The following is a 56,437-nucleotide window of genomic DNA, read 5'->3' on the forward strand; positions in this document are numbered from 1 at the left end:
CTGCTCGTCGCCCGTTTCCTGGTGTTCACGCCTCTTTCGTCATCGGCTGTATCCTGGCCGTGCGCCGCTGGCCGGATGCGCTTCTCTACGACGTCCTGGCGGTGGCGATCGCGGTGCTGGGCGTCACCTTGCCGATGGCCGCTGCCACGCAAAGCACCAGTTCCTACCTCTTCGTCTATCAGAACGGCAATTCCGCCGCCTTTTTGTTCTTCGTCATCGCGCTGCGGCCGCGTTTCTTTGCCGTCGTGATCGGGCTCGCGCTGATGTGCGCTTCCCATTTCACCACCACGCACCTGACCGGCGCCTTCGACGATGTCACCTATTCCGGCATCATCACCTTCTATCTGACACTGTCGATCTTCCTGGCGGTCAGCGCCTATTTTCTGGAGCAAAAGGACAGGCAGAATTTCCTCAACCAGCTAAGAGGCAGCCTTCTCTACCGCCAGCTTGAGCGTAATGCCGAACGGGATGAACTGACGGGACTGTTGAACCGTCGCTCGCTGGCGCGGGTTGGCGAGATGCTGTGGAACGACGCGCCTCGCCTGGCGCCGGTTTCGGCGATCCTGCTGGATATCGACCACTTCAAGCGGTTCAACGACGTTCACGGCCATATCGAGGGCGACGCCTGCATCCGCGCCGTCTCGCAATGCATGCGCGACACGGTGGATGAGGCCTCCTTCGTCTTCCGCTTCGGCGGTGAGGAGATGCTGGTGCTCGTGGCGGATCGGGAGCCGCTGCAGGCGTTGGCGATGGCCGAGCGTATCCGCACGGCGATCGAACGGCTCGGCATTGCACATCGCGGACTTGGCAATGGGTGCGTGACGGCAAGCCTGGGCGTCGCTTCGGCGCTTGCGACTGAGACGACGCTTGAAAAGCTGCTGCAAAACGCAGACGCGGCTCTCTACGAGGCGAAGCACATGGGCCGCAATACCGTCGCGTTGGCTAGCGCGCCCAAGGTCGGCGCGCAGGTCGCCTGAAACACGGGGATTATCGCTCAGCCAATGATCGCCTTCGGCTCGAGAAAGGCTTCGAGGCCGAAGGGCCCGAATTCACGACCGATGCCGGAATGCTTGAAGCCGCCGAAGGGAGCCTGTGCATCTGCCGGCGCCTCGTTGAGGACCACGCGTCCGGCCTCGAGTTGGCCGGCCACGCGGCGCATGCGTTCCACATCGGTGCCGAGAACGTACGATTGCAGGCCATAGTCCGTGTCGTTGGCGATGGCGACAGCCTCGTCTTCGTTGCGATAGGAAAGAACGCTGAGGACGGGGCCGAAGATTTCTTCCCGCGCGATCCGCATGTCGTTGGTGACATCGGTGAAAACGGTGGGGCGGACGAACCAGCCACGATCGAGCCCATCCGGGCGACCTTCGCCGCCTGCCAGCAGTTTTGCTCCTTCCTCCTGACCGAGACGAATATAGGACTGGACGCGCTGCCATTGTCTGGCGCTGACCATCGGGCCGATATCAGAGGTCGGATCGCTCGAAGGGCCGATCTTCAATGCTGAGACGGCGGTGGCCAGACGCGAGGTCACTTCCGCTAGCCTCCGCTCCGACACCAGAAGCCGGGTGCCGGCAATGCAGGCCTGGCCGCTGTTGCGGAAGGCGGAAGCAAGCACGTGCGGAATGGCGTGATCGAGATCGGCATCGTCGAGCAGGATCTGCGGCCCCTTGCCGCCGAGCTCCAAGGTCACGCGCTTGAAGCTTTCCGCAGCGGTTCGAAGGATCGTCTTTCCGGTGGTGGTCGAGCCGGTAAAAGTGATCTTGGCGATACCAGGGTTCTGGCTGAGCTCCGCGCCGACGACATGACCATAGCCGTTGACGAGGTTGAGCACGCCACGGGGCAGACCGGCTTCGTGCAGCGCTTCCAGCAGAGTCTGGGTCTGGATGGCGCTCATTTCCGACGGCTTGATCACGATCGTCGTGCCGGCCGCGATTGCGGTGGCGAGCTTGGTGCAGATGAAGCCGATGTTGCTGTTCCAGGGGGTGATGGCGGCGGCAACCCCAACCGGTTCCATGACGACCGCGGCGTTGCCGATCTGCCGGGTAAAGGTATAGCCAGCCACGGTCTTCGCGGCGACCTCGAAAACGTGCGAAGCATGCGGCACCGAGAAAGCGAGGAAGGACTGCGGTGCGCCGTACTCGGTCGCCATGGCCTCATGCAAGGCATCGGCGTGCGCTGCGACCGCGTCGCGCAGCGCTTGCAGCATGGCGATGCGCTCGGCCGGTGTCGTGCGCCGCATGGCCGGGAAGGCGCGCTTGGCGGCTGCAATCGCCGCGCGGGCGTCTTCCGCATCACCGAGGCGGACCTCGCCGATCTTCTCTTCGGTGGCGGGATTGAAAAGCTCGAAGCGCTCGCTGCCCTCAGGGGTCACGAAAGCGCCGTCGACATAGATCTGCTCGATCATCTTCATCGTTCGGTTTCCTGTTGTGATGAAGGGGATATGCGCCGGAAGGGTCGCCAGGATAAGATCATCAATCATAGACAGGTTGATGAGGAAAATAGCGCAATGAGACCCAGTCTGTCCGAACTCGAGGCGGTGACGACGATCGCGCGGCTCGGCGGTTTCCGCGCCGCTGCCCGCGAACTCGGCGTTTCGTCCTCCGCGCTCAGCCATGCCGTGTCGGCGCTGGAGGAGCGGCTGGATGTCCGCCTGTTCAACCGGACGACCCGGTCGGTGGCGCTCACCGCGGCGGGCGAGGCCTTCGTGGCCGAGGTTCTGCCGGCTCTCGCCGCGATCGATGGTGCCGTCGAAAGGGTGACGGAATCCCGGGCGCGGCCGACCGGGACGCTTCGGCTGAACACCTCGCCCGGGGCGGCACGCATGGTGCTGCAGCCGCTGCTGATGGAATATCTCCGGCGCTTTCCGGACATGGCGGTGGAGGTCGCGACCGACAACGCGCTGGTGGACATCGTCGCCCTCGGCTTCGATGCCGGCTTCCGGCTGACAGACGCAGTGCCGCCGGACATGATCGCAGTGCCAGTCACGCGCCAGTCGCGCATGATCGTCGTCGGATCGCCGGATTATTTCCGGGAGAGAGCGGCGCCGCAGCGACCGGCTGATCTCATGAATCACACTTGCATTCGGGCGCGCATGGCGAGCGGCCGGATTTATCACTGGGAGTTCTCGCGTCATGGCGAGAGCGTGGAGATCGATGTGCCCGGACGGCTCATTCTGGACGAGAGCGGGCTGATGCTCGAGGCGGTACTGTGTGGCGCAGGGCTGGCCTATCTCTCCGACTATGCCGTCCAGGAGCATGTCGCTGCCGGACGGCTGGTGCGGGTTCTCGATGAGTGGACGCCACCCTATGACGGCCTGTGCCTCTATTTCTCCGGCCGGCGACACGTGCCGGCAAAACTCCGGGCGTTGATCGAGCTCGTCAGAGAGTTGCGTGTCGAGGGCGGGGGCGCGGGCGTTGCGCCTTGAATCTCGATGAGAAAGTGAGACGAACCGGACAGGTTGGGCGCTCGACTGCCGTTTCGTTGGCCATGGCGAGAAACCGGAAAAACCGCCATGTTCGCCATCCCTGCCGCGTCCGGTTGACACGGTTCGCGCTCAGATGGGTAATCGTCCTCGGAGCGAAAAGTTCCGCTTCTGCAACGGGATACGGTCTCCGGCCAAGGACGCTCAGGCTCGGCGGCCAGGCGTCGAGGCAATTGGCTGGAAAAATAACATGACTATTACAGACAAGTTTATTTACGCGTGCTAAGAGACGTCGCGTTCGTTTGGCCACCCGGTCCACCGATCGCGTCGCGGCAGGCAGTGCGAACGACGCTGGACGCCACATCAAAGTTGTTTTGATCGGATCAGACGCCTTGGTCGACATGGAAACGCGCCATCAGGTCTATTTCGCCAAGCGTACCGCTTTGGTCGCCTATGCCACGCGCATCGTCGGGTCGCGTGAGACTGCCGAAGACATCGTGCAGGAGGCGTTCATCCGCTTCGCGCCGACCAATACCGACAATGGTTCCCAGGGCCTCTCGCCTGCCTATCTCTACAGGATCGTCCGCAATCTGTGCCTCGATCTTCTCAAGCGCCGGAAGATAGAGGCGCGGGAGGAACAGGACGAGCCGCCGTTCTGGTCGATGCCGATCGAGATGCCGACGCCCGAAGACATCGCCGTGGTGACCGACGAGATCCGGCGCATTTCCGGCGTCCTCGACGATCTTCCCACGGACGTTCGTGTTGCCCTTGAGATGCACCGCTTCGGTGGATACACCTTGGAAGAAATCGCCGCCCACCTGAACATCTCGGTCGCAACCGTACATCGCCATGTTCGCACCGCCATGATGCGGGTGGCGACAATTCTGGCGGGCGATGCCTCCTAGAATTTTGAGCCGGCGTGAAAAAAAATCCGCAGTAATTCGTCTTTGTGACAGACCGAATGATTCCGCTTGTGCATGTTTCCTTGAATCGTACCCGATTAAAGGATGAAAACATGCAGCAATTCAAAGTGCTACAGCGACCTTTGCGCGTCTGATAAGACGCGCGGCGCTGTAGTGTCTCGTCGAACACGTAACCAGCAGGCAGAGCTTTGACCAAGGACAACCACATACCGGAGGTGTTGCTCGAAGAGGCCATGGACTGGTTCCTCGAACTGAAGGCGCGTCCGAACTGTCGGGAGACGCAAGCCGCGTTCCGCACTTGGTTGGGCAGGTCGGAACTGCATGTCCGATCCTGGGAGACGGCATTGAAGACCTGGCAATTGCTGGGAGAAGTGCCGCCGGTTCATGAGCAGCTTTGGCGCGGGGCGACGCCGTTAGTCTCATCGGCGGCAACCACCCGCCAGCCGAAGCGTTGGGCGGCCAGAACCTTAGTTGCCGGCACCGCAGTGATGGCGCTTGCCGCCTGCCTGGTGCTGTTCGTCGCGCTCCCGTCGCTACTTGTGTGGTGGCAGGCCGATCATGCGACCGAGACCGCTGAGAGCAGGACGATCACGCTGGAGGACGGCACGACCATCCAGATGGGTGGCGGCAGTGCCATCGCCACCGAGATCAACACCGCGGCCCGGCACGTCCGGCTTCTAAAGGGCGAAGCCTATTTCGATGTCGCGCGCGACCCGTCGCGTCCGTTCGTCGTCGATGCCGGCGGCGTGGAGGTTTCGGTTCTCGGCACCTCTTTTGACGTGCAGCTTGCGAGTACGGAGACAACGGTCGAGCTCGCCCACGGCACGGTGGCCGTTTCGTATAGCGGCGAAAACCATAAGCAGAATTTCGAACTCGCGCCGGGAGAAATGGCGACGGTGGCGCATGCGACGGGTGCTGTCACCCGAAGCGCGATCGCGACCGAAGAGATCGGCGCCTGGCGCAGTGGCAAGATGTTCGTCAACAACGTCACCGTTGCGGCTGCCGCCGAGCGGCTGCAACGTTACCATTCCGCCTGGATCTCCATCCCGCAATCCGAACTCGCGGCGCGACGGGTGACGGGCGTCTATGATCTCACGGATCCCGATCACGCTCTTCAGGCATTGGTTCAGCCGTTTGGTGGCAAGGTGCGCGAGGTGACATCCTATGGCCGCGTTCTGACGCAATTTTAATTTGGACTCAAAAATTCAAGAAAAAATCGCGGACCGGTGAAAAAAAATCCGGAGCCCGTCGTCTTTGGTCCGAAGCGCCTGCCGAGAGGCAGCGCGCGGATCATCGAGACGGGGGTAAAATGAGTTCGCCGAAATGCCGCAAGGGACATCTTTCTTTCAACGCAGGATATAGCCATGCAGGACTGCGCCTGCTGACAACGACGGCGATCGTCGGGCTTTCCTCCCTTGCCTTCATGCCCCTTTCCGTCGCCTCCGCCCAAGAGACGACATCGCGTGTAGGCACGGCCCGCACGTTCAACATTCCGTCGCAACCGCTTGCAAGTGCCCTGAATGCCTTTGGGCGGCAATCCGGCCTGCAGGTGACTCTGGCTGCAGCGACGTCCGAGGGCATTCGTTCGACCGCTGTCAGCGGCACGCTGGAGCCGCAGCAGGCCCTGGCACAGCTGCTCTCAGGCACCGGCATCTCCTATAGGGTATCGGGCGGAACGGCGCTGATCGGTTCGGCCACGGCGGCCGGCAGCGGTGACGGCGTGGATGCTTCCGGCGCCACCGTCCTTGATCCGATTTCCGCCTTTGGCAGTGGACCGCTCGGCGCCGGCGAGATCGTCATCTCGTCGGAGGACCTGAAGCTGAAGAACCCCGCCAACATTGCCGACGTCTTTTCAGGGGAGCCGGGCATCGCCGTCGGCAGCTCCTTGCCAATGTCGCAGAAGGTCTATGTCCACGGCATCGAGGAAACCAGCCTTGCCGTGACCATGGACGGCGGCCGCCAGAACAACAAGGTCTTCCACCACAATGGCACGAACCTCATCGATCCGGGCCTCCTGAAGGCCGTCAGCGTCGATGCCGGCGTTGCCCCGGCCGATGCCGGCCCGGGGGCGCTCGCCGGTGTGATCGCCTATGAAACGATTGATCCGCGCGATCTGTTGGATGCCGACGCTTTCGGTGGCTTCGTTACATCCAGCTATAATTTCAACAGCGACACGGTGACCACGGGGCTCTCCGCCTATGGTATGCATGAAGGGCTTGAGTTCCTCGGCTACTTCAACTTCGGCAATGGCAACGATTTCACCGCGGGTAACGGTAAGGAGGTTGAAGGCACCAGCACCAATCTGCTGAGCGGCCTTGGCAAGCTCGCCTACGAGTTCGAGAGTGGCGACCGTTTCGAGATCAGCCACGACCGTATCAACGACGATGCGCCACGGCCGTTCCGCGCCAATGTGGGTTCGATTTCGAACCCCAAGCCGTGGGAGCCGCGCATCCGCGAGTATACGCTCGACCGGCAGAACACCGTCTTTACCTATACCGACAGCACGCCGGAGGGGTGGTGGGACCCGAAGCTCCTGCTTGCCTACAGCAAGACAGAGGTCGATCTGCCGATCTTCCCGAAGCCGGGACCGGGCGTTCCGAAGACCTATGACGCCATCGGCACGTCGGATAGTTTCAATGGCAAGTTCGAGAACAAGTTCTCTTTCGATATCGGCAATGTGATCGCCGGCATCGACTTCTACAGCGACAAGGCGGAGCTTGAGGATCTCTACGATCCCGGTACCGAGAAGGCGCGCAATGTCGGCATTTACGCGCAGGCGAGGCTTGAGCCTTGGGAGAGGACGCGCCTTTCCTTTGGCGCAAGAGGGGACAACCAGCACTTTACCGGAACAACGGGTGAGAAATGGACCAACTCGGGCTTCAGCGGCAATGTCTCGGGCGAATATGATCTCATCGAGGATCTTCTGACGGCCAAGGCCGGGTATTCGCATGTCTGGGCGGGCATTCCGCTTGCCGAGAACTTCATCATCAATCCCAACTGGGACTATGGCAACGGTCCGAAGCCGGTAACGGCAGACAATTACGTCTTGGGGTTGGAGGCCAACTACAACGGCTTCATAGTCGAGGGCAGTGTCTTCCAGACCGATCTCGATGATGCGCGCGCACCGCGCTTCCGGGCAGACCTCGGCATCGCCGCCCATGGTGTTCGCTCGCGCGGCTTCGAAATCGGTGGCGGCTACAATTGGGGTGATGGCTACTTCAAGGTGAAGTACGCCAATATCGACGTCGAAATCGACGGTAAGCCCGCCGATTCCGACCTCGGCACCTATCTCGCAGCACCCGCCGGCCAGATCATCACGCTGCAGGCGGTCCACGCGCTGGCCGACTGGGGCGTCACCTTCGGTGCCGACGCCGAGATTGCGCTCGACTACGACGACGTCGCCGCCGGCAGCAAGCCTTTCGAGGGCTACGAGGTCTTCAACGCCTTTGTCGAATATGTACCGCCGCAACGGCCGAACCTGACGCTGCGCGCCGAACTCAAGAACATCTTCGACGAAACCTATTCGGACCGGGCGACCTACGGCCAGGAGTTCGGGAACGTGACGCCGCTCTACGAGCCCGGCCGTTCCTTCATTCTGACCGCACGAGCGACTTTCTAGGCCGACGGTCCGCGATCGCGGCTGCCGTGTCCTCCCCACGGCGGTCGCCCAAGACGCTCAGGCGGCCATCCCGGGCCGACTGGGCAACAAAAAGCCTGATGACAGGAGTTCCAGATGCAAGAAGCGACCACCCACTTTGCAACGGACGACGGCCAGAAATACCTGACGCAGCTCTGCAAGCACTTCGCCCACAAGATCGACGTCGAGCAGACGGGCGATCGCGCCGAACTCCGGTTTTCCTGCGGGACCGGCTATCTCCAGGCCACACCGGATGGCCTGAGCATCCGCGCCCGCTCGCCTGGCGAGGCCGATCTCGACGATACGAAATCGGTCATCGAAAGCCATCTTCTGCGCTTCGCGTTCCGCGAGCAGCCGGGATCGCTCCACTGGCAGGCCGCCGGCTGAGCACCACTTGCTGACAACGCTCTCAATAAGAAAATTCAATGTGTTGGTCGAAAACGTCCAACGCCATTGCGCGGCTATGCGTCGCGTGCCGAGGATCGACAGGATGCAATCGTCTAGGCAAATCGCAGAAATCGCCACCTTTCAAAGCTTCGCCAACTGCTATCTGCGCGAAGTGAACCCGGGTATCCGGGTCATGCATCGAACCGCCGGCGGCACTTTCGACTGCGTGGAATGGTCCCTTCCGAGGCAACACATGATCCTGCGCGTCGAGGTGACGTCGCCGTCCCTCTGCGGCCCGCATCACTTCGGCCGGGTCTGGGGCAGGGGCGTTTCCGACGGGACATGGCGCCAGATCGAACTGATCTCGGCGCTGCACATCCTCATCCACGAGTGCTACCGCCAGGGCGATGAAAACCAGGCGGATGCCTTGCGCGGCTTTGAGCTCGAACTGCTGATGCGGGTGCTCGAAAGCTATCAGCAGACCGCACTCTATATCGACAAGGCGGAGCCCGAGCCGGCGAGCGGCGGCCATTTCATCGAGGCGGAACAGTCACTCGCCTTTGGTCATTGGCAGCATCCGACGCCGAAGAGCCGGCAGGGCATGACCTACTGGCAGCAGGAATCTTACGCGCCGGAACTGCGCGGTACGTTCAAGTTGCACTATTTTGCCGCCAAGGCGGAGGGTGTGCGGCACGCGTCCGCCCGTTCGACGGCGGCCCATGAGATTGTCCGTTCGCTGTTGGGACCGAATGCGGATGGCGTCACGCTCGGCAGCGATGAATGCCTGCTGCCGATGCATCCGCTCCAGGCGGAAGCGCTGCTGCTTGATCTCGACATTCGGTCAATGCTCGAGAAGGGGCAGTTGCGCCACCTGGGGCCCGCCGGCCGTGCCTTTACGGCGACCTCATCAGTGCGCACGGTCTATGACGCCGATGCCGACTGGATGCTCAAGTTCTCCCTGCCCGTCCGCATCACCAATTCCGTGCGTCTGAACCGACGTCAGGAGCTCGAGGCGGGCGTCGCCATGGCGAAGCTGATCGATCGCATCGGCTTTGCTGCGCGGTCCCGAAATTTCCGGATCATCCAGGACCCCGCCTATATCACGCTCGACCTGCCTGGCCGGAGCGAAAGCGGCTTCGAAGTGATCCTGCGGGAGAACCCGTTTTCGGGCGCGAAGGGCAGGGGCGTTGTGACGGTTGCCGCCCTGACGGCCGATCCACTTCCGGGCCAGGGTTCCCGCCTGGAGCGCCTCGTCCGAGCCCTCGCCGCGCGCACGGGTGAAAGCCTGCCGGGCGCGGCCCTGCTGTGGTTCCGACGTTATCTCGATTGCGCCGTCGAGCCTTTGATCCGCCTCTATGACGATTATGGCATCGCCCTTGAGGCGCACCAGCAGAACAGTCTGCTGGACATCGCTAGCGGCTATCCATCCGTCAGCTACTACCGGGACAACCAGGGCTTCTACCTCTCCGAACGTTATCGCGGCCTGATCGTCAGCCATGTTCCCGAGACGCAAACGATCCCCTCACTCTATTTTGCCGACAGCGAAATCCGCGACCGCTTCGCCTACTACCTGATCGTCAATCAGGTCTTCTCAGTCGTCAGTCGCATGGGCCATGACGGCGTCTGTGACGAGAGCCTGCTCTTGCGCGAACTGCGCCTGCATCTCGAAGGTTATGCCGCCCGCATGACCGGAGCCGGACGCGAATTCGCGCGTCATGTCCTCGACCTGCCGACGATCGCCTCCAAGGCCAATCTGACGACGCGCCTCTATGACGTGGACGAGCTGCAATCCAATCATGCGCCGACGCTGTACCGCCCCGTGTCAAACCCGTTGCGGGCGCCGGCCGTCCTGACAGCGCCGAGGACCGATCATGCCATTGCCTCTTGATCTCAAGGGACGGCCGGAGGAGCGGGTGCTTCGCCAGCTCGCCGCCGCCCTCCTATACGAAGACATCGTCGATGCCAGTGAGCACGCCCACGGGGATGCGGTCGATTTTTCTTGGTCGCTCGGCGGCCGGGATTTCCGGTGCCGCGGCGCCATTGGCCCCTTTGGACGGCTTCGCTTGATGCCGGGTTCGGTGGAGATGCGCGAGGACACGGACAGCTGGGTCGCGCCGCCGCTGGCGCAACTGGTTGCCGCCTTGCCGGGCAGCGGCCCGACGCGCGGAAAGCTGCTCGACGAGCTCACCCAGACGATCGCCTTCTGCCAGTGGAACGAACGGCACCTCCCTGCGCGGTTGCGGCGCACGATGTCCTTCGCCGAACTGGAAGGCGCACTTGATGAAGGGCATCCGTACCATCCCTGCTACAAGGCGCGCACCGGCTTTTCCTTCGCCGACCATGCGGCCTACGGACCGGAAACGGGCCGGGCATTCCAGCTCGTCTGGCTGCTGGTGGCGCGCAAACATCTTCACCAGGCAATGCCCGGCGACGAGGATGCATTCTGGCGCGCGGAACTCGGACATGAGGTGTGGGTCGAGCTGCTCGCGAAGCAGCAGCAACGCGGCGTCTCGCCGGAAGATTTCGGACTTGTCCCGCTGCACCCCTGGCAGTGGCGCGAACTGCGCGAAACTGAGCTTGCCGGTTGGATCGCATCGGGGGACGTTCATTGCCTGGGGCCGGCAGGCGACCGCTACACGGCAACGCAGTCGGTGCGCTCGCTGCTGAACCAGGACAGGCCTCTTGCGGCGAGCGTCAAGCTGCCGCTCAACATCGTCAACACCTCGTCGCGGCGGACGCTTGAGCCGCATTCGGTCTGCACGGCGCCGGTGATCTCGCGCTGGATTGCCGGGATCGTCGGGAACGATCCGGCCTTCGGCGAACGCTATCCGCTCACGATCCTGCAGGAATATGCCGGGATTATCACCGATCGCGACGGACCTTTGGCGGGCCAAGTGGCGGCGATCTGGCGCGAGAGCGCTGAAGCCACCCTTGCAACGGGCGAGGCTGCCATTCCCTTCAATGCCCTGATGATGATCGAGGCGGACGGACGCCCGTTCGCCGACGACTGGATCCGCCGCTTCGGCCTCATGCCGTGGATCAACCGGTTGATCGAGATCGCCGTCCTCCCGGTCTGGCATCTGCTCGTCCACCATGGCCTGGCGGTCGAGGCGCACGGGCAGAATATGCTGCTCGTTCATCGCGACGGCTGGCCGGTCAGGCTCATCCTGCGCGATTTCCACGAGAGCATCGAGTTCTCGCCGGGCTTTTTGCGCGAGCCGGAAAAGGCGCCGGACTTCCTGGCACTGAACCCAGTCTACCGTGATGCCGAGCCGGACCAGTTCTACTGGACGGACAATCTGGATTCGCTGCGCGAATTGGTGATGGACACGCTGTTCGTCTACAATCTCAGCGAGATCTCCCATCTTCTCGACCACTGCTACGATCTGCCGGAAACGCTTTTCTGGCAGCGGGTCCAAACCGTGCTTGCGTCCTATGAGAGCGAGCAAGGGGCGACCGAGCGGCTGAGCCAGCTCGGCTGTGGCCAATCCCGCATTCTCACCGAATCCCTGATGACGAGGAAGCTCCTCGCGCTCAAGCCGGAATACCACCACACGGTGCCGAACAGCTTGGCCGCGAAAGCGCTTCAACGAAGGAGAAAGTCATGATCCGCATCGATGACAGGCTCTACGACGAGTCCTATTTCAGCGAAACATCGGCACGATTGGCCGCCGAGATCGGCCTTTCTGACCGTGACAACGGCCGCTACGCCGTCTGCTTTCCGGAAACTGTCGACTGGCTGGCGCTGTTTTTCGCCATCCGCAAGGCGGGTGCGAGCGTGCTGCCGATCCATCCCGGTACGCCCTATGCGGCCGCACGCAAGCTCGCAATCGGCGCCGGTTGCGACCGGCTGTTCTATAACAGCCTGACGGCCGAAGTTCTCGATAAGCCCGAGCTGGGGTCGCCGCAGGGCACGCTGTTGCAGATGAGTTCCGGGACGACAGGCGCGCCGAAATGCGTGGCGCGAAGCTGGGCGGAAATCGACGCCGAAATCGAAAGCTATGTTCGCACGTTCGGCGAGCCGGAGGATATGACGCCGGTCATCGCCTGCCCGACCACCCATTCCTACGGGCTGATCTGCGGCATTCTGGTGGCACTGAAGCGCGGCCAGACGCCCGTGATCGTCAACACCGGGAACCCGAAATATCTGCTGAAGGTGCTGCGCGAAACGGAGCGGCCGTTGCTCTATTCGTCGCCGGCGATCCTGCACACGCTTGCGCGGCTTCTGCCCCAGGGCGAACAGATCCACGCGACGATGACGTCCGGCACCCTGCTCCCCGATCCATGGTTTGCCGATATTCGCGCCAAGAGCCGGTTCATGTTCCAGCAATATGGCTGCTCCGAATCCGGTTGCATCGCCATCAATCCGGATGTCGCTGCCGCTGGCGACATGGGCTTCGTGCTACCGCATCTTTTCGCGGAAACGGGCAGAAGTGTCGAAGACTCCGGAGAGATTGTCGTCAGGAATGGCGATGGCGCGCCAATCCACACGCGCGATCTCGGCTATCGCCGCGCCGACGGCATGTTGGTCTTCGTCTCGCGTTTGGACGACATGATCAATGTCTCCGGCCTCAACGTCTACCCGAAGGACGTGGAGGATGCCGTCATGGCCATGCCCGCGATCACCGATGCGGTCGCCTTCCGCAAGAGCGACCGTTTTGCCGGGGAGCGCGTCGCGCTGCTCTTCAGCGCCGAGGTGCCGGTAGCGCCGCAGGCGGTACGCGAATGGTGCAGCCGCCATCTCGCCGGGCATCAGTTGCCGATGGAGATCCTGCAGGTCGATGCGGTTCCGCGTCAGGCGAACGGCAAGATCAGCCGTCGCGATGTCGCGGCGCGCCATCTGGCAGGGGAGTTCAACAGGCCAATGGCGGGAGCTGCATCATGAGCGAGAACGAAATCCTGGCGGCGATCGAGACTGTCCTCACCGAAAAGATGGCACATGGGCATATGGAGGGGTTCGGCCCGGATGCCCGCCTCAACGAAGACCTCTATCTCGATTCCGTGCTGATCCTCGAGATCTTCCTCAATCTCGAACTTGAATACGGGCTATCGGTGCCAGAGGAGGCGATCGCGAAACAGGAGATCGAGACGGTCGCCGATTTCGTCGCTCTCTATTTGCCGAAGACAACGGGTACCGTCGTTCCGGCCTTTCCGCTCACGGGCGGGACGACCGACGAGGGTGTTCATGGCGAGGCCTACTACGACATCAAGGTCCATTGCTTCGTCAGCTGCGTTTCCGATGGATTGAAGCGAAACGGGCTGGACCAGCGGCCGTTCTATTTCGGCGTCTGGGACGCGAAGTTCGCGGTCAGTGACAGTTTCGCGCTTCTCTACCATGCACCCGATATCACCCAGGAATTCTTCCGCGGCTGGTTCGAACGGCTCTACGGCGTCTCCGTCGTCGAATGGTACGATCCGGAGCGCACCAAGCTCGACAACCTCGCAGTCCTGCTCGGTCTTCTCAAGCAGCGTAGCGAAACCGGCTCGGTCATGGTCATGCTCGACATGTTCCACCTGCCGGAGCGCGAGAACAAGTTCAATCAGAACCCCTTCCCGCACTACCTCATGCTGCAGGAAACCGCCGATCCCGAGACCTGGTTCGTGCACGACCCCGACTATCGTTGGGAAGGCGAGATCGCCAAGGAAAAGGTCATTCACGCCATCATGCAGCCGACAGTCGGCGGCGGCTATGTCTTCGATAACGCCGAAGCGCGCGCGCCGTACGCGGAAGACCTGAAAGCCTATTTCGAAGCGTGCTTCGTTCGTGACCGGAACCCGATTGTCGATGCCGTCCGCGAAATCGTCACCGCGCACCTCGACGAACGAGACGGGCTCACGCTCTCGAATCTTGGCGCCGCGGTGCGCGAACTGCCCGTCATCACCATCCGCAAATATGCCTATGAGCATGGCTTTGCCTTCTACTGGCGGGCACTGAAGCTACCGGCGGCGGAATTCGAGAAATGGTGCGAGGAAATCGAGGCGCTGGTTCAGGCGCTGAAGACCCTGCACTACGCCTGCATGAAGCTGGCCCAGGCGGGGGATCGCTCCCTGGCCGGAGCAGTCTTCGAGCGCCTCGACGAAGCCGACCGGTTGGAGACGAAGCTTAAGGCAAAGCTCGCCGAGGTCTTCGATCTCTGGTCCGACCTCGTCCTTCCCGCAGAAGTTCCCCCATTGAAGAGGGTCGCACGATGAGAGTTTCGCTCTGCACCATCACCTTCCGGCATCATCTCATCTCGCTCGACGAGATCGCCACCTGGGCCGGGGCCAACGATTTCCAGGGCATCGAACTCTGGGGCGCGCATGCGCGCAACCTGGCGCCGCGCTCGGACCGCAACGCCGAATGGCTCGACGGCTACGGCCTGTCCGTGCCGATGATCAGCGACTACTTGCCGCTTGATGGCGATACCGAAGCGTTGCGGCACAAGACGGTGGAGCTTTGCAGGCTTGCCCGCCGTTGGCGCACCCGCAAGATCCGCACCTTCGCCGGAAGCCGCGGCAGTCTGGCCGTCGGGGCGGAAGAGCGGCGGCAGACCATCGCTCGCCTGAAGGAGATCTGCGAGATTACCGCCAGCTACGGCATTCACCTGCTTGCCGAGACGCACCCGAAGACACTGGCCGACACGGCGGCCTCGACCATGCAATTGATCGAAGAGGTCGACCATTCCCATTTCGCTGTTAATTTCGACACGCTGCATGTTTGGGAGGGTGGTGACGATCCGGTCACGGTTCACCGGGCCATGAAGCCGCATATCCGCCACTACCACCTGAAGAACATTGTCGATCGGGTCGACCTGTCCGTCTTCGAACCGGCCAATGTCTATGCCGCCGCCGGTAGCAGGCGCGGCATGACACCGTTGTTCGAGGGCACCGTCGACTACGATCGATTCCTCCGGGAGATTTCAGGCGATCCCCTGGCCGATGCATCGCTGGAGTGGTTCGGCAATGATTGCCTGGACACCCTAAGGCGCGACCGCAGGCAGCTGCGCCAGGCGATCGAAGGCGGCGAGCGCCCGCTGCGAACGGCAAACGTCTAACGACACCAAGGTAATGCGTCAGTCGGAAAGCGTGACCGCGGCCTTCTCAATCAGCGCGGCGACAGCCGCCGGCTGGGACATGAAGACTGCGTGGCTGGCTTTGACTTCGACCGGTTCGCTCCCGGCGCGCTTCGCCATCTCCCGCATCAGATCGGGATGAATGGCCCGATCGTCGGTGGCGATCAGCGCCCAGCTCTTCTTGCTTTTCCACGCCGGTGCCGTGATCTTAGTCTCGAAGGCGGCCTTCGCGGGGAAGACCTGGGATTGCGCCATGAAGCGAGCCTCGTCCGCGGGGATATCGGCGGCAAAATCCTGAGCGAAAGCCCTCGGGTCGAGGTAGAGATAACCGTCCTTCGTCGCCGCGATGCTCTTGGTTGCCGCGGGTGTCCGGGCGGCGAGGTCGAGCAGGGTCTCGCCTGCATCCGGCTGGAACGCCGCCACATAGACGAGGCCCGCGACGTTGTCGGCGCTTCCCGCTTCGGTCACCACCATGCCGCCATAGCTGTGGCCGACAAGAATGGACGGACCGGCCTGCAGGTCGAGGATGCGCTTGGTTGCAGTGACATCGTCGCCAAGCGAGGTCATCGGCGGCTGGACGACGGAGACGTTGAAACCCTTGGCACTCAAGAGGTCGAAGACCTTGCGCCAGCCAGAGCCATCGGCAAGTGCTCCGTGCACGATGACGACGTTCCTTATGGGATCGGCAAAAGCCTGCCCGAAGGGGGCAACCACCATTGCCAAGAGAGTGGCTGCCAGAATTCTTATTGTTCGCATTTCGAAAATCCTTTCCTGTTGGGTGCGGTTTCCCCTGGTACGGCGTCTTTTCCGGGACGGTGACGCTTCTCGGTTTTTGGAAGACGCAGGCGACCGCTCGCTGCCGGACAGGCAACGCGAGGCCATTCGTCTTCAAAGGTGTTAGTGTTCAGCCGGCGCTACGGAAAGAGGAGTGCCTCTTGCCCGGCGGCGGTCCGCCGCCCCGCGGTCAGCGCCATGACCGATGCGGCGATGGCGCTGCGGTCGAGACGGAAATGCCGGTAGAGATCGCCGATCGTCCCGGTCTGGCCGAAATGTTCGACGCCATGCGGGATCGTCCGGTGGCCGCCGACGGCACCGAGCCAGGAAAGCGTCGCCGGATGGCCGTCGATGACGGTGACGATGGCGCAATGGCCCGGCAGGGGATCGAGCAGTCGTTCGATATGGCTTCGCGCCTGCGGATTGCCGCGGGCACGTTCGCGCTGCGCCGCCGTCCAGCCGGCATTGAGCCGGTCGGCGGAAGTGACGGCGAGCACGCCGATGTCGCGGCGGACCTCTCCGATCATGCCGGCCGCCGCAATCGCCTCGTCGGCGACCGCCCCCTGATAGGCGATGACGACAGCACAGTTGGGCCCGGGTTTCCTCAGCCAATAGGCGCCGTCGATCGCTCCCTGGCGGAAATCGTCATCGACCCGCTTCAGCGGCTGTTCGAGCGGCTTGGTGGTGAGCCTCAGATAGACCGAGCCGCCAGTCTCGTCGCGCAGCCACGTGCGTTCGTCCGGGTCGTTGTCGCCGTCGCGCTGCATGTAGTTAAAGGCCCATTCCATGATGACCGCGAGCTCGTCGGCAAAGGCGGGCTCAAAGGCCGCCAGACCATCCTGGCTGATCCCGATCAGCGGCGTGCCGATCGACTGATGCGCGCCACCTTCCGGAGCCAGCGTCACGCCGGAGGGCGTGCCGACGATCATGAAGCGGGCATCCTGGTAGCAGGCGTAGTTCAGCGCATCGAGGCCGCGGCAGACGAACGGGTCATAGACCGTGCCGATCGGGATCAGCCGTTTGCCGAACAGCGAGTGGCTGAGGCCGGCGGCACCGAGCAGCAGGAAGAGGTTCATCTCGGCAATGCCGAGCTCGACATGCTGCCCTTCCGGTGTGAACTCCCATTTTGCCGTCGAGGCGATGCGGTGTTCGATGAAGGCATCGGCCAGCGGCTGGCGCGCGAAGAGCTTGCGTCGGTTCACCCAGGCGCCGAGGCTCGTGGTGCCGGTCACATCCGGCGATGTCGTCAAAATGCGCTCGGCGAGGTCTGATTTGCCTTTGGCAAGATCGTCGAGGATCTTGCCGAAGGCCATCTGCGTCGAGATCTCGCGCTGCGTCTCGAAGGCGATATGCGGCACCTCCAGCCGGTGATCGGCATGGCGACGCGTCTCTGAAGCGAAGAAGGGCACCGAGGCGAGGAACGTTTCGAGCGCTTTGCGATCCGGCACCCCGGCAAAGGGTTCCCACTCCTCGCCGGGCGCCACGCCCATATGTGCCTGCCACTCGGCGAACTGGGCCGTTGTCATCAGGCCGCCGTGGTTGTCCTTGTGGCCGGCGATCGGCGTGTTCCAGCCCTTGATCGTATAGGCGAGGAAGCAGGTCGGCCGGTCGTGGTCGATGGCGGCGAAGGTCTCCGCCATCGTCTCGACGCAGTTGCCGCCGAGGTTTTCCATCAGCGCTGAAAGCTCGGCATCGCTGCGCCGGTCGATCAGCGCGGAGACGTCGCCCTGGTCGCCGAGATCGTCGGCGAGGCGCTTGCGCCAGACGGCACCGCCCATGAAGGTAAGCGCCGCATATTCCTGGTTGGAGCAGCGGTCGATCCAGTCGCGCAGCTTCTCGCCGCCGGGCTCGGCAAAGGCCGCGCGTTGCAGCACGCCATACTTGACCCGCACCACGTCCCAGCCGAAAGCGCTGAAGATCTTTTCCACCCGCTCGAACAGGCCCTCGCGCACGATGCCGTCAAGGGACTGCCTGTTGTAGTCGATGATCCACCAGCAATTGCGCAGGTCGTTCTTCCAGCCCTCCTGCAGCGTTTCGTAAACATTGCCCTCGTCAAGCTCGGCGTCGCCGACGAGCGCCACCATGCGGCCGAGCTTGCCCTCTCCCCATTCCTTGGCGCGGACGAAATCCTGGACGATCGAGGCGAGCGCGGTGATGCCGACGCCGAGCCCGACGGAGCCGGTGGAGAAGTCGACGTCGTCGACATCCTTCGTCCGGCTCGGATAGCTCTGCGCCCCGCCATAGCCGCGGAAGTTCACGAGTTTCTCGCGCATTTGCCTGCCCATCAGATACTGCATCGCATGGAACACCGGGGCCGCATGCGGCTTGACAGCGACGCGATCTTCCGGCCGGAGCGCCGAGAAATAGAGCGCGGTCATGATCGAGACGACCGACGCGGAGCTTGCCTGGTGTCCTCCGGTCTTGATGCCGTCGACCTTCGGACGGATATGGTTAGCGTGATGGATCATCCAGTGGGAGAGCCAGAGCAGGCGCTTTTCGATCGTCTTGAGATGGCTGGTGTCGGTCATCGCCGTGTTCCGATGGAGAGAGACGAAAAGGTGACGGAGTGCAAGCGGCGCGTCAGCCGTCCTTATAGTAGTAGCTGTAGCCGTTGAGAGCCGGCGCGCCGCCGAGATGAGCGTAGAGCACGCGCGAACCCTCGGGGAAGAAGCCCTTGCGGGTGAGATCAATCATGCCCTGCATGGATTTGCCCTCATACACCGGATCGGTGATCATCGCTTCGGTTCGCGCCGCAAGCCGGATCGCCTCGTTGGTTTCTTCCGATGGTACGCCATAGGCGGGGTAGGCGTAATCGGGATTGATGACGATCTCGTCGTCGCGGATCGGCCTCTCGAGGCGAACCAGTTCGGCGGTAGCATCGACGATGTTGCGCACCTGCGTGCGGGTCTGTTCAAGCGTACCCGACGCATCGATGCCGATCACCCGCTCGGCGCGGTTCTGCGCGGCGAAACCGACGATCATGCCCCCTTGAGTCGAGCCGGTAACGACGCAGACGACGATGTAGTCGAAGGTGAAGCCGAGCGCCTTCTCCTGTTCAGCCACCTCTTCGGCAAAGCCGACGTAACCGAGCGCGCCGTATTTGTGCACCGAAGCGCCGGCCGGGATCGGATAGGGCTTGCCGCCGGCATCCTTCACTGACTGGATCGCATCTTCCCAGCTCTTGCGGATGCCGATATCGAAGCCGTCATCGACCAGCCGGCTGTCCGCCCCCATCAGCCGCGTCATCAGGATGTTGCCGACGCGGTCATAAACCGCATCATAGTGCGGCACCCATTTTTCCTGGATGACGACGCATTTCATGCCGATCTTGGCGGCGGTCGCAGCGACCATCCGCGTATGGTTCGACTGCACGCCGCCGATCGAAACCAGGGTGTCAGCGCCGGAGGCGATCGCATCCGGAACGATGTATTCGAGTTTCCGGAGTTTGTTGCCGCCCATGGCGAGACCGGAATTGCAGTCTTCGCGCTTGGCATAGATCTCGACTTTTCCGCCAAGTGCTGCCGTCAGCCGCGGCAGATGCTCGATCGGCGTCGGGCCGAAGGTGAGCGGGTAGCGTTCGAACTTTTCGAGCAGTGACATTGATCCAGGCCTCCGTGTGAAAATTGTGAGCGAAGGATAGGTGAAGTCGCGTGAAAGGTGCTCTCTAATTTCCTGTTCTGATTTTTGCAGATGAGATAGAGTTCTCAAACGATTTCGTGGTTCTTCAAGATTTTGGCTCAGAAATGAAAGATTCTTCCAGCGAAGATTTCGACAGGATCGACATCAAGATCCTGCGCGCCCTGCAATCAGAGGGCCGGCTGACAAATGCTGACCTGGCCGAGCGGGCGAATGTCAGTCCGGCCACCTGCCACCGGCGGACGCAAAGGCTGTTCGACGAGGGTTACATTACCGGCGTTCGGGCGGAAATCGCACCCGCTGCCGTCGGTCTCGGCGCTTTGGTGATGGTCGGCGTGGTGCTCGACCGTTCGACGCCCGAAAGTTTTGCGGCCTTCGAAGGCGCGGTGATGGAGATGAAGGAAGTGCTCGACTGCAACCTGGTCGCCGGCGATTTCGACTATCTCCTGAAGATCCGCGTCCGCGACATGGCCGATTTCAACAAACTGCACGGCCTGAAGCTGATCGCCTTGCCCGGAGTGCGCCAGACGCGGACGTTCTTCGTGATGAAGGAAGTCAAGGAGAACGCGCGGCTGCCGTTCTGACGGCCGTCATACGGTTGGCCGCCCGCGCAGGAAGGTGCGCGCGGCTCACCTGTCTCGATCGAGAAGGATGCGACCGGCTTGACGCAGTCCGCCTAGACCTGGACGAAATGGTCCTCGGCGACCTGTTGATAGCGCCGCTCGACCGGAACGTAGTCGGGCGCGCGCAAGGGGCTTTTGAGCTCGTCGCTCGCAACGCCACGGCGCGTGTGGCGGCGGGTCGGGTCGGCGATCGGGACGGCGGCGATCAGCTTCCTGGTATAGGGGTGCTGCGGGTTTTCGAACACCTGTGCGCGTGAACCGATCTCGACGATTTCGCCGAGATGCATGACCGCCACACGGTGGCTGACGCGCTCGACGACCGCCATGTCGTGCGAGATGAACAGGTAGGTGAGGCCGAGGCTCGCCTGCAGGTCGAGCAGCAGGTTGATGACCTGCGCCTTGATCGAGACGTCGAGTGCGGAAACGGATTCGTCGGCGACGATCACCTTCGGGTCGAGCGCCAAGGCGCGCGCGATGCAGACGCGCTGGCGCTGGCCGCCGGAGAATTCATGCGGGTAGCGCGCCGCCATGTCGGCCTGCAGGCCGACGCGTTCGAGCAGGTCGGCAACTCTTTCGCGGGCTTGGCGCGCGGTACCGAGCTTGTGTTCGAGATAGGGTTCGGCAATGGCGGCCCCCACGGTCATGCGCGGGTTGAGGCTTGCGAAGGGATCCTGGAAGATCATCTGCATGGTGCGGCGCATTTCGCGCAAGCCCTTGCGGTCCATCGCCAGCACGTCCTTTCCGTCAAGCATCACCGAGCCGCTTTCCGGTTCGATCAGCCGCATAATGGCACGGCCGGTCGTCGACTTGCCGCAGCCGGATTCGCCGACGAGCGACAGCGTCTCGCCCGGCTGTAGGCTGAAGGAGACGTCTTCGATCGCGTGCACGCGGCCCTTGAGCTTGCCCAGCAGTCCGGCGTGAATGTCGAAGCGCTTGACGAGGTTCTTCACCTCAAGGATCGGCTTGCGGTCGGATTGAACCGTGTCGGTCGCTTCAGCCACGGCACCCGGAAGACCGGTTGCCGCATCGATGACCGGAAAGCGCATCGGCTGGGGCTCGCCCTTCATCGCCCCGAGCATTGGCACGGCCGAAAGCAGCGCGCGGGTATAGGGATGTTTCGCCCTGAGGAAGATGTCTTGCGTCTTGCCGGTCTCGACTGCGTCGCCGCGGAACATCACCACGGTGCGATCGGCGATCTCGGCGACGACGCCCATGTCGTGGGTGATGAACAGCACCGAGGTGCCTTCCTCCTCCTGCAGCACTTTGATCAGGTCGAGAATCTGGCCCTGGATGGTGACGTCGAGCGCCGTCGTCGGCTCGTCGGCGATCAGCAACTTCGGACGGCTTGCAAGCGCCATGGCGATCATCACGCGCTGGCGCATGCCGCCGGAGAACCGATGCGGATACTCGTCGAAGCGCGAGGCGGCCGAAGGGATACGGACCTTTTCCAGCAGCCGAATGGTCTCTGCCCGAGCGTCTGCCTTCGACATGGGCTTGTGGCAAAGCAGTGCCTCGGAGATCTGGTCGCCGATGGTGAACAGCGGATTGAGGCTGGTCATCGGCTCCTGGAAGATCATCGCGACGTCGTTGCCGCGCACATGGCGCATCTCGGATTCGGGCAGGTCGAGGATGTTGCGACCGCCCATCATCACCCGGCCCTCGACGCGGCTCGTTTCCTTCTGCAAGAGCCGCATGATCGAGAGCGAGGTGACGCTCTTGCCCGAACCGGATTCGCCGACAATCGCGACGGTCTCTCCTGGCGCCACCTGGAAGGAGATGTCGCGCACGACGGGCTTCCATGCGCCATCGACCAGGAACGAAGTCGTCAGGTTCTCGACGGAAAGAACAGGCGTCGTCGAGCGGGCCTCTGCGATTGCGGTGTCGGTCATGTCGGCTCCTCCGCCTGTTGCTATGCGTCTTGTCGTTTTCGGTGTCCGGTCAGTCAGGCCAGCGCAGCAGGCCGGCGAAGCGCCGGGCGTTGCGCTCGCTGAGCGAGGTCGAGATGATCTCGTTCGAGGCGCGCGCCTTGTCGAGTTCCTCGGCGAGACGGCTTGCGACTACCTTCTCCTGGCCCGGATGCAGGTTGCACGGGTCGAGGTAGAAGTAATTGTGCTCGGCTTCGTGGTCGCGTACGATGATCGGCGGTGTGCCACGTGCGAGCGCGTCGGCGAGGTCCCAGGCGGTGATGTGGGCTTCCTGCGGGTCGATGTTGACGCGCAGGCGGTCGAGCGGGTTGTTGGTCGGATCGGCTTCGATCACCGGCCTGATGCCGGGGCGGCCGCTCAGCGTCTCGTGCCAGAGGTTCAAGTAACCGGTTTCGCGTTCGCGGATGCCGGCGTGGTCGCGCGTCTCCCAGGCTTCGAGTGCCGCCATCGCGCCGAGCATGCTTTCCTTGCCAACCTTCATGCCGCGGCCGATGCCGAGGTTCTGCAGGAAGGTGTTGCGCACCATCTCCTTCTTGCCGGCGACGATGCCCGATGTCGGGCCACCGAGGAACTTGTGGCCGGAATAGAGCACGATGTCGGCGCCCTCATCGAGGAAGATGCGCAGATCATATTCCGAGGCCGCATCGACGATGACCGGCACCCCCATCGAATGGCAGACCTCGGCAAATTCCTTGAGGCCAATGAGCCCATACTGCACCACGTGATGCGAGACGACGTAGACAGCGCAGGCCGTGCGCTCGTTGATAGCGCCTTCCAGATGGTAGCGGTAAGCCGAGGTCGCCTGGCCGACCAGCACCGGCTTTGCGCCGGCGATGCGGATCGCCTGATCGACGGGCGCGCCGTAGCTCACCACATGGCCCATCTGGATGAGGACCTCGTTCTTGAGGCCGTTCGTATCGGGCAGGCGCTCGATCGCGGCAAGATCGCTGCCGGTCATGGTTCCCGCGACGGCAAGGCTGATGCCGGCGGAGCAGGACGCCGTGACGAAGCCGGCTTCCGCACCGGTCAGCCGCGCGATCACGGGGCTCACCTTGCGCTGCAGGTCGTTGATCTCGACGAACTGCGGCAGTATGCCAGTCATTGCGGCGATCGCTTCCGGGACCACGATCGATGCGCCGAGCCCGGTCATCGTGCCGGAGACGTTGATAACGGGACGAAGTCCGAGAGCTTCGCGAATGTCACGGTCAGGCATAGTGGTCTCCATGTAATTTTCTGGCAGGCGATTTTCTGGCAGTCGAAACGGATAGACTATTCCGTTTTCGCGGAATATCTACCATAGTAATGAAGTATGCGTGAGGCCTTCCGCCATCTGTCACAGCCGCCATCGAGGGCGCGGCAGCAGCGGGACCCAACACATTCCCGGCAGTGCGCAATTCGAGCCGCGCAGGAGTTGAGCAGTGGACAAGACGATGACCGGCGTCGAGCCGAACGATGACATTGAAACGACCGGCAAGCCGCGCCGTTCGCGCGTGAGCGGTATGGACCGCGCCTTGCAGGTGCTCGATTTCCTTTACGAGACGGGTTCCCCGAGCGGCGTCTACGCGATTGCCAAGGCGGTCGGCGCGCCGCTGTCCACGGCCTATGTCATCGTTGACGACATGGTCGAGAAGAACTTGCTCAGCCGCGATGCCGATGGCCTCGTCTGGCTTGGCGACCGGCTCTACCACTATGGTCTCGCCTATGCCCGGTCCCTCGATTTCCTCGGTGTTGCCACCCGCGAGATGCATGACCTTGGCCGGGAAGTGTCCGAAACGATCCAGCTGTGCGGTCGCGACGGCGACTACATGCAGGTGCTCGCCATGGCCGACGGTCCCGGCCATTTCCAGGTGACCTCGCGCGTCGGCACCCGTGTGCCGCTCAACTGGACGGCATCCGGTCGCCTGCTCGTTGGCCATCTGCCGGCCGAGGAAAGGCTCGAGCTTTTCCGCCGCTGCGCCCGCACCTCGCCCACCGGCCGCGCCGACATCGATCCGGCGGCACTTTCCGACCAGGCCGGCAGCGCGCTTCAAGCAAGGCTGTCGATCCAGGCCGGCGAATCCGATTATGCGGTCGCTTGCGTTGCCGCTCCCATTCTCGACGACAAGGGCAATTGCGCCGCGACGATCTCGATCGTTCTGCCGGAGCAGAAGATCCTCGACGACCGGGCGTTCTACGCCGATCACGTCAGGGTATCCGCCGAGCGGATCGAGAAGATGATGGGCTGGCGCAGCCATTGATCCAACCTCCCGTCGTTAATCGTGCAGAGCGACGATCGCTTCGATCTCGACGGTGATGTTGCCGGGTAGCGACCCGAAACCCACCGCCGAGCGCGCATGGCTGCCGGCCTCGCCGAAGACATCCATCATCAGGTCCGAGCAGCCGTTGATGACGCGCGGGTGCTCGGCGAAATCCGGAACGGCATTGACCATGCCGAGGATCTTGACGATGCGCTTGACCCGCCCGAGGTCGCCCAGTGCATCGTGCATGACGGCAAGCAGGTTGATGCCGGTCAGCCGGGCGTGATCATAGGCGCTGTCGATATCGACATCGGCGCCCACCTTGCCGGCATGCAGATGGCCATCGACTTCACGCGGGCCCTGGCCTGAGAGGTAGAGGATGTTGCCTTCGCGCACATGCGTCACGAAATTCGCGATCGGCGGCGGCGCCGGCGGCAGGTTGATGCCGAGGGCCTGAAGCCGTTGATAGGGCGAGGCGGCGGCAGGGCTGTCTTTATTCTGGTCCAGACTGTTCACGCGATGTCCTGTCATTGCTGTATTCTGTCGTCTCGAGTCAGCGATAGCCGTAACCATGGCTGTGATCGGGGCACTCGATATGCGGCGGCTGATAGCGGTTGGCCGCGACCACCTCGGTGCCCATCACCGCGTAGCGTGGCTCGAAGAGGCGGTTGAGATGCGCCTCAGCACCGAGTGAATCGAAGACCCTGAGTTCGCTATCGACGAGATCGAAGAGGGTGAACTCGGCGCGGGCGCCGACGCTCAAGAGATTGTCCATCGGCAGGCGGATCACCGAGGCTGGCGCCTGGGTCACGGCCTCGACCACCTTTTCAAAGGGCATGCCGACGCTGAGCAGCTTCGACATGGTGGTGCCGAGATCCCAGACGGACTGGTTCATGCTGCGCAGATGTACGTCGGTGGAGATCGAGAAAGGCAGGAGCCCGCGGGCGATCGCGACTTCGGCGACGCGGAAGGAGAAGGAGGCGCCGCCATGGCCGATGTCGAGGCGGATGCCTTCGCCGGCGCAACGTTCTGCAAGCTCGAACAGGTCCTCGTCCTCGATGATGCTGGAGCCGGCCTTGCCGTTGAAGCAGTGGGTGACGATGTCGCCGGGACCGAGGATTTCGAGCACCTCGTCGTAAAGCGCCGGCGGCTCGCCGACATGCACCATCATTGGGATCTTCAGGATCTTGGCAATCTTCTTGCCGAGCTTGACCGGCGTCACGCCCCAGGAGCCGGTGATCACATGGCTGGCGCGGACCTTCAGCCCGACGATGTGCTCGCGGTTTTCCTGGTAGCAGGCGATGATGCGGTCGATGTCGATCGAGCGGATGTCGCTGAGTTCACTGACGCGGTTGCAGGCGACGAGACCGATCGAACCGAGATTGAGGAATGCCTTGATGCGCTCGCGCGAGGGCTCGATGATGTACTCGCGAAAGCCGTGGAAATTGGCTTCGCCGGCCGATCCGGCGTCGACGATGGTGGTAACCCCACGCTCCATGCCGCAAAGCTGCGGGCGCACGGAAATGTCGGTGCCACCATGCCAGACATGGGCATGCAGGTCGATCCAACCGGGCGAGATCCAGGCGCCATTGCCCTCGATGCGGCGCACGCTGCCTGATGCCTCCAGGTTAGGACCGAGGGCTGCGATGCGGCCTTCGCCATCGACGAGGATATCGATCGTTTCGGCCGCTGCGGCCATGCCGAAGGCGACGGATTTCACCTGCCGGATCAGCACCGGACCTGCGCTGGTGGTTGCGTTCGTCATGACTTACAGGTCCTTTCTGAGGCGGGGATCGAGCATGTCGCGCAGGCCGTCTCCGACCATCTGCAGCGACAGGACCGAGAGCACGATGGCGATGCCGGGGAAGAGCGTCACCCAGTCGGCCTGGCCGATGTATTGGCGACCCGAGGCGATCATCGTGCCCCAGGTGGGAATTTCCGGGCTGACGCCGACGCCGAGGAAAGAGAGGCCGGCTTCGGCAAGCATCGCATGGGCAAAGAGGAAGGTGCCCTGGACCAGGACGGGCGAGAGCAGGTTGCGCAGCACGTGGCGCGTCATGATGTGCGGGGTCGAGATTCCAAGCGCGCGCGCCGCCTCGACATAGGGAAGCTCGCGGATCACCAGCGTCGAGGCGCGCACCACGCGGGCAAGCCTCGGTGCATAGACGATGCTGAGCGCGATGATGACGGTGGTCAGCGACGGTCCGAGGGCGGCGACGAGCGCGATCGCAAGCAGGATATCCGGGAAGGCCATCATCGCGTCGATGACGCGGGCGATCGGTGTGTCGAGCTTCGGGAAGAAGCCGGCGAGCAGGCCGAGCACGACGCCGATCACGGTTGCGAGCGTGACGACGGCCGCACCGACGAGGAGCGACAGCCGGCCGGCATAGATGGTGCGGGAAAAGACGTCACGGCCGAATTCGTCGGTGCCGAAGAACCATTGCAGGCTCGGCGGCGACAGACGGTTGACGATCGACAGCTTGCCGGGCGCATAGGGCGCGATCAGTGGCGCGAAGACGGCCAAGAGCACGAAGACGGTCAGCACGATGAGGCCGAAGGCAACGGTCTTGCGCTTGAGCAGCCGGCGGATGAACTTGCGGCCCTCGCTCTCGGAGGGGGCAGATACGGTGATAGCCATCAGTAACGTACCCTTGGATCAACGAGGAGATAGAGCATATCGATCGCGAAATTGATCAGCACATAGAGCGCGGCGATCACCAGCAGGGCACCCTGGATGACAGGATAGTCGCGGCGAAGCACGGCGGAGACGACGAGGTTGCCGACGCCCGGCAGGCCGAAGACGGTTTCGGTGACGACGGCGCCCGAGATCAGCACCGCGGCCGTCAGCCCAATGATCGTCAGGATCGGGATCAGCGCATTCTTCAGCGCGTGTTTCATCACCACCTTGCGCTCGCCGAGGCCCTTGGCGCGGGCTGTGCGGATGAAATCGTCGCCGAGCACATCGAGCATCGAAGCGCGAGTGAAGCGCAGGATCAGCGCGGAGGAAACGACGCCGAGCGCGATCGCCGGCAAGGTCAGGTGATACATGCGCTCGGTAAAGGAGGAGCCGGGCCCGCCATAGCCGGAAACCGGGAACCAGCCAAAGCGCACCGCAAACACCTGGATCAGGATCAGGCCGAGCCAGAAGCTCGGTATGCTCGCCGCCAGCATGGCGAGGGTCGTTGCCGCCTGGTCGACGAAGGAGCCGCGCCTATAGGCGGCGTAGATGCCGATCGGCAGCGCGATGGCGCAGGCGATCACGATCGAGAACAGCGTCAGGAAGAAGGTCGGCTCGGCGCGTTCCGCAAGCGCCGAGGTCACCGGCTGGTTGAGGAAGATCGACTGGCCGAGGTCACCCTGAAGCAACTGCCCGATATAGTAGACATATTGCAGGCCGAGCGACTGGTCGAGGCCGAGCCGGGTGCGCAGTTCAGCGATGTCCTCCTGGGTCGCCTCCGGGCCGAGCATGACGGCAGCGGGGTCGCCCGGTGTCACGCGGACGATGACGAAGACGATCGTGACGACGATCGCCATGACGACGATCATGCCCATCAGCCGCTGGAATATGTAGCGTAACATGGTGGCCTCGAACCTTTCCTGTGCACCTTGCCCACTGGTGTGAATGAACAACGGCGCGCCCTTCCGGCGGACGCCAGGCCAGTGGCTGGGCGTCCGCCGAAGTCCCTGGGAGGGTGGGAGCTTACTTCTTGATCGAAGCGTTCCAGAAATACGGCCATGGCGCCGGTGACACGCCTTCAAGCGTCTTCGACTTTGCCGAGAGCGCGTTGAAGTCGCCGATCTTGATGAAAGGCACTTCTTCGAAGATCACCTTCTGCACATCGGCCCAGAGAGCCACGCGCTTGGCCGGATCGGATTCGGCGTTGAAGGCATCGACCGCCTTGGCACGCGCCGGGGTATCCCAGTTGCCGGGGGCCTTGGTCGACATCATGCCGATGAGCGCCGGTTCCGGCAGGAAGGGGCTGTGGGTGATGTAGATGTCCCAAAGCGTCGGGTCGGCGCGGCGCTGGGTGAGCGTCGCCCAGTCGACCACCTGCAGATCGACGGTGAAGCCGGCGAGCTTCAGATATTCGGCCGCGACCTGCGCCATCTTGTAGTGGAACTCGTACTGGCGGCTGGTGAGGATGCGCAGCGGCTCTCCCTTGTAGCCGGCGGCTTTCAAGAGTTCGCCAGCCTTTTCCGGGTCGGCGATGTTGTAGGCGCCTTCGGTGCCGGCATCGGTGCGCCAGGTGAATTGCGACGGATAAAGTGCGGCATCGAGCGCATAGAAGTCGGTGGTGCCGAAGGCGGCCGCCATCATGTCTTCCATGCTGAGCGAGGCGCGGATCGCCTTGCGCAGATCGACATTCTTGGTCATGCCGTTGCCGGAGTTCAGCACGAATACCGGCCAGCCGAAGGGCTGCAGCATGACAGGATCGGAGGCGCTGGACCCCTTCACGCGGTCGAAGGATTCGACCGGCAGCGAATCGACATAGTCATACTGGCCGGAGACGGCGGCCTCGACGCGGGTGTTCGGGTCCGGCACCGGCACGAAGCGGATTTCGTCGGCATACTGGTGGCGGGCGCCGCCGTAGCCGTTGGCGTCGCCTTCCGGCGACGTGTAGGCGTCGTAGCGGGTCAGCTGGATATACTGGTCCGCCTTGCGCTCCTTCAGCTGGTAGGGGCCGGTGCCGACGAAATCGGTCATCGGTTCAGCCTGCTTTTCCGACGGAAGCACGATCGCCGCGGAATTGTTGAAGGCGAGCAGCGAGACGAGCGGCGCGTAAGGGGTGTTGAGCGAGATCTTGACCGTCAGCGGGTCGACCGCCTCGATGCCCGAGATCGTCGTTGCGGTCTGCTTGCCGCGCGAGGCGGCCTTCGTCCAGCGCTCGAGCGAGGCGACCACGTCCTTGGCATCGAGGTCGGTGCCATCATGGAACCTGACGCCGGAGCGCAGCTTGATCGTGTAGGTCTTGCCGTCAGCGCTGATCTCCGGAAGGGCGCTCGCCAGAAGCGGCGTCGGCTTCCAGTCCTTGTCGAAGGTGTAGAGCGTTTCGAAGATGTGCTGCGAGACGATGCCGACGAGGTCGGCGGTCGACGCCATCGGGTCGAGCGTCGGCGGTTCGCCGACCGTCGCGACATTGATGACGCCACCCTTTTCCTGGGCAAAGGCAAGGGTTGCCGATGCCACGAGCGCGGTTCCGATTAGCAATGCAAGTTTGGTCGATTTCATATTTGCTCCTCCTCTTATTCCATAGTTGTGCTATATCGTTCTTTATTTTGGAATATAAAAGTCCACGAAACCGGAAATGTCAATCGGTTGTCGTCGTCACGTCACGCAGCTTTGCGGAAAAGTCCTTTGATGGGGGCGGGAAAGGGGCTCGTCGGAGACCGGCGTTGAGCCCCGCAATGGCCTTCTGCGCCGGGCGCTTGCGGTCGCTGGAGCTATCGCGATGGCTCGCGATTTGTTAGCTCAGAGTCCGGTTCGAAAATGGAGCGCGCAAAGTGAAGGTCATCGGCCTGATTGGCGGCATGAGCTGGGAGAGCTCGGCCGAGTACTACCGCATCATCAACGAGACGGTTCGCGGCCGCCTGGGCGGCGTGCATTCGGCAAAGTCGCTGATGTGGTCGATGGATTTCGGCGAAATCGAACGGCTTCAGCATCATGGCGACTGGCCGGCTCTGACAGAGGAAATGATTGCGGCGGCGCGTCGCCTGGAGGCCGGCGGCGCCGATTTCCTGATGATCTGCACCAACACGATGCACAAGATGGCAGCCGACGTTTCGGCAGCCGTTTCCATTCCGCTGCTTCACATCGCCGACCCGACGGCGGAGAAGATCAAGGCCGCAGGTCTCCGCAAGGTCGGTCTGCTTGGAACCGCCTTCACCATGGAGCAGGATTTCTACAAGGGCCGTTTGAAGGACACGTTTGGTCTCGAGGTGCTGGTGCCGGAGGCGGACGACCGCGCCAAGGTACACGAGATCATCTATCGAGAACTCGTCGCCGGCATCGTCAAGGACAGCTCGCGCGACGCCTATCGCGGCGTCATCGCGCGGCTGGTCGATGCGGGCGCGGAAGCGATCATCATGGGCTGCACCGAGATCATGCTGTTGATTTCGCAGGCCGACAGCCCGGTTCCGGTGTTCGATACGACTGAGATTCATGCGCTGGCCGCGGTCGACCTCGCGCTCGAAGGCGCGTGAGACGCCTAATGGCCCGCTGAGCAGCCGCCGCGGCCGGTCGAGGATAATCATCATCGACCGGTGCAAAGTGGCAACGGCCGGCTGATCGCCGGCCGTGGTCGTAAGCTTTAGTGCAAGGTGAACTCTCGGGGCTCGCCCTGAAACAGGCTGATCAACGCGATACCCTGCTGCAACAGAAGTTCGGCCGCCGGCAGATCGCCAACGACCAGGTCGTCAGCACAGCTGATGATGATGTTGGCGAGGCTGATCGAATTCTCTGCAAACCGGTCATCGCCGATCTCGTAGGCCTTCTCGGCCGTTGCTTCGAGTGCGTCTGCGACGAGCGCCATCATGTCCGAGCGCTCGTGGAGCGTCATCTTGTCCAGTGTCTTGGCGTCAAGCGTCTTGGCAGAAGTCTGCATGATTACCTTCCCTATTGTTCAAGCCGGAATTGGCCGCGCCGGCCAGTGGCCGGGGGAAAAGTCTACGACTGGGATGGAGTGCTGAAGGGAGCCGGCGTCGAACGCGGCTTCATCATTAAGATCGTGAAAAGCGGCGCGGGATGCAAGGAATGGCTACTATGCGCCCTGCGCATGGGTCTGCGGATCGAAGGCGAAGAGGTGCCTTCGAGACGCACTAAACGCTCATATGGGTGGTGTTCGTCGGTTATGCCAGACTCTCGTTCACCGTCAGGCGATCGGCAGCGCATTCCTGGGCGAGAAAGTCGATGAAGGTGCGAACCGACGGCAGAAGCCCGCGCCTTGAGGGAAAGACGGCGTGCACGATGCCGGATGCAGGCCGCCATTGCGGCAGCACCGGCACCAGGGTTCCGGCCGCCAGGTCCTTCCAGATCATCATCGTCGGCAATTGCACGATTCCGGCTCCGTCGAGCACCGCTTCGCGCAGCGCTGCCATATCGTCCGTCAGGAAGCGTGGCTCGTGCCGGACGACCGCCTGCTCTCCCGTGGCACTTTCCAACCGCCATTCGTAAGCGTGTGTGGCCGAAGTCCAGGCAAGGCTTGCGAGCCCCGTCAGTTGCTCGGGCGTCTGGACCGGTTCCTTCAGGAACCCCGGCTTGGCAACGAGATATTGCGAGCTGTCGTCGAGCTTGCGCATGACCAGCTCGCTTCTTTCCAGCGGCGGAAACCGGACTCGGAACGAGACGTCGAAACCCTCGGCGATCACGTCCACGCGGCGGTTGGTGCTTTCGAGCTGCAGGCTGATTTTCGGATGCGCGGTCATGAACCGGGCGAAAAGCCTGCCGAATTGGAAGGAGATCAGCGCCGTCGGGCAGCTCACCCGGATAGTCCCCTGAGGTTCTCCCTGCTGCTGTGCGATAAAGGCATCTGCCGCTTCGGCTTCGATTAACACGGCGACGCACCGCTGGTAATATTCGCGGCCGACATCGGTGACAAAGAACCGGCGCGGCGAGCGTTGGATCAGCCGGACGCCGATCCGGTCCTCCAGCATCGCGATGCGCCGGCTCAGTCGGGATTTTTGCGTTCCCGTCGCCCGTGCCGCTGCCGCAAAACCGCCATGCTCGACGACTTGCACGAAATAATAGAGGTCGTTCAGGTCTTGCATCGTTCTATTGATAGGACACTGCGTCGGATTCCACAATCTTTTTGCATGCGTGGTCCTGAAGTAGCCTACGTTCAATCACAGCGGATCAGACAGCAACAAGGACGCTGCCGGCCGTGATGGAACTAAACGAAAGAAAGGACTTCCGATGACCAAGCCCTACGTACGTCTCAACAAGGATGATGTTGCCGTCCTGTTCGTCGACCATCAGACCGGCCTCCTGTCGCTGGTGCGCGATTTCGATCCGGACAAGTTCAAGAACAATGTCCTGGCGCTCGGCGACCTCGCCAAATACTTCAAGCTGCCGACGGTCCTGACGACCAGCTTTGAAGATGGTCCGAATGGCCCGCTGGTGCCTGAACTGAAGAAACTGTTTCCCGATGCGCCCTTCATTCCCCGTCCGGGCCAGATCAACGCCTGGGACAATGAGGATTTCGTCAGGGCGGTGAAGGCGACCGGCAAGAAGCAGCTCTTGATTGCCGGCGTGGTGACCGAGGTCTGCGTGGCGTTTCCGGCGCTTTCGGCGATCGAGGAAGGCTTCGAGGTTTTCGTGGTCGCCGACGCTTCCGGCACGTTCAATGAGGTGACCAGGGATTCCGCCTTGTCGCGCATGACCGCCGCCGGCGTTCAGCTAATGACCTGGTTCGGCGTTGCCTGCGAATTGCACCGCGATTGGCGCAACGATATCGAGGGGCTTGGCACGCTGTTCTCGAACCACATTCCCGACTACCGCAACCTCATCACCAGCTACAACACGATGGCGGCGCGCAAGTAAGCCACGTCTGCCGATAAACGACGAAAACCCCGGCCGAAAATCGGCCGGGGTTTTCACGGTTCCATGGATCTATCGCCTTGGCTGTTACGCGCGGCTCGCGGCTTGCTGGGCGTCCTGCGCGCTCGCGCGGTTGGCCGGCTTCAAACGGCCGGTCAAAAGCAGGCTGACGGCGAGGAAGGGCACGAGCACGCCGAGGCCGAAGCGCATGTCGCTGTGCTCGGCGATCAGGCCGATCAGTGGTGGTCCGAGCAGGAAGCCGAGCAGAGCGATGAAGGACAGGATGGCGACGCTGGCTGCGGCCGGTCGGTCCTTCTGGTCGGCGGCCGCCGTGACGGCGAGCGGGAAGCCGACAGACACCCCGAAGCCCATGGCGGCAAAGCCGAGCAGCGCTGCCCAGGCGGCGGGGCTTGCAACGACCAGAAGCAGCCCGGCAATGCTGGCGATGCCACAGGCGCGCGCAACCGCCACCGGACCATAACTCGCCTTCAGCCGGTCACCGGCAAAACGGCCGGCTGCCACCATGAAGGCGAAGATCGAATAGCCGAAGCCGGCGCTGGCGCTGGAGAGCCCGAAGACATCGCGCAGGAAAACGGCCGACCAGTCTGCCACAGCGCCTTCGGTCATGGTGATGCCGAAGACGAAGAAGCAGACGCCGAGAAGCGCAAAGCTCGGCAGCCGTCGCCTGGACGGCGCCGCCTCCGCAGCCGCGGCCTCGCCGGTTTGGAGGAGCGGCAGCATTCTGGCGAAAAAGACGCTGATCGGCAACATGACCGCGGCCGCCAGCGGCACTGCCCATTCCGGCGCAACATGGACCGCGGCGAAACCGACGCCGATCAGGCTGCCGGTCATGATGCCGAGGCTCCAGAAGCCGTGACAGGTGCTCATGATCAACTGTCCGGAGTGCTTCTCGATCGCATCCGCCTCGATGTTGAGGCCGAGCTCGAGCGTCGTCAGGGCCGCACCGACGATGGCGAGCGTCACGAAGAGGATCTCGATATTCGAGGCCCATGTCGGCAGCCAGACGAGCGCCAGAAACACAATGAAGCCGTAGAGGATGGTGGCGCGACCGCCGACCCGGGCGACCAGGCGTCCGGCAAACGGCAGCGTCAAGAGAATGCCGACGGGCATTCCGAGCAATGCGATTGCCAGTTCCGCCGGTCCGAGGCCAAGCCTTTGCTGCACATCGGGGATGCGCGGCAGCCAAGCGCCGAAGGCGATCGGCTGAAGGAAGAAGATCAGCATGATGAGACGTTGATTGGTCATGCGCATTGGTCCCCAACAGGTATCGCATCGCGCGATCAACCACGGCAGCGGCGGCCGGGGTGATGTGGTCTATGATGATATTCTGATATTCTGAAAATCGTTTTCAGAGCTTGTCGCGCACGACAGGAGTCGTCAAGGCTAGAAAAAGTCGCCAAGCCGGAAAGCTATGTCCTTTCGGTCGAATGGGCGGAAGTGTTGCGGATGTGTCGCCACCAATTCCGCCATTGGTCTGGTCGCGATGAAAAAAATGTACATGCTGGACAAGGAGGTGAGGTTAGTGCCTTCCGCGCCGTTGCGGGACTTTCGCTTCATCGCAGCAATTTCAGGGATCCCGTCAGCGATTTGACCCACTTGGAGGCACCGGCCAGGCCAATGCCGTCGATCGTTTCCTCCGAGAGATCACGCACGGGGAATTGCGTTTCGTAGTCCGCATAGCTGTGCAGAGAGCGCGCAAAAGCCGGAAACGGCACGATGATGCGGTCTTCCTCTTTCGGCAGCGCCTTCAGGAGCAACGCGCCGATCGTCCTATTGTCGGCCTGCAGGATCGGGATGGGTCGGTTGGAGCTGATGTCGATCGTATTTTGATTGCTGTCGGTAAGGTGCTGATTGCCAAGAACGGGCATGGCCGCGCCGATGCCGATGGAAATCGCCGCGATGGTGTTGGCGAGATGACCCGGCGGCAGCTCCGGATTGACGATAATGGCGAGGCGGATGTCCTGAAGCACGGTGGTCTATTCCTCTCTGTTTGTCGACGGGGAGAATAGAGCAGGCCTTGAGGTAAGTTCTTTCGGATGTTGCGGAGATTTACGAATATGCGGTAGGTTCTACCTGCATTGACAAAGAATGAGGTAGGACATGCCTGCGATCTTGACGCCCGCCGATGTGAAGATTTTGACCGCGCTGCAGAATGACGGGCGCCTGAGCAACCAGGCGCTTTCGGAGGAGGTGGGCATGTCGACCTCGCCCTGCTGGCGGCGCGTGCGCCAGCTTGAGGATGATGGCGTCATTCAGGGCTATATGGCTGTCCTGAACCGGAAGGAAATCGACTTGGGAGTGCTCGCCTTCATCCGGGTGAAGATCGACAGCCATACGGAGGCGGAAGCCGATGCTTTCGCCGATGAAGTGATGAAGCTCGACAGCGTTGTCGCCTGCTACAGCATAGCCGGCGACGCGGACTTCCTTCTGCAGGTCGTTTCATCCGACCTCGATTCCTATTCGGATTTTGCCATGAAAGTGGTGCGGCGGCTGCCGTGCATCAAGGAAATGCAGACGACCTTCGTGCTGAAGGAGATCAAGGCCTTCAACGGACTCCCGTTGCGCGCAACGACCGGACAACGCTGAGCGGCGTTCCGCTGTTAGGAGGAGGCGGACGCCATCAACGGATCTTCCTTCACTGCCTCGACAAGAAAATCGAGAACGGTTCGCACACGCAGCGGCATGTTCCGGCGCGACGGATAGACGACGCTGATCGGCAGCCGCGCTGGCGGAAAGTCCGGCATCAGGTTCACCAGCCTGCCAGCTTCGATGTCGGGGCAGGCGAGGATGTGCGACAGGATCGCCAGGCCGCTTCCCGCAAGCACCGCACGGTGCACGGCCACCGCATTGTTGGCGACGAGACGCGGGGCGATGCGCACGAAGATGTCGTCGGATCCATCGGAAAAGGACCAGGAGCGTCCGTCACCGGCGCGACTGTAGCAGATACATTCGTGGCCGCTGATATCATCGGGCGTCCTGAGCGCACCCCGCTGTTCAAGGTAGCTCGGTGCGGCAACGAGGAAGGCGGTCGTCCAGCCGATGCGCCGGCACATCAGGCTGCTGTCCGACACCGGACCGAGGCGCACTTCGAGATCAATGCCTTCGCCGACCAGATCCGACGGCTCTTCCCGGAAGATCAACTCGACCGACAGGCTGGGATGCCGCTCGAGAAAGGCGGCGAGCCGATCGCTGACATAAAGGCCGAGGGGTGCGGGCAGGGTGAGCCGGACACGACCGGAGACCAAGGCAGTCTCGGCAGACGAGGCTTCGTTCAGGGCGTCGACCGCTTCCACTACCCGGAGCGCCATCGGGATCATGTGCTCGCCCTCGGCGGTAAGCGCCAATGCGCTCGTCGTCCGGTGAAGAAGGCGCGTGTTCAGGTGCTCCTCGAGAGCCGATACCTGCCGCGAGACCGCCGGCTGCGTCAGGTTGAGATCGAGTGCTGCGGCGGAAAACGAGCCCGTCTCCGCCACGCGCAGGAAGGCTCTCAGCGCTGAGACAATATCCATCCGGTCCCTCAAACGTTTCGGCATAAGCCTTATGCGCCGAGTGTATGACCGTTGCGCTTTACTGTCCAGTAATTACGGATATCTTGTATCCATAAGGATAACAAATGTCCTTAATTGTGGAGCGAACCCATGACACAGCGCCTGAACTACGCACAGCATTCCCCCGAGTTCTTCAAGAAAATCTCCGACCTCAGCCTCAGCCTGAGGGACAGCGTCATCGAACAGAAGATCCGCGACCTCGTGAACATAAGGGCCTCGCAGATCAATGGCTGCGCCTTCTGCGTTGACATGCATGTGAAGGAGGCAAAGATTCACGGCGAGAGCGAACTGCGTCTCTACCACGTCGCGATCTGGCGTGAATCGAACCTCTTCATCCCGCGCGAACGCGCAGCGCTTGCCTGGGCCGAGGCGGTTACGAAACTGCCCGAAGGCGGCATTCCGGACGAACTTTACGAGCGTGTACGCGGCCAGCTTTCGGAGAAGGAGATCTCCGATCTCACCTTCTCCATCATGGTCATCAATGCCTGGAACCGCGTCAGTGTCGCCTTCAAGGCCGTGCCGGGCTCGGCCGACAAGCTCTATGGCCTCGACAAGGCAGGACTGAACTAAACCCTGTTCCTGAGTGATCGAACAACGCGGCCAGTCGCCGCAACGATTGGAGGATCTCATGAAAATCGTCATTATCGGCGGAACGGGCCTGATCGGCTCCAAGACGGTCGAACGCCTGCGCAAGCAAGGCCATGAGGTGGTTGCCGCCTCTCCGAATACGGGCGTCAACACCATCACCGGCGAAGGTCTCGCCGAGGCGCTTTCCGGTTGCGAGGTGGTCATCGACCTCGCCAACTCGCCCTCCTTCGAGGACAAGGCGGTGCTCGAGTTCTTCGAGACCTCCGGCCGCAACCTGCTTGCGGCGGAAAAGGCTGCCGGCGTCAAACACCATATCGCGCTTTCGGTCGTCGGGACCGAGCGTCTGCAGGAAAGCGGCTATTTCCGCGGCAAGCTCGCCCAGGAGAAACTGATCAAGGCCGGCGGTATCCCCTATACGATCGTGCATTCGACCCAATTCATGGAGTTTTTGGGCGGCATCGCCCAATCCGGGACTGTCGGCGACACCGTGCACCTCTCGCCGGCCTATGTGCAGCCGATCGCGTCCGATGACGTCGCCGATGCCATGGCCGCGGTCGCGCTTGCCGCCCCGGTCAACGGCACGATCGAGATTGCCGGACCGGAGCGCTCACGCCTCAGCGATCTCGTCGCCCGCTACCTCAAGGCAAGCGGCGACAACCGCAAGGTCGAGGCCGATCGGGAGGCTCGCTACTTCGGCGCGCTGCTGCAAGACGGCTCGCTGGTCTCCGACAACAATCCCCGCCTCGGCCGGATCACCTTCGAAGAATGGTTCGCCACGGCTCCCCGTAAGTGAGCACATACGGCTGCGCCGGCGGCGCACCCCCAGCCCCCTGAAAGGACTTCCGACATGATCAAGTCTCTCATCACCGCCACTGCGGTCACCGCCGCATTGTTCGGCACGGCCGCTGCCGGCGACGCTGCCAAGGTCACCCTGGTCTATGAGCACGAGTTGCCGAACGTGCCGGGCAAGAGCATCAAGGGCGTTCTTGTGGAATATGGGCCCGGCGGCTCTTCGGAGGCGCATACCCATCCAAGCACCGCTTTCATCTATGCGACGGTGCTGGAAGGCTCGATCCGAAGCCAGGTCAATGATGGACCGGTCAAGGTCTACAAGGCCGGCGAGAACTTTTCGGAAATGCCCGGCGACCGTCACGGCGTCAGCGCCAACGGCAGCGAGACAGAGCCCGCCAAGCTGCTCGCGGTCTTCGTCGTCGATACCGCCGAAAAGGAACTGACCTATCCGATGAAATGATCCTGCAGGACCGGCTGCACAAGCGCCCGGTCCTGCAATTTGCCTGCAATCGTTGGAGCCTGCCATGTTCGCCGACCAATTGCCGTTGCCGCTCGTGCTGATCAATCTTCTCGGCATCACCGGCATTGTTGTCTGGCATGTGCAGGGGCGCCGTCGCCCGCTCGCCAGGCTGATTGTCCAGATCCTCTTCTTCTGCATGATGACGACGGTTCTCCTCCTTTCCGGGATCATGCCGCATCGGAGCGACGATCAGCATCTTCAGGGAGCGCTCGCCTTCCTGGCGACGTCGGCGCGGGTGCTGTGGTGGACGCACCTCGCCTGGTCGCTTATCGGCTTCGTGCGTCTCTACATCGTCCTTGAAAGGCGGCCGCAGGAGGCCCGCCTGTTGCAGGACCTCATCGTCGCCATTGTCTATCTCGGCGTCGCACTGTCGATACTGGGCTTTGTCTTCCGGGCGCCGATCGGCACGCTGGTTGCGACCTCCGGGGTGGTTGCCATCATCTTCGGTCTCGCGCTTCAAAATACGCTCGGCGACGTGTTCTCGGGTATCGCGCTGATACTGGGGCGGCCCTTTGCCATCGGCGACTGGATCGTGCTTGGCGACGGCACCGAAGGCCGTGTCATCGAGAACAACTGGCGCTCCACCTTTCTGCTCACCGGAGCGCACAATGTCGTCGTGCTGCCCAACAGCGCGCTCGCCAAGGTCGGGCTCACCAATCTCAGCCGTCCGGACGAGACGCACCAGATCGCTTTGTCGATCCGTCTTGCCGCGGATCATCCGCCACGCCGGATCGAAGAAACGATGCAGAGAGCTCTGCAAGGGTGCGGCCTGATCGTGCGCGAGCCGCCGCCGGTCGTCTCCCTCAAGGCGATCGACGCCGTGGCCGTCGAGGTCGAGCTGCAGTTCCGCGTCAAGAACCCGGCTGAGCGGACGCCGGCACGCAACGAGGTGATCGACCGCGTTCATGAGCAATGCCGTCTCGAGGGTCTCTCGCTTGCGCCGCCGGCTCAGGCCTATTTCTACGTGCCGCCTTCAGGCACAGACGCCGGGTTTCGCTCAACCGGCGCGCTCTAGAACCCACGCGAAACTCCGTTTCCAGAGATCCGAGGGAATTTCCTGCGAGAGGATCTCGATCAGGTCGGATAGGCGCACGCTGCGCAGCTTGTCGCGCCAGGCTTCGTCGGCCTCCCACATAATGCGCGCCACCGCGCACGGCGTCTCTTCGCAGTAGCCGGGTGCGCGACAGGGATTGTTGGCCCTGATATTGGTGCAGACGAAGGTTCTCGATCTGCCTTCGACCGCCTCGACGATTTCGAGAAAGGTCAGCTCGGCCGGCGCTTTTGCCAGCCGGTATCCGCCCGATGGACCGAGGGTCGTGTGGACGAGACCGGCCTGCGAAAGGCTCTGCAGCGCCTTCGACAGATACTCCTTGGGCAGCCCGTGGAACTCCGCCAGCGCCTTGGTTGAGAGATAGCTGCCTTCAGGCAGGCCGGCGAGAATGGCACAACAATGCAACGCCCATTCGACTTGGCTTTTGAGGATCATGTCTTCGTCCGGCGGATGCCAATGCGCATCTATTAAGGATAACAAATATCCCTATTTTTCTGCTGTGTAAACAGTGTCAAACCGATGCGGCCGGTCCCGTCTTCATGGTGCGGTACGCACGACGCGGAAAATCAGGAGAGGTTCGGCGATCTCGGCGCTGAGCCGCCCCTTGAGGATTTCAGCGAAAACAGCGCCGCCGCTGGAGTGCCGCCGGTGGCAGGCCCGGCGGAGAACCGAGGCACACCGGTTATATCCATCGACCACACGGCGTTTCGGCCGGTTGTCTTCGCCGCATAGAGCGCCGCATCGGCGGCCGAAATGAGCGCATGCGAATCCTCATGGCCATCGGCGAAGGCGACGCCGATGCTGACGGTCGCAGACAGGACGCCCTTGGCCGTGCCAAGCCGGCGCGCTTCGAGCGAGGCGCGGATACGCTCGGCAATGGCGATCGCGCCCGGACGGTCCGCGTGGGGCAGGCAGGCGGAGAATTCCTCTCCGCCGATCCGTGCGATGAAAGCGTCATCGGGCACAGCCTTGGAGATGATATCGGCAAATTCGATCAGCACCTGGTCGCCGGCCGCATGCCCAAAACGATCGTTGATGGCCTTGAAGTGGTCGATGTCGAGATAGAGTAGCGCCCCTTTCACCGAGCCTGCGGTGAGATGGGCGTCAAGCCGCGCGAGGAAAGCGCGACGGTTCGGCACGCCCGTTAATGCGTCGGTTTCGGAGGCGAGTTTGTAGCGTTGCTGCGTTCGTTCCTTCACCAGGGCGAAGAAGGCGAAGCCGCCGGCGAGGCTGTGAAGAAACAGCTCGAAGGTCAGAAGTTGATACCAGAGCGGCTGTGCCGTTCCCGCCGCCGTGTTGCCGGCGAGCGGCCACAACACGATCAGTGGAATGCGCGCGAGATAAAGCACGCCGTGCGTGGCGAAGACGAAGGCGACGATGTAGGAACTCGGAAGCCTGCGGAAGTTGTCGGACCGGAAGATCTCAAGCGCGATCAAGGCCGAATAGGCGAAGATCAGGACCGAGTAGAGAACGATCCTGCTCGTGACGCTTTCACGGAAGAAATCGGAGAAGTAAGTCACAGCGATCCAGAGGATCGGTCCGAAAAGCGCAGAGGCGATCTTCAGCGGCTGATTGTCGAAAGCGCGCAGGCCAAGCCAGATCATCGCGAGCGCCAGCACCGCAAGCGCATTGCCGAGCGAGATGGTAACAAAGTTGTAGCCATCACCGCGCAGCGTCAGCAGGACGAAGCCGACCGCGCCGATGGAGAAGGCCGAGGACCACAGAAGCAGTTCGAGGCTCTTGCGTTCCTGCCGCCAGGCAAGGCCGAAAAAAACGGCGAAGACCACCAGCGTCGCGAACGAACTGAGCATGATCGTCGGGGTATGCAGGATGTCCACCGTCGTCTCCTGATGTTGGTGCGGAACCTTGCCCGACAACCGTAAAGCTTTCGCAAATGGCTGCGCTCTCGACCTGCGCTTGATATTAAGCAGCCAGTAAGCGGCGGCCACCGAGGCAGGAAACGGGTTGAATTCGCAGCTCTCCGGCACGATTTTGATAGTAGAGACACAGGGAGGCTATACGGATGGGCCAGGCAGGACATCGCTATTTCATCTTCGAGACTGCGGCCGGCTTCTGCGGCATCGCCTGGAACGATGTGGGTATCACGCGATTCCAACTGCCGACCCCGGCGGCACAGGCAACCGAGCGGCTGCTGTTGCGGCGTCTGTCGGCCGCCGAGGCTTCCCAGCCGACACCCGAAATCCGGGAGGCAGTGGAGGCCGTTCAACGCTACTTCGATGGCAAGGAGGTCGACTTCACAGGCTTTGCGGTCGATCTGGAAGGGCAGGATGAGCTTTTCCGGCGCATCTATGCTGCGACCCGCGAGCTGCGCTGGGGGCAGACGACCACCTATGGCGCGCTGGCAAAGGAACTGGGCGCAGGCCCGGAAGTCGCGCGCGACGTCGGTCAGGCGATGGCCAAGAACCCGGTGTCCCTGATCATCCCCTGTCACCGGGTGCTTGCCGNCCGGCGGCAAGATCGGTGGGTTCTCGGCGCCTGGCGGTTCCACCACCAAGACCCGCATGCTGGAGCTGGAAGGCATACATGTGGGGCAGGCGCCCGAACCGACGCAACAGTCCTTCGGTTTTTAAAGATATCGACAATCGTCAGGCCGACTGGAGACTCAAAGCGCTTTTGCTCAAACAATTGTACGCGGCCCGCGTGCGTGCGCGCGTGAATGTTGACTGAGGGTTGCGCGTTGCTGCCTTCTTTCCGAGAGGTTCTCAGGCTCGCTGCTCAATATATGTTACAAGCTTTATCGGCGCTTCGAGAAATATATAGTATTTTCAATCTGTTGCTGATGCAGCCCGATCGGATTAATTCTGATTTTCTCATGACAGACTATCAGAACGGAAATATTTTAGGCACCGCAACTTGTCGCGAACGAATCCTGGGGGTGACGCATGTCCATCAGTTCAGGAACGCCGTGCCGCAAGGACCGTACGCCGACCGGGATTGTGATAGAACACCAGACGCTGGTGCGCAGCGTCATCGTTGCCGTTCTCGAATACGAACTCTCCGGTTGGAATTTTATCGATATGGTCTCGACCGACAGCCTGGACCAGGCGCTCGGCTACGACGTGCGTTTAATCGTGCTGGACCTGAGCGCTCGCAACGACGGCGGGTGCAACTTGCATGATGAGCTTGCGGAAATCCGCAAGCGCTTTCCGGACGTGCCGGTTGCGGTGCTCTCGGACACGGACGACAGGACGACCGCTGCCGATGTCCTCAAGCTTGGAGTTCGCGGCTTCTTCACGACGTCCTTGCGGATCGAGCTTGCGCTTGCCGGCTTGCGGCTGGTCCTTGCCGGCGGCGTCTTCTGTCCAGACCCGCTTGCCGCGCTCACCGATTGTACGGCTGCCGCTCGTCATAGCGAAAGGGTGCCGATCAGCGCTTATCGAAGCGAGTTTGCGCTCGCCGACTTCACGCCGCGCGAGGCGGATGTGCTCGCGGAGTTGCGATGCGGCTCTTCGAACAAAGTGATCGCTGGAAAGCTCAATCTTTCCGACCATACGGTGAAAATGCATCTGCAGCACATCATGCGCAAATTGCAGGTGCAGAACCGCACCGAGGTCGTCGCCTTGCTTGCAGACCGGGGAACCGCCGGCAACGGTCATGGCGTCGCCACCAACGGCAGCAGCGTCGTCAACGTGATGTCTTTTCGAGCATCTCGCTGAGCGTTGCGGCCGTCAGCATGGCTTCGGCCAGTAGCTTCTTGAGCTTCTGATTTTCCAGTTCGAGCGCCTTTACGCGCTCCGCATCGAAGTTGGGGCCCCTGCTTTGCAGCGATTGCCAGCGATAGAAAGTCGGCTGGCTGATGCCATGCCGGTGGCAGACATCGGCGACGGTCGCACCGTACTGATGCTCCTTGAGGATCTCCAGGACTTCGTCGTCATTGAACTTACGTTTGCCCATTGCGGCTGTCCTTCCGGGAACCGACTGGCACATGTGATCGCGGGGCCGGATAACAGAGCCCATGTGGTACGCCCACGGTGTTCCGCGCGGCACGCCTCAGTTCTCGCGAAATGCGGTGTTGAAACTGTCAAGCAACGGACGCAGCGCGTAAAGCGCCACGCTGCTCGTACCGGTCTCTATCATGGCCCGCACCGGCATGCCCGGTACCATCTCCACGCCCGGCATATGGCCTAGCCTCTCATCGGTAACGCGGATCGTTGCCGCGTAGTAGGTGTGGCCGGTTTGCCGGTCGACCAGATGATCGGCGGACACATAGGCGACCGTGCCCTTCAACAGCGGAACCCGCCGCTGGTTGTAAGGAATGAGATGAACCTGTGCCTCGAGCCCGGCATGGACCTGGGCGATATCCTCCGGCTTCACCCGCGCCGCGACGACCAGTGCGCCGGCGTCCGGCACGAGGTCGGCCAGCGGCTCTCCGGCGCCGATGACGCCGCCTGTCGTATGAACACGCAGATCCATGATCACTCCGTCGTCGGGCGCCCTGATCTCGGTTCTCGCCAATTGATCATCGATGGCGTTCAAACGCTCACGCAACTGCGCCAGCTGGTTTTCCGTATCGCGCAGCGTGAGCGCGACTTCATTCAGCCGGTCGCTGCGCAGCTTGACGATATAGGACTGTGACTCGCTGATGACCTGGTGGGCGCGGGATATGCGCGCGGAGACTTCGCCGATCTGACCGCCGATGTCGGCCCTTTCCCGCGCCAGGATGAGAACCCGGCTCTTGCGTTCGAGACCCTTCGCGGTGAGCGCCGAAACCGTCTCAAGCTCCTGGCGTGAAATGGCACTCCTCTCCATCAGGGACGCCTTCTGGGCGCTCAGTCCGGCGACTTCCTCCAGCACTTCCTTGATCTTCTGCTGCGTGATCACGATGTCGGACTGCATCACCTGGCGACGGGCATCGAATATATTCTGCTGACCGTCGAGAATGTCGTGGATCACCCGGTAGTTGCCGGCTTGCTCCATGAGATCGGGGGGGAAGGCGACGTGATCCCAACCGTTCTGCTCGGCGGTGAGCCGCGCCTGTCGCGCCTCGGCATCCCAAAGTTGGCCGCGAAGGCTGTCCCGTTCCGAACGCGGCTTCGTATCGTCGAGCTTGATCAGCACCTGGCCGGCGGACACGGCATCGCCGTTGCGAACAAGGATCCGCCTGACGATCCCGCCTTCGAGATGCTGGATGGTCTTGCGGTTCGCCTCGGTCTCGACGACGCCGGACGCGATCGCGGCGCTGCTGAGCGGGGCGAGAACCGACCAGATCCCCAGACCAAAGACGAAGACGCCGATAAGCAGGTTTCCCGTCCATGCCACATGGCGCAGCCGCGACATCGGCGAGGCTTCGGCAAGCGTCACCGGAAGGCGTGTGGAGACCGCTGTGGAGGGCTGGGGCCCGGCTATCCCTTTGGCGTCGCAGGCGTAGCCATCGATTTCCGGTCCGCGTCGGGTCAGGTCGGATTTGATGAGCTCCATCGTTTTCTCGCCTCCCTCCTCAGGTGCCCGCTCGGGCCGGTGGCTGCAGATAGGTATCGAAGACCCAGTCGCTGTCGCCGAAGGCTTCGATCGTGCCATTGCGCATGATCGCGATCTTGTTGGTCACCGGGAGAATGCCCATGCGGTGCGTGATGATGATGATCATCATCCCCATGGCGCGCATGCGGGCGATTGCTGCAAACAATCGGCGTTCGCCGTCATAGTCCAGACTGGAATTGGGATCGTCGAGGACGACGAGGGCGGGATTGCCGTAAACCGCGCGCGCCAGTCCAAGCTGCTGGCGTTGGGCCCGAAGCAGGGTCGCGCCGCCATCACCGACATCCGTCTCGTAGCCCTGCGGCAGTTGCATGATCGCATCGTGCAGCCCGACAAGCTTTGCCGCTTCGATGACCTTGCCGACGTCGGTTCCGTCGAGCCGGCCGACGACGTCCTTCACCGCGCCGCCGAAGAGTTCGATGTCCTGCGGCAGGTAGCCGACATGACGCATGCCGCCGCCGAGCCGGAGGGTGGCAATATCAACGCCGCCGAGCAGGGCGCTGCCGCAGGTCGTCGGCTGAACCCCCGCAATGATGCGGCCAAGCGTCGACTTTCCGGAACCGGATGGACCGATCAGCGCAAGACAATCGCCCGGTGCCAGCCGCAAAGTAACGGCATTCAGTATCTGACGGTTGCCCGAAGGAAGCATGTAACCGACGCGGTCGAGCACGAGCCCACCCGCTTCGGGCATCGGTATCGTGCGTGCGCTCTCCTGCGACGCGATCGATATCAGCATCGCGTTGATGCGATTGAATGCGGCATAGGCGAAGGCCACGGCGCGCCACCCGCCGATCGCGCCCTCGATCGGGGCAAGCCCGCGACCGAGAAGCAGGCTGGAGACGAAGATGATGCCGGGGTTTCCGCTTTCCTCCAGGACGAGCCAGGCTGCGGACCCCATCATCAGGATCTGCGCCAGCATGCGCACCGATTTCGAGAGCCCGAGAATGGTTTCGGTGCGCTTCATCGCTTCGTCTTGCGCTTGTCGTGCGGTCTCTGCGTCGCGATAGACGAGTTGGGCGGCGCCGTTTTGCATATTCATCGCGCGGATGACTTGGATATACCGCAATGCAGTTGCGAAACGCATGTGGCTGCGGGAGAGCGCCAGGTTGGCTTTCATCAATGGCTGCCGGGTCGAGAATTCCGTCGCGATGGCGAGCAGCAGCAAGGTGAGCGCGGTGAATAGCCCGATGGTTCCGAGCAACGGATGGACCAGGAACAGAAGCAGCAGAAAGATTGGCGCCCAGGGAACGTCGAAAAGCAGCGAGCTGGCCGGTGCGTCGAGAAACTGGCGCAGGATCGATAGGTCCCGGTAGCAGTCGTTGGCGAGGCCCGCTTCGGTATGGGCTCCATATTCGAAGCAGGCCGTCAGCACGACGGGCCGCAAGCGGTGATCGAGCCAGCTGCCGATCCGCGACAGCGCGGCGCGCCGCACGATATCCAGAATCGAGCCGACCAACACCGCTGCCGCGATGATGAGCGTCAGCATGAGCAGCGTGTCGGCGCTGCGGCTCGACAGGACGCGATCGTAAATCTGCAACAGGTAAATGGAGGGAGCCAGCAGGAACAGGTTATAGGCGCAGCTATAGAGAAAGACCAGCAGGAAGGCTCCCGTGCAGGCCTTGAGAGCCAGGACCAGATGGGTTGGAAGATGCTGCGCCCCTGTCGGATTCGTCGTCATTATCGGATCTCGATCGGATCGGCATGATCGATGCTGATGCGGTCGGCTTGGCTGCTTCAGGCTTCTTTTGCTCGGGCTCGATCCGTGGCCAAATGCAACTCAAAGGTCCCGTAGCGTTCTTGCACGCCGCGACACAGGTGAAAGGAGGATCGCCGGCCATGGCCGGCGATCCTTGTCGAGCGACTCAGATACCGATGTCGCTGATGTTGCCTAAGGTGTTGTCGAAATTGTCGAGAACATTCGAGACCGCCGTGGTGGTGGTCGTCGTGGTGGTTTCCGAGATCGGGTTCGAATGAACCAGAGCGGCGGAAATATCGCCACCGAGGGCCGCATTGCCGCTGCCGCCGGCACCGCCCATGCCCGAGATGATCGTCGCACCTTGGTCGGCGAGCAACGTCGTCGTCTGCGTGGCAGTGGTGCTCGCGTCTACGCTTGCGGTGTTACCGCCGCTCGTGCTGCTCTGATCGCCACTCGAGGTCGGATTGCCGCCGGCGCCGCCAGCACCGCTGTTGGTAAGCGAGGCGAGGACAGCGATCGGCACCTGGACAAGGCCGCCGCCGTCAGCGCTGCCGGTTCCCCAGGCCGCACCCTGACCGACGTCATCGCCGTTGTCGACAGTGGGGATTGACCCGATGACGGTCTGCGTCGGCGCTACGGTGACAGTGGGATTGAAGTTGATATCGCCGGAGTTGGTGCCGTCGCCACCGTTACCTGCATTCGCGTCGCCCGCAATGGGATTGGTCAGGTTAATCGTGTCTGATGTCGCGAAGGTAATAGGCATAGCGTCGCTCCTCTACTTGTTGCCCCGTAGTCTTGGACGGTTCGATGCCACAGCACACCGCCGCAGCGGGGGGTCAGCGCAAAGCTATGGTGCGCGTGATCACCGGGGCGAACCAGCCGGACATTCGGAGACGTTCCTTTGGGTAGGGTCTGCCCGCGTTTCAGCTTGGCCGGCGTCAGGCGGACCCGGAGGCGCTCGATTCAGGGAGTAGATTGTGAGGGATGGCAGCGGAACGCCATGAATCCGCGGCGCCAGGGCGCGCTTGCTGCGCTTGAGCGGGAATGCGGGGGGTCAGCCGTGCAGGACGTCGTCGATTAGCGCGGCATTGGCCTCGGCGATGTTGCCTTCGCCGCCAGCTCCCCCGATGCCGCCGATCTGCAGCGTATGCTGGTCGACGAGCAGGTGGTTGAGCTGCTCCGCCTCGGCGGTGCCGCCTGCGGGCACGGCGATGTTGATCGGGTGGAAGTAGCCGATGTTGACGTCGACGGCGCTGCCGTTCGAATAGCCGTCACCGCCGCCGCCAGCGACCCCGCTTCCGGTGAAGATTGTGTCCGAGGAGAGGTTGAAGCCGCCACCCTTGCCGCCGACGCCGGCGATCTGCACGCCGCCCTGGTCGAAGATCACGTTGTTCGTCTGCGTGGCGTGGGCGTCGCCGCCGGCGGCGCCGACAGCAATGTTGATGGGCGAGAACACCGCGACGTTGACGTCAACCATGCTGCCAATGAAAGTGCCATCGCCGCCATGGCCCGCATAGGCGTCGCCATTGAAAATGAACGTCGCGCCCTGCGGCTGGGCCGGCGCGGTATTGCCGGCAACGTTATGATCCCCGCCGGAGCCGCCAACACCGCCGATCTGGGTGGCGCCCTGAAGGAAGGCGGCATTGTTTGTTTGTCCGGCCGTGGAGGTCGAACCCGGACCGGCCGCGACAGCCAGGTTCAAAGGCGCAAACACCGCGGTGTCGGTGCTGACGAGGCCGCCGAAAAAGGTACCATCGCCGCCACCGCCGGCCACGCTGCCGCCGCCATGGCCGCCGGCAACATTACCATTCCCGCCTTCACCGCCGATGCCCGCCATCTCGGTGACGTGCTGATTCATCAGTGCGGTATTGCCTTGGTGCGCATCGGCGTCCGTGTGCGAGCCGGCGATTGCCGCGTTCGACGGTGTGAACATTGCCAGCGTGTTGCTGCCGATCGTACCCAGGCTTGTGCCGTCGCCGCCGCTTCCGGCGGAGTTCTGCGCCGGCGCTATGTCGAGTGGAAGCCACGTCGGCACCAGTGCGAGATGTCCGCCGGCAACTGTGCTCTGATTGGAGTTCGCGTTCGGTGCCTCTTCCGACAAAAGACGAGTTTCCGCCATCGCCATCACTCCCATAGACTTCATCCCTCGCAGCACGATCATGCGACGTGTACGAGCGCGCATCGCGAGCTATTTTGAAGGCGGTTGCGGCAAAAGGTGAGCCTGCAATTCGGCTACGTCCGTTCGGGGAGGTTGCTAGCCGATCGGCTATCGTGGCCGGCTCACTTCGGCAGTGTCGCGCGCATCTGGCGCGGCGACTGGCCGAAGGTCTTGGCAAACGTCCTGGAGAAATGCCCCGCGCTTTCGAAGCCGACTTCGAGGGCGATCTCGATAAGCGAGGCATCGGTCTGGGTAAGAAGGTGCTTCGCGCGATCCAGCCGGAATTTCCTGTAAACGTGCGCGGGCGACATCTTCGCTTTTTCCATGAACAGGCGTTCGAGCTGCCTGCGCGACAGACCGACGGAGGCCGCCAGTTCAGGGATCGAGATCGTGTTCTCGGTATTCTGCTCCATGATGATAAGCGCGGCGTTCAAGCGAGGGTCGTTGCTCTCGATCGCGAGCGGCTTTCTCGGCTGTACATGAAGATGGGAGCGGGCCTTGTCGATTTGCAGAACTTCCAGCGCATTGCGCTCCGCCTCCCTGCTGATGTGGAGGCGCACGATGTGGGCGGCCATGTCGGCCGCACTGCTGCCGCCGGCGCAAGACCCGCGGGTGCGGTCGAGGTTGAACAGGCGGTCCGAGCGAACCTTCAGATCCGGGAAGCGCTCGCGGAACGCCTGGTAGTGGAGCCAGCTCACGCAAACGACGTGCCCCGCCATCAGCCCGGCTTCCGCCAGGATGAAGGTGCCGGTGCACAGGCCGATCAACGGCACTTTCTTCGCGGCTGCCTTCTTCAGGAAAGCGATCGTCTCGTCGTCGATCGGGTGCTCGTTCTTAAGCAGGCCGCCGACCATCACGATGTAGTCGAACTGGCCGGGATCGACGAGGTCCGACGTGGGCGCCACTTGTACCCCGCAGCTGGATGCAATCAGATGGCGGGTGTTGCCAAGCACCTGCCAATCGGCACGCACGCGGCCCGATTTATCGAGCTCGTCGCTTGCCAGCCGAAGCGTATCGATGAAGAGAGCGAAGGCCGAGAGTGTGAACGACCGGGCGAGCACGAAACCGATCTTGAGGCGATTGGCTGCAGCATCGTTGGATTTCGTGTTCATCGTCATTGCGAACCCACTTTAAACTCGTCATGCCCTTTGGTTGGCGCGCAGTCACTTGTCGCGGCCAAGACGCGTCCCGACGGTCGTCGCGCGACTTTGCAAGCGCCGATAACAGGAACCGCAAGCCTCCGGTTCCGCCGACCCGGGTCCCGATCCGTTATCCTATCTGAAATCTGCGTGCCAGGGGATCACAATCATCCACGAAGATCAGCCGGCGCCCTATGCGCTCTGTTTTTTCGGTCCCCTGCTGGCCGTTGCTCATCGTGGGATGAAGCAGACCTGCAACGGGCACCATGTCGCATGACGACGGCGCACGCTCGCCGGCCACGGCAACATTGCCGGCATCAGGGATTCCGGCGGTGCAAAGGAGAGGCTGGAGGCCTATCTGCAGGTTGCCAAGGGGGGCGACGGTTTTCAGGTCTATTCCGGCCCAGAACACCTCGTGCTCTGGGCGCTGCAGAACGGCGCGGCCGGCTGCATTTCGGGCCTCGGCAACGCCATGCCGCATGTACTTGCAGGCATCCTGAAGGCGTTCAATGCGGGGGAGATCGGCGAAGCCGAAAAAGCAGCAGGCGATCTTTATCGCTTTTCGCACCGACCTCTACGCGCTGGGCTTCGCCCCGGCCATGCTCAAGCGCGCGCTCTTCCTGCAGGACGCCTCCATCGGCGCCAGCCGCCAGCCGGCCCTGCTGCCGAACGCCGAGCAGGACGACCAGATCGCGGCAATCCTCCGCAGATACGAACTTCTGGGGTGATGCCACCAAAGCCGGCGACCGCACGACCGCCGGATCGGCGATGGAAGGCTATTCACGCGCCGGCTACTGCAGAAGCTGGTTGAACAGTTTTCCCAAGGTGCCGCTTTCCTCGGCAGGCTGCTCCGTGCCAGCGGCTGGTTGCTGGTCGGGCTGCTGCCCCTCCGGCGCCGGTTGCTCGGCGGCAACGTCGGGCGTCACGGCTTGTTCTTCAGCCGGTGGAGCGGGTGGCGTCTCGCCGCCCTCGGTCGCCTTGCCACCGATGATCTCTTCGATGGAGAGTTGATCGCCCCCGTCTTTCGCTGGCTTGCCGATGGCGCCACCAATGATGTCGCGGATTGATCCGGCCTTTCCTTCGCCGGAGAGAAGCTCATCGAGCTTCAGCTTCCCGGTCGGCAATCCCAGCTTCTTCAGCGCCGAGAGAGCGGCGTCCGGGTTCTTCAGCAGGCCTGAGAGATCGGGATAGATGCGCGGGGCAGCAAAGGAACCCTCGATCATCACAGGCACGCCGATGCCTTCGGTCGCGATATCGGCGCCCTGACCTTCGAGCGAGGCGACGACGCGCGGATCCAGGCGGAAGTTCAGCTGGTCGTTCGGAAGGTTTGCCTCACCGCTGCCGCTCATACGCACCAGCGGGCCGACGAGCTTGATATCTTCGGTGCGCGCGACACCGTTCTCGATGGCAAAGGATGCCCCAAGCTCGGTGAAGCCGGTCGCCTTGTTTTCGTTCTGCTTGAAGCCAGACGACATCAGGCCGACGAGGTTGTTGTAGACATCGGCGACGTCGATGCCGCGGATGGCGCCGTCGGAAAAGCGGACGTTCGCCGACCCCTGAAGCGCGCGCTTGAGCGCTCCGGCCGTAGCGCCTGCGCCGGTGATGTCGAACTGGGCTTGCAATGCGCCTTCGAGATGCTTGAAATTTGCAAGGTCGATCAGCAGCGGGGCGGCCGAAGCGCCCGCGATCGAGGCCTTCAAGGCGATAGAGGCCTCCTCTCCCGTGCCGTCAGCTCTAAGGTTCGCGGCCATCCGCCCGCCATAGAACGGGCTTTCGGGAAGGTCGAGGCTGGCCACACCCTCGGAGACCACCAGGGTGGTTGCTACCGGTCCGGCAAAGACGCGGCCATAGCCGAGCTTCTCCGCATCGACCTTGATGGATGCATCGATCGTTCGAAGCGACGACAGGTCCAGCGGCGCGTCGGGAGTGGGGCTGCCTGCTTTGCCCTTCGCTTGCGGCGATGCGGGGCGTGCACCGGCAAGCCGCGCGAGGTCCAGTTCGGCGAAATGGAGCGCACTGGATATCTTGAGGGGCGTGCCCAGCTCTACGGAACCGTTGCCGGTTCCTTCGACCCCGTTGACGGACAAGGTGGCTTTTTGAAACGCAACGCCGGTGGGGCTTGCGTTGACATCGCCCTTGAAGGCGAATTGCTCGATGCTGTCGCCGCCGCCCTGGCCGATCCAGGCAAGAAGCGCGCGCAGATCCGTGGCCGCGAACTTCACCTTGCCGGCATAGCTGCCCGCGAGCGCCGCCTTGCCGTCAAGGGAGAGTGTCGCTTCTGGCATGCGCAGATCGAGCTTCAGGGGCAGCTCACTCGGGACCGAGCCCGAGAGCAGTTCGCGGACCGGCAGTCGCAAATCGACATCGGCTGCTTTCCCGCGCCAGGCCAGGTTGCCGGATAGGAGCACGGGCTTGGTAAGATCTTCGATCTTGACCGCCAGCTTCTTGATCGTCACTTCGCCCATCGATGGGCCGGTGACACCGGGTGCTACGAAGGTGGCGTCGCGCAGGCCCGCAGTGCCACTTAGGTTGACGGTCTTTCGGAACGCATCTCCGCCGAGCCCGCGGAACGCAAACCCGGTATCCATCGCAAGCGTTCCCGACAGTGAAACCGATTGGCCGGCGAGGCTCGCGAGCTTGGAGATGTCGAGCCCTTTGCTTGCGACGCGTCCCTTGAACGTCGGCTCGCTCTTGCGGACGTCGGCGGTGATTTCGGCCGAAATGCCGCCGGCGTCTATGCCGAGATGTTCAAGCCGGGTCGTCAGCAGCCCATCCTTCAGCGTTGCCGTCAGTGCCGCATCGGAGGCGGAAATATCGTTGACGGTAATAGCACCCACAGTGACGCTGACATCGGCATCGAAGCCGGCGAGTGCCTGCAAGCCGGTCGAGGCCGACTGCTTTTCCGATTGCCCTGCCGGTTGTGACGACCCCGAGGCGCTGGTTCCGACAAACGCGCTGAAATCCAGCTGATCGGCACTGAGGTCGGCCAGGAACCGCGGCCTGTCACCGGGAATGAACAGCGCGTCGAGGCTGAGCTCTTCGTCCCCCACGAGCAGCTTGCCGCCGCGGATCTGGTAGCTGCCGTTGCTGTTGAGCGCTACCTGCCCGCTGGCCTTGAGCTCGGTCAGGCCCGGCGCAAGCAGCGGGTCGGCTTCCACCGAGAGGCTGAGGTCGGCGGGCTTGCGCTCGAGGAGAGGGCGAAGCGGGGAGACGGAGAGAGCGATCTGGTAGCGCCGGTCTTCAAGCCGGGCACCGGCCGAAAGCGAAAGCTCGCCGTCGATATCAGGGGCTTGGAGTGTAAGGTCGAGATCGCTGACAACGTCAGCCGCCCCGGCTGCATTCTCTTGCCTCAGCGTGCCCTCGGTGATCGAAATCGTATCGATGGCGCTTCGTTCGAGGAAGGCGACCAGGGCCGCGAGTGGGTCGTTCTGCTTGGCCTCGCCATTGCCGCCGTCGCCGTCTTCCGCCGTCGATGCGTTCTCCGGTTTCTGCCGTATCACCACGACCGGCCGCGTGAGCCTGACCTCTTTGACGTGCAGGCGGTTCGACCACAGCGAGGAGAGCGTCACGGAGCCCGCAACCTCGCCAATCTCCGCCGTCACGCCATCGCTTTGCGCGTCGAGCGAAACATCCTCGGCCACAACAGCCAGATGGGGGATGACGGAGAGCCGGACGGGACCCTTCAGCGCGATCGAACTGCCCGTCGCGCTCGAGAGCTGACGGCTGAGCTCGGCGCGCATCCAGTCGCTGGAAACAAAGCTCGGCAGGACAATGAGAGAGACGACTGCGAGAACCCCGAGCGCCAGCAGGCCGAGAAAGAAACGCCGCATGTGTCTCTCCGTTGCGATAGCAATTGATTCGGTATCGTTTTCCACGGAGGCGTGTTTTGCAACTCTTGCGGCGTGATCACTTGGATGCCACGGCACTTCCCGCACCTAAGGTGAGGTCCGTCGTCGTCTGTGCATCGGTATTCGTTGTCCATAGGTTTCCAGCCGCTGCCACGTAGTTTCGCGGGCGGTGGACGAGCGTAACCAGCACGAAGGACAGGATCATCAGCAGGTACCAGGCGCCGAGCTTCTGGAGAGAGAGCGGGGTCCAGCCATTGTGCTGCGAGGGATAGATCCAGGCGCGCGACCAGGTGCCGATGTTTTCGGCAAACCAGATGAACAGGGCGACGAGTAGAAAGCCGAGAAGCAACGGCATGCGGTGCCGAAACTGGAAGACGCGATAGTGCACTGTCGTGCGCAGAAACAGGACCGCCGTGATCGCAAACAGCGCGTAGCGCAGGTCGATGACGAAGTGGTGCGTAAAGAAATTGGCATAGATCGCCAAGGCGAGCAGCATCGTCGCCCAAAGCGGCGGATAGTTGCTGTAGCGCATGTCGAGGATGCGGGTCACGCGGGCGAGATAGGAGCCGACGGCGGCATACATGAAGCCCGAGAACAGCGCAACGCCGCCGATGCGGAAGATGCTTGGCTCCGGGTAGATCCAGGACCCGACCGACGTCTTGAAGATCTCCATCACCGTGCCGACGATGTGGAAGATCAGAATGACCTTGGCTTCGGCGATGGTCTCAAGCTTGAAGACGAGCAACGAAATCTGGATGACAAGGGCCGCGACGAAAAGGAAATCATAGCGGGCAAAGCCCATGTCCTCTGGCCAGAACAATTTTGTCGCGAGGATCAGGGTAAGCATGGCGCCGCCGAAAAGGCAGGCGAAGGACTGCTTGATGCCGAACACCAGGAACTCCGTGAGGCCGCCAAGGAGGCCGGCCGCCGGCAGCCGATCGAGCAGGCGGTGCGCCGCAGCGTCGATGCGCGCTTCCCGGCTCGTGAAACGCCTATCGTCCGACATTCGAGCCATCAGTACCGCCTCCGCTTCGCCGTTGGGGACGCGATGCCGGGACAATGCGGTTGAATTGGATGGACGACAACTGCCGGGTGGGCGGATATGCGGCCGGCCCGTTTTATGGCATGGGCGCCTTCTGGTGTTTCAGTGGCCCTTGCGGTTAGTCGCCTCAACGGGGGAAGGAATAGCGCTCGACGATCGACCAGATTTCCCTGTTGACCCCCTGCAACTGCTCGATGACTTCGTTGATCCGCGAAATCTCCGCATCGTTGATCTGCTCGATCTTGCCGTATTTGATCGTGTCCTTGCTGTCGAAGATCGCCATCAGCTGGGTGCTTGCCTGGTCTCCGGTCTCGTCGAAAGAATAGATGCAGTGGCTGTATTTGTTGCGAAGCTTCGCTTGCCGGCCGAGCTGCTGGGTCAGCGCGAGGATTTCCTGCCGTTGGTTCAGAGGTGTCTTGTTTATTTTGGCCAATCGCTCGACCAGCTCGATCCGAGCCCGCGTCGTATTCAACGTCAGGAAGATGATGATCGCGGTTTCCTTGTCCACGCGTGCAAGACCGGCGATCAGATAGATGAGCAGGCTTTCCGTGTTGGTCCAGGTGTAGTTGAGCTGTCCGATCAGGAGAAGGATGTCGTGAAATCTCGCCATGGGCACCTGCCGAGCTTCTGTTCAAGAACAATAGTGTTTCAGAATAACGCATTCCCGTCGTCAGTACATTCTCCCAATACGGCTATGCGGCGCACGCATTCGGTGCCGGTTGATCTGTGTGCAAGGAATCCGTTTAAAAGCAATTTCTAATAGGTACTACATTGGGCGGACCGGCGGCGAAGTCAATGCTACCCCGGCAAGGCTAGCCCGAAGTGGCAGCTTACAACGCATGTCTGTTTGCGACAGACTTGCCTCCGTAATCGGCGAGCAGGACGTGTTCAGGCCTTTGAGGGCTAGTACTGCAGCGAACGGGAGAATGCCCTTTTCAGAACCTGAAACCGCTGCTCTCCACCAAGTGAAGGGAGAGGCAGCCCAATATTAAATTGATTGCATATTAGAGCATATAGGCGCGCAAGCGCCTCGGAGGATCCAAACTTTCATCAAATCCAACCGCAGCCCGCCAATGGCCCAAATCCGCGTAAGAGAAGAATGCGGTTCGGCTATGGCGGCCTCAACTTGAGGTGATCGTCATGAGCAAGGACAAGAATATTCTGTTCCCATGGGACCCGAGCCAGGATCAAAGCCAGGACCAGGACCAGGGTCAAGGCCAGGGTCAAGGGCAACTGCAAGCTGAGCTCCAGGCCCAGCTCCAAGGCCAGGGACAAGGTCAGGGCCAGGGACAAGGCCAGGATCAGGGTCAAGACCAGGGTCAAGGCCAGGGTCAGGATCAGTCGCAGTACAGCGAATCCTACAATGGCAACCTGAACGGTAACGGCAACC

Annotated in this window: 50 protein-coding genes and 2 pseudogenes (2 of these 52 only partly in view); 25 read left to right on the top strand and 27 right to left on the bottom strand. The window is 62.4% G+C overall.

Going from position 1 to position 56,437, the window contains the following annotated elements; all coding sequences use genetic code 11:
- Window positions 1–249, top strand: the 3' portion of a protein-coding gene (locus ACTJKM_RS08010; protein ID WP_440660167.1) for a hypothetical protein. The gene continues 210 nt to the left of window position 1, outside the view; only the last 249 of its 459 coding nucleotides appear in the window; its start codon lies off the left edge, out of view; the stop codon is at window positions 247–249.
- On the top strand, window positions 135–977 hold the full coding sequence (locus tag ACTJKM_RS08015) for a GGDEF domain-containing protein (protein WP_440660168.1): 843 nt from the start codon (window positions 135–137) through the stop codon (window positions 975–977). The genes ACTJKM_RS08010 and ACTJKM_RS08015 overlap by 115 nt, the downstream gene beginning before the upstream one ends.
- A 17-nt stretch (window positions 978–994) precedes the next feature.
- Here ACTJKM_RS08015 and ACTJKM_RS08020 read toward each other — a convergent pair whose 3' ends face one another.
- Window positions 995–2,410, bottom strand: a complete 1,416-nt coding sequence (locus ACTJKM_RS08020) for an aldehyde dehydrogenase family protein (protein ID WP_440660170.1) — start codon at window positions 2,408–2,410, stop codon at window positions 995–997.
- A gap of 96 nt (window positions 2,411–2,506) precedes the next feature.
- Between ACTJKM_RS08020 and ACTJKM_RS08025 the strand changes: the two genes are divergently transcribed.
- From ACTJKM_RS08025 to ACTJKM_RS08070, 10 genes are all read left to right on the top strand, one after another.
- On the top strand, window positions 2,507–3,424 hold the full coding sequence (locus tag ACTJKM_RS08025) for a LysR family transcriptional regulator (RefSeq protein ID WP_058330041.1): 918 nt from the start codon (window positions 2,507–2,509) through the stop codon (window positions 3,422–3,424).
- A gap of 398 nt (window positions 3,425–3,822) precedes the next feature.
- Window positions 3,823–4,326 (top strand): RNA polymerase sigma factor, encoded by a 504-nt coding sequence (locus ACTJKM_RS08030; protein ID WP_058330143.1) that lies wholly within the window; start codon window positions 3,823–3,825, stop codon window positions 4,324–4,326.
- Window positions 4,327–4,532: 206 nt separating this feature from the next.
- Window positions 4,533–5,534, top strand: a complete 1,002-nt coding sequence (locus tag ACTJKM_RS08035) for a FecR family protein (protein ID WP_058330040.1) — start codon at window positions 4,533–4,535, stop codon at window positions 5,532–5,534.
- Window positions 5,535–5,653: 119 nt separating this feature from the next.
- The gene (locus ACTJKM_RS08040; RefSeq protein ID WP_058330039.1) at window positions 5,654–7,963 is read left to right on the top strand and encodes a TonB-dependent receptor; all 2,310 of its coding nucleotides are present in this window, start codon (window positions 5,654–5,656) and stop codon (window positions 7,961–7,963) included.
- A gap of 114 nt (window positions 7,964–8,077) precedes the next feature.
- On the top strand, window positions 8,078–8,368 hold the full coding sequence (locus tag ACTJKM_RS08045) for a DUF2218 domain-containing protein (RefSeq protein ID WP_058330038.1): 291 nt from the start codon (window positions 8,078–8,080) through the stop codon (window positions 8,366–8,368).
- A 103-nt stretch (window positions 8,369–8,471) separates the two neighbouring features.
- Window positions 8,472–10,256: an IucA/IucC family protein gene (locus ACTJKM_RS08050; RefSeq protein ID WP_440660173.1), complete on the top strand. Its 1,785-nt coding sequence runs from the start codon at window positions 8,472–8,474 to the stop codon at window positions 10,254–10,256.
- A complete protein-coding gene (locus ACTJKM_RS08055) occupies window positions 10,240–11,976 on the top strand; it encodes an IucA/IucC family protein (RefSeq protein WP_058330037.1) in 1,737 nt (578 codons plus the stop codon). Before ACTJKM_RS08050 ends, ACTJKM_RS08055 begins: the two co-directional genes overlap by 17 nt.
- On the top strand, window positions 11,973–13,253 hold the full coding sequence (locus ACTJKM_RS08060; RefSeq protein WP_113512107.1) for an AMP-binding protein: 1,281 nt from the start codon (window positions 11,973–11,975) through the stop codon (window positions 13,251–13,253). Before ACTJKM_RS08055 ends, ACTJKM_RS08060 begins: the two co-directional genes overlap by 4 nt.
- The gene (locus ACTJKM_RS08065) at window positions 13,250–14,560 is read left to right on the top strand and encodes a DUF6005 family protein (protein ID WP_058330035.1); all 1,311 of its coding nucleotides are present in this window, start codon (window positions 13,250–13,252) and stop codon (window positions 14,558–14,560) included. The genes ACTJKM_RS08060 and ACTJKM_RS08065 overlap by 4 nt, the downstream gene beginning before the upstream one ends.
- A complete protein-coding gene (locus ACTJKM_RS08070; RefSeq protein WP_058330034.1) occupies window positions 14,557–15,402 on the top strand; it encodes a sugar phosphate isomerase/epimerase family protein in 846 nt (281 codons plus the stop codon). The genes ACTJKM_RS08065 and ACTJKM_RS08070 overlap by 4 nt, the downstream gene beginning before the upstream one ends.
- A gap of 18 nt (window positions 15,403–15,420) precedes the next feature.
- Here ACTJKM_RS08070 and ACTJKM_RS08075 read toward each other — a convergent pair whose 3' ends face one another.
- The 3 genes from ACTJKM_RS08075 to ACTJKM_RS08085 form a co-directional block, all read right to left on the bottom strand.
- Window positions 15,421–16,137 carry an alpha/beta fold hydrolase gene (locus ACTJKM_RS08075; protein ID WP_440635976.1) on the bottom strand — a complete coding sequence of 239 codons (717 nt, stop codon included), beginning with the start codon at window positions 16,135–16,137 and terminating at the stop codon, window positions 15,421–15,423.
- 197 nt (window positions 16,138–16,334) lie between these two features.
- Window positions 16,335–18,722 (bottom strand): 1-deoxy-D-xylulose-5-phosphate synthase N-terminal domain-containing protein, encoded by a 2,388-nt coding sequence (locus ACTJKM_RS08080; protein WP_058330032.1) that lies wholly within the window; start codon window positions 18,720–18,722, stop codon window positions 16,335–16,337.
- A 52-nt stretch (window positions 18,723–18,774) separates the two neighbouring features.
- On the bottom strand, window positions 18,775–19,794 hold the full coding sequence (locus ACTJKM_RS08085) for a 1-aminocyclopropane-1-carboxylate deaminase (protein ID WP_440660175.1): 1,020 nt from the start codon (window positions 19,792–19,794) through the stop codon (window positions 18,775–18,777).
- A gap of 143 nt (window positions 19,795–19,937) precedes the next feature.
- On the opposite strand from ACTJKM_RS08085, the gene ACTJKM_RS08090 reads away from it, so the two are divergent.
- Window positions 19,938–20,414 (top strand): Lrp/AsnC family transcriptional regulator, encoded by a 477-nt coding sequence (locus ACTJKM_RS08090; RefSeq protein ID WP_058330030.1) that lies wholly within the window; start codon window positions 19,938–19,940, stop codon window positions 20,412–20,414.
- A gap of 92 nt (window positions 20,415–20,506) precedes the next feature.
- Here ACTJKM_RS08090 and ACTJKM_RS08095 read toward each other — a convergent pair whose 3' ends face one another.
- Complete coding sequence (locus ACTJKM_RS08095; protein WP_440660177.1) at window positions 20,507–22,342, bottom strand: ABC transporter ATP-binding protein; 1,836 nt, start codon at window positions 22,340–22,342, stop codon at window positions 20,507–20,509.
- 49 nt (window positions 22,343–22,391) lie between these two features.
- Window positions 22,392–23,591 carry an aminotransferase class V-fold PLP-dependent enzyme gene (locus tag ACTJKM_RS08100; RefSeq protein WP_440660178.1) on the bottom strand — a complete coding sequence of 400 codons (1,200 nt, stop codon included), beginning with the start codon at window positions 23,589–23,591 and terminating at the stop codon, window positions 22,392–22,394.
- 217 nt (window positions 23,592–23,808) lie between these two features.
- Between ACTJKM_RS08100 and ACTJKM_RS08105 the strand changes: the two genes are divergently transcribed.
- Window positions 23,809–24,615, top strand: a complete 807-nt coding sequence (locus ACTJKM_RS08105; RefSeq protein ID WP_058322161.1) for an IclR family transcriptional regulator — start codon at window positions 23,809–23,811, stop codon at window positions 24,613–24,615.
- 15 nt (window positions 24,616–24,630) lie between these two features.
- Here ACTJKM_RS08105 and ACTJKM_RS08110 read toward each other — a convergent pair whose 3' ends face one another.
- The 5 genes from ACTJKM_RS08110 to ACTJKM_RS08130 form a co-directional block, all read right to left on the bottom strand.
- On the bottom strand, window positions 24,631–25,146 hold the full coding sequence (locus ACTJKM_RS08110; RefSeq protein ID WP_058322108.1) for a RidA family protein: 516 nt from the start codon (window positions 25,144–25,146) through the stop codon (window positions 24,631–24,633).
- A 22-nt stretch (window positions 25,147–25,168) separates the two neighbouring features.
- Window positions 25,169–26,380, bottom strand: a complete 1,212-nt coding sequence (locus tag ACTJKM_RS08115) for an amidohydrolase/deacetylase family metallohydrolase (RefSeq protein WP_440660180.1) — start codon at window positions 26,378–26,380, stop codon at window positions 25,169–25,171.
- A 3-nt stretch (window positions 26,381–26,383) separates the two neighbouring features.
- Complete coding sequence (locus ACTJKM_RS08120) at window positions 26,384–27,253, bottom strand: ABC transporter permease (protein ID WP_058330026.1); 870 nt, start codon at window positions 27,251–27,253, stop codon at window positions 26,384–26,386.
- A complete protein-coding gene (locus ACTJKM_RS08125) occupies window positions 27,253–28,194 on the bottom strand; it encodes an ABC transporter permease (protein WP_058322111.1) in 942 nt (313 codons plus the stop codon). Before ACTJKM_RS08125 ends, ACTJKM_RS08120 begins: the two co-directional genes overlap by 1 nt.
- A gap of 121 nt (window positions 28,195–28,315) precedes the next feature.
- Entirely contained in the window at window positions 28,316–29,845 is a 1,530-nt protein-coding gene (locus tag ACTJKM_RS08130; protein ID WP_058330025.1) for an ABC transporter substrate-binding protein, read from the bottom strand.
- A 272-nt stretch (window positions 29,846–30,117) separates the two neighbouring features.
- Between ACTJKM_RS08130 and ACTJKM_RS08135 the strand changes: the two genes are divergently transcribed.
- Complete coding sequence (locus tag ACTJKM_RS08135; RefSeq protein WP_058330024.1) at window positions 30,118–30,816, top strand: aspartate/glutamate racemase family protein; 699 nt, start codon at window positions 30,118–30,120, stop codon at window positions 30,814–30,816.
- Window positions 30,817–30,923: 107 nt separating this feature from the next.
- On the opposite strand, the gene ACTJKM_RS08140 is transcribed toward ACTJKM_RS08135, so the two are convergent.
- Both ACTJKM_RS08140 and ACTJKM_RS08145 read right to left on the bottom strand, forming a co-directional pair.
- Window positions 30,924–31,217: a hypothetical protein gene (locus tag ACTJKM_RS08140; RefSeq protein WP_057255307.1), complete on the bottom strand. Its 294-nt coding sequence runs from the start codon at window positions 31,215–31,217 to the stop codon at window positions 30,924–30,926.
- A gap of 244 nt (window positions 31,218–31,461) precedes the next feature.
- The gene (locus ACTJKM_RS08145) at window positions 31,462–32,379 is read right to left on the bottom strand and encodes a LysR substrate-binding domain-containing protein (protein ID WP_440660182.1); all 918 of its coding nucleotides are present in this window, start codon (window positions 32,377–32,379) and stop codon (window positions 31,462–31,464) included.
- A gap of 145 nt (window positions 32,380–32,524) precedes the next feature.
- On the opposite strand from ACTJKM_RS08145, the gene ycaC reads away from it, so the two are divergent.
- Window positions 32,525–33,151: an isochorismate family cysteine hydrolase YcaC gene (gene ycaC, locus ACTJKM_RS08150; RefSeq protein WP_058322115.1), complete on the top strand. Its 627-nt coding sequence runs from the start codon at window positions 32,525–32,527 to the stop codon at window positions 33,149–33,151.
- Between the two features lie 84 nt (window positions 33,152–33,235).
- Here the strand turns inward: ycaC and ACTJKM_RS08155 are convergent, their stop codons facing one another.
- Both ACTJKM_RS08155 and ACTJKM_RS08160 read right to left on the bottom strand, forming a co-directional pair.
- Window positions 33,236–34,414 (bottom strand): MFS transporter, encoded by a 1,179-nt coding sequence (locus ACTJKM_RS08155; protein ID WP_058322116.1) that lies wholly within the window; start codon window positions 34,412–34,414, stop codon window positions 33,236–33,238.
- 308 nt (window positions 34,415–34,722) lie between these two features.
- The gene (locus tag ACTJKM_RS08160) at window positions 34,723–35,139 is read right to left on the bottom strand and encodes a DUF2000 domain-containing protein (RefSeq protein ID WP_110881012.1); all 417 of its coding nucleotides are present in this window, start codon (window positions 35,137–35,139) and stop codon (window positions 34,723–34,725) included.
- A 130-nt stretch (window positions 35,140–35,269) separates the two neighbouring features.
- Here ACTJKM_RS08160 and ACTJKM_RS08165 point away from each other — a divergent pair, with 130 nt between their 5' ends.
- The gene (locus ACTJKM_RS08165) at window positions 35,270–35,755 is read left to right on the top strand and encodes an Lrp/AsnC family transcriptional regulator (RefSeq protein ID WP_058322118.1); all 486 of its coding nucleotides are present in this window, start codon (window positions 35,270–35,272) and stop codon (window positions 35,753–35,755) included.
- 14 nt (window positions 35,756–35,769) lie between these two features.
- On the opposite strand, the gene ACTJKM_RS08170 is transcribed toward ACTJKM_RS08165, so the two are convergent.
- A complete protein-coding gene (locus ACTJKM_RS08170) occupies window positions 35,770–36,678 on the bottom strand; it encodes a LysR family transcriptional regulator (RefSeq protein ID WP_113398756.1) in 909 nt (302 codons plus the stop codon).
- Between the two features lie 129 nt (window positions 36,679–36,807).
- Between ACTJKM_RS08170 and ACTJKM_RS08175 the strand changes: the two genes are divergently transcribed.
- From ACTJKM_RS08175 to ACTJKM_RS08190, 4 genes are all read left to right on the top strand, one after another.
- On the top strand, window positions 36,808–37,287 hold the full coding sequence (locus tag ACTJKM_RS08175) for a carboxymuconolactone decarboxylase family protein (protein ID WP_057255312.1): 480 nt from the start codon (window positions 36,808–36,810) through the stop codon (window positions 37,285–37,287).
- Window positions 37,288–37,345: 58 nt separating this feature from the next.
- Window positions 37,346–38,098 (top strand): SDR family oxidoreductase, encoded by a 753-nt coding sequence (locus tag ACTJKM_RS08180; RefSeq protein WP_057255313.1) that lies wholly within the window; start codon window positions 37,346–37,348, stop codon window positions 38,096–38,098.
- A 54-nt stretch (window positions 38,099–38,152) separates the two neighbouring features.
- A complete protein-coding gene (locus ACTJKM_RS08185; protein ID WP_058322120.1) occupies window positions 38,153–38,557 on the top strand; it encodes a cupin domain-containing protein in 405 nt (134 codons plus the stop codon).
- Window positions 38,558–38,621: 64 nt separating this feature from the next.
- Window positions 38,622–39,632 carry a mechanosensitive ion channel family protein gene (locus tag ACTJKM_RS08190; RefSeq protein ID WP_058322121.1) on the top strand — a complete coding sequence of 337 codons (1,011 nt, stop codon included), beginning with the start codon at window positions 38,622–38,624 and terminating at the stop codon, window positions 39,630–39,632.
- Here the strand turns inward: ACTJKM_RS08190 and ACTJKM_RS08195 are convergent.
- The gene (locus tag ACTJKM_RS08195) at window positions 39,615–40,103 is read right to left on the bottom strand and encodes an RrF2 family transcriptional regulator (RefSeq protein ID WP_440660186.1); all 489 of its coding nucleotides are present in this window, start codon (window positions 40,101–40,103) and stop codon (window positions 39,615–39,617) included. The genes ACTJKM_RS08190 and ACTJKM_RS08195 overlap by 18 nt on opposite strands.
- 131 nt (window positions 40,104–40,234) lie before the next feature.
- A complete protein-coding gene (locus tag ACTJKM_RS08200) occupies window positions 40,235–41,506 on the bottom strand; it encodes a GGDEF domain-containing protein (RefSeq protein WP_440660188.1) in 1,272 nt (423 codons plus the stop codon).
- A 185-nt stretch (window positions 41,507–41,691) separates the two neighbouring features.
- On the opposite strand from ACTJKM_RS08200, the pseudogene ACTJKM_RS08205 reads away from it, so the two are divergent.
- Both ACTJKM_RS08205 and ACTJKM_RS08210 read left to right on the top strand, forming a co-directional pair.
- Window positions 41,692–42,259, top strand: a pseudogene (locus tag ACTJKM_RS08205) (methylated-DNA--[protein]-cysteine S-methyltransferase).
- A 312-nt stretch (window positions 42,260–42,571) separates the two neighbouring features.
- Window positions 42,572–43,345 (top strand): LuxR C-terminal-related transcriptional regulator, encoded by a 774-nt coding sequence (locus ACTJKM_RS08210; protein WP_058322125.1) that lies wholly within the window; start codon window positions 42,572–42,574, stop codon window positions 43,343–43,345.
- On the opposite strand, the gene ACTJKM_RS08215 is transcribed toward ACTJKM_RS08210, so the two are convergent.
- From ACTJKM_RS08215 to ACTJKM_RS08240, 6 genes are all read right to left on the bottom strand, one after another.
- Complete coding sequence (locus tag ACTJKM_RS08215) at window positions 43,314–43,583, bottom strand: transposase (RefSeq protein WP_058322126.1); 270 nt, start codon at window positions 43,581–43,583, stop codon at window positions 43,314–43,316. The two genes, ACTJKM_RS08210 and ACTJKM_RS08215, sit on opposite strands and share 32 nt — an antisense overlap.
- A gap of 96 nt (window positions 43,584–43,679) precedes the next feature.
- Window positions 43,680–45,107 carry an HlyD family type I secretion periplasmic adaptor subunit gene (locus ACTJKM_RS08220; RefSeq protein ID WP_113512099.1) on the bottom strand — a complete coding sequence of 476 codons (1,428 nt, stop codon included), beginning with the start codon at window positions 45,105–45,107 and terminating at the stop codon, window positions 43,680–43,682.
- Between the two features lie 19 nt (window positions 45,108–45,126).
- The gene (locus ACTJKM_RS08225) at window positions 45,127–46,842 is read right to left on the bottom strand and encodes a type I secretion system permease/ATPase (RefSeq protein ID WP_113512098.1); all 1,716 of its coding nucleotides are present in this window, start codon (window positions 46,840–46,842) and stop codon (window positions 45,127–45,129) included.
- A 184-nt stretch (window positions 46,843–47,026) separates the two neighbouring features.
- A complete protein-coding gene (locus ACTJKM_RS08230) occupies window positions 47,027–47,623 on the bottom strand; it encodes a hypothetical protein (protein WP_058330014.1) in 597 nt (198 codons plus the stop codon).
- A gap of 291 nt (window positions 47,624–47,914) precedes the next feature.
- Window positions 47,915–48,979: a hypothetical protein gene (locus tag ACTJKM_RS08235; RefSeq protein WP_113512205.1), complete on the bottom strand. Its 1,065-nt coding sequence runs from the start codon at window positions 48,977–48,979 to the stop codon at window positions 47,915–47,917.
- 161 nt (window positions 48,980–49,140) lie between these two features.
- Window positions 49,141–50,130, bottom strand: a complete 990-nt coding sequence (locus ACTJKM_RS08240; RefSeq protein ID WP_058322163.1) for a GlxA family transcriptional regulator — start codon at window positions 50,128–50,130, stop codon at window positions 49,141–49,143.
- Between the two features lie 316 nt (window positions 50,131–50,446).
- On the opposite strand from ACTJKM_RS08240, the pseudogene ACTJKM_RS08245 reads away from it, so the two are divergent.
- Window positions 50,447–50,885 (top strand): annotated as a pseudogene (locus tag ACTJKM_RS08245) (dihydrodipicolinate synthase family protein); the annotation flags it as partial.
- 63 nt (window positions 50,886–50,948) lie between these two features.
- Here the strand turns inward: ACTJKM_RS08245 and ACTJKM_RS08250 are convergent.
- The 3 genes from ACTJKM_RS08250 to ACTJKM_RS08260 form a co-directional block, all read right to left on the bottom strand.
- Window positions 50,949–53,987 carry an AsmA family protein gene (locus ACTJKM_RS08250; protein ID WP_113512096.1) on the bottom strand — a complete coding sequence of 1,013 codons (3,039 nt, stop codon included), beginning with the start codon at window positions 53,985–53,987 and terminating at the stop codon, window positions 50,949–50,951.
- Between the two features lie 76 nt (window positions 53,988–54,063).
- Entirely contained in the window at window positions 54,064–55,011 is a 948-nt protein-coding gene (locus ACTJKM_RS08255) for a DUF817 domain-containing protein (RefSeq protein WP_082663778.1), read from the bottom strand.
- 163 nt (window positions 55,012–55,174) lie between these two features.
- Complete coding sequence (locus ACTJKM_RS08260) at window positions 55,175–55,657, bottom strand: hypothetical protein (RefSeq protein ID WP_058322131.1); 483 nt, start codon at window positions 55,655–55,657, stop codon at window positions 55,175–55,177.
- A 530-nt stretch (window positions 55,658–56,187) separates the two neighbouring features.
- Here ACTJKM_RS08260 and ACTJKM_RS08265 point away from each other — a divergent pair.
- Window positions 56,188–56,437, top strand: partial view of a hypothetical protein gene (locus ACTJKM_RS08265; RefSeq protein WP_058330012.1) — the 5' portion only. Its footprint extends 1,511 nt past the window's final position; the window shows 250 of its 1,761 coding nt (coding positions 1–250); it begins with the start codon at window positions 56,188–56,190; its stop codon lies off the right edge, out of view.

It is taken from the genome of Ensifer sp. 22460 (assembly GCF_052044935.1).
Taxonomy (GTDB): Bacteria; Pseudomonadota; Alphaproteobacteria; order Rhizobiales; family Rhizobiaceae; genus Ensifer.

Bases quoted from the DNA above. Each gene is read 5' to 3' on its own strand.
- ACTJKM_RS08015 (WP_440660168.1), top strand. From the start codon at position 135: ATGGCCGCTGCCACGCAAAGCACCAGTTCCTACCTCTTCGTCTATCAG.
- ACTJKM_RS08020 (WP_440660170.1), bottom strand. From the start codon at position 2,410: ATGAAGATGATCGAGCAGATCTATGTCGACGGCGCTTTCGTGACCCCT.
- ACTJKM_RS08025 (WP_058330041.1), top strand. From the start codon at position 2,507: ATGAGACCCAGTCTGTCCGAACTCGAGGCGGTGACGACGATCGCGCGG.
- ACTJKM_RS08030 (WP_058330143.1), top strand. From the start codon at position 3,823: ATGGAAACGCGCCATCAGGTCTATTTCGCCAAGCGTACCGCTTTGGTC.
- ACTJKM_RS08040 (WP_058330039.1), top strand. From the start codon at position 5,654: ATGAGTTCGCCGAAATGCCGCAAGGGACATCTTTCTTTCAACGCAGGA.
- ACTJKM_RS08045 (WP_058330038.1), top strand. From the start codon at position 8,078: ATGCAAGAAGCGACCACCCACTTTGCAACGGACGACGGCCAGAAATAC.
- ACTJKM_RS08050 (WP_440660173.1), top strand. From the start codon at position 8,472: ATGCAATCGTCTAGGCAAATCGCAGAAATCGCCACCTTTCAAAGCTTC.
- ACTJKM_RS08055 (WP_058330037.1), top strand. From the start codon at position 10,240: ATGCCATTGCCTCTTGATCTCAAGGGACGGCCGGAGGAGCGGGTGCTT.
- ACTJKM_RS08060 (WP_113512107.1), top strand. From the start codon at position 11,973: ATGATCCGCATCGATGACAGGCTCTACGACGAGTCCTATTTCAGCGAA.
- ACTJKM_RS08065 (WP_058330035.1), top strand. From the start codon at position 13,250: ATGAGCGAGAACGAAATCCTGGCGGCGATCGAGACTGTCCTCACCGAA.
- ACTJKM_RS08070 (WP_058330034.1), top strand. From the start codon at position 14,557: ATGAGAGTTTCGCTCTGCACCATCACCTTCCGGCATCATCTCATCTCG.
- ACTJKM_RS08075 (WP_440635976.1), bottom strand. From the start codon at position 16,137: ATGGTGGTTGCCCCCTTCGGGCAGGCTTTTGCCGATCCCATAAGGAAC.
- ACTJKM_RS08080 (WP_058330032.1), bottom strand. From the start codon at position 18,722: ATGACCGACACCAGCCATCTCAAGACGATCGAAAAGCGCCTGCTCTGG.
- ACTJKM_RS08085 (WP_440660175.1), bottom strand. From the start codon at position 19,794: ATGTCACTGCTCGAAAAGTTCGAACGCTACCCGCTCACCTTCGGCCCG.
- ACTJKM_RS08090 (WP_058330030.1), top strand. From the start codon at position 19,938: ATGAAAGATTCTTCCAGCGAAGATTTCGACAGGATCGACATCAAGATC.
- ACTJKM_RS08095 (WP_440660177.1), bottom strand. From the start codon at position 22,342: ATGACCGACACCGCAATCGCAGAGGCCCGCTCGACGACGCCTGTTCTT.
- ACTJKM_RS08100 (WP_440660178.1), bottom strand. From the start codon at position 23,591: ATGCCTGACCGTGACATTCGCGAAGCTCTCGGACTTCGTCCCGTTATC.
- ACTJKM_RS08105 (WP_058322161.1), top strand. From the start codon at position 23,809: ATGACCGGCGTCGAGCCGAACGATGACATTGAAACGACCGGCAAGCCG.
- ACTJKM_RS08110 (WP_058322108.1), bottom strand. From the start codon at position 25,146: ATGACAGGACATCGCGTGAACAGTCTGGACCAGAATAAAGACAGCCCT.
- ACTJKM_RS08115 (WP_440660180.1), bottom strand. From the start codon at position 26,380: ATGACGAACGCAACCACCAGCGCAGGTCCGGTGCTGATCCGGCAGGTG.
- ACTJKM_RS08120 (WP_058330026.1), bottom strand. From the start codon at position 27,253: ATGGCTATCACCGTATCTGCCCCCTCCGAGAGCGAGGGCCGCAAGTTC.
- ACTJKM_RS08125 (WP_058322111.1), bottom strand. From the start codon at position 28,194: ATGTTACGCTACATATTCCAGCGGCTGATGGGCATGATCGTCGTCATG.
- ACTJKM_RS08130 (WP_058330025.1), bottom strand. From the start codon at position 29,845: ATGAAATCGACCAAACTTGCATTGCTAATCGGAACCGCGCTCGTGGCA.
- ACTJKM_RS08140 (WP_057255307.1), bottom strand. From the start codon at position 31,217: ATGCAGACTTCTGCCAAGACGCTTGACGCCAAGACACTGGACAAGATG.
- ACTJKM_RS08145 (WP_440660182.1), bottom strand. From the start codon at position 32,379: ATGCAAGACCTGAACGACCTCTATTATTTCGTGCAAGTCGTCGAGCAT.
- ycaC (WP_058322115.1), top strand. From the start codon at position 32,525: ATGACCAAGCCCTACGTACGTCTCAACAAGGATGATGTTGCCGTCCTG.
- ACTJKM_RS08155 (WP_058322116.1), bottom strand. From the start codon at position 34,414: ATGACCAATCAACGTCTCATCATGCTGATCTTCTTCCTTCAGCCGATC.
- ACTJKM_RS08165 (WP_058322118.1), top strand. From the start codon at position 35,270: ATGCCTGCGATCTTGACGCCCGCCGATGTGAAGATTTTGACCGCGCTG.
- ACTJKM_RS08170 (WP_113398756.1), bottom strand. From the start codon at position 36,678: ATGGATATTGTCTCAGCGCTGAGAGCCTTCCTGCGCGTGGCGGAGACG.
- ACTJKM_RS08175 (WP_057255312.1), top strand. From the start codon at position 36,808: ATGACACAGCGCCTGAACTACGCACAGCATTCCCCCGAGTTCTTCAAG.
- ACTJKM_RS08180 (WP_057255313.1), top strand. From the start codon at position 37,346: ATGAAAATCGTCATTATCGGCGGAACGGGCCTGATCGGCTCCAAGACG.
- ACTJKM_RS08185 (WP_058322120.1), top strand. From the start codon at position 38,153: ATGATCAAGTCTCTCATCACCGCCACTGCGGTCACCGCCGCATTGTTC.
- ACTJKM_RS08190 (WP_058322121.1), top strand. From the start codon at position 38,622: ATGTTCGCCGACCAATTGCCGTTGCCGCTCGTGCTGATCAATCTTCTC.
- ACTJKM_RS08195 (WP_440660186.1), bottom strand. From the start codon at position 40,103: ATGATCCTCAAAAGCCAAGTCGAATGGGCGTTGCATTGTTGTGCCATT.
- ACTJKM_RS08210 (WP_058322125.1), top strand. From the start codon at position 42,572: ATGTCCATCAGTTCAGGAACGCCGTGCCGCAAGGACCGTACGCCGACC.
- ACTJKM_RS08215 (WP_058322126.1), bottom strand. From the start codon at position 43,583: ATGGGCAAACGTAAGTTCAATGACGACGAAGTCCTGGAGATCCTCAAG.
- ACTJKM_RS08220 (WP_113512099.1), bottom strand. From the start codon at position 45,107: ATGGAGCTCATCAAATCCGACCTGACCCGACGCGGACCGGAAATCGAT.
- ACTJKM_RS08225 (WP_113512098.1), bottom strand. From the start codon at position 46,842: ATGACGACGAATCCGACAGGGGCGCAGCATCTTCCAACCCATCTGGTC.
- ACTJKM_RS08230 (WP_058330014.1), bottom strand. From the start codon at position 47,623: ATGCCTATTACCTTCGCGACATCAGACACGATTAACCTGACCAATCCC.
- ACTJKM_RS08235 (WP_113512205.1), bottom strand. From the start codon at position 48,979: ATGGCGGAAACTCGTCTTTTGTCGGAAGAGGCACCGAACGCGAACTCC.
- ACTJKM_RS08240 (WP_058322163.1), bottom strand. From the start codon at position 50,130: ATGAACACGAAATCCAACGATGCTGCAGCCAATCGCCTCAAGATCGGT.
- ACTJKM_RS08250 (WP_113512096.1), bottom strand. From the start codon at position 53,987: ATGCGGCGTTTCTTTCTCGGCCTGCTGGCGCTCGGGGTTCTCGCAGTC.
- ACTJKM_RS08255 (WP_082663778.1), bottom strand. From the start codon at position 55,011: ATGTCGGACGATAGGCGTTTCACGAGCCGGGAAGCGCGCATCGACGCT.
- ACTJKM_RS08260 (WP_058322131.1), bottom strand. From the start codon at position 55,657: ATGGCGAGATTTCACGACATCCTTCTCCTGATCGGACAGCTCAACTAC.